Source organism: Mesorhizobium sp. B2-4-1 (assembly GCF_006442185.1).
Classification (GTDB): domain Bacteria; phylum Pseudomonadota; class Alphaproteobacteria; order Rhizobiales; family Rhizobiaceae; genus Mesorhizobium.
Genome location: NZ_VFVN01000011.1, coordinates 56477 through 109683, shown reverse-complemented (window position 1 = coordinate 109683; position 53207 = coordinate 56477). Strand labels below are relative to the sequence as shown.

Here is a 53207-nt window from a genome sequence, read left to right as displayed (position 1 = left end):
GGGCGGACCTGCTTTTCTGGATCACCCGCAAGGCGATTATGCCCTTCCTGATGCTGCCCGCGGGCGTGACCTTCGTCGTCGCCGTCGGTTACGCGACGAATCGGACGCTGGCGGCACTCCTCCAGATCGAGCCGCCGCTGCTGCCGGGACCGCCGGGAGCGGTGACGATCGTCATCTTCACGGTGACGATGCTGATCGCCTACGACATATCCTATTACCTGTACCATGTGGCCCAGCACCGCTTCCCGTTCCTGTGGGAACTGCACAAGGTGCATCACTCGGCGGAGGTGATGGTCGGGATCACCAAGGACAGGGTTCATCCGCTCGACGAGCTCATGAACCGCGCCTGGGACGGCGTCATACCCGGGATCTGCTTCGGCATCTGGACCCTTTTGTCGCTTAACCTCGTCGAAGTGACGATCTTCGGCGTCAACGTATACGTCATGCGCAATATCCTGATGATGGATTTCGTCAGGCACACCCATTTCAAGATATCGTTCGGGCCGCTCAACAACATCGTGCTGTGCCCGCATTGGCACCAACTGCACCACAGCGTCGATCCAAGGCACTACGACAAGAATTTCGGCTTGCTGTTCTCGTTCTGGGACCGGCTATTCGGAACGTTGTGCGTGCCCAAGCCCGATGAGGATTTCAGGTTCGGATTGATGGAACGCGGCGCGCGCGACTATCAATCCCTGTCGGGGCTTTACGTGCTGCCGCTCAAGAAGATGTGGGGGCACATCGCCCGGCGGTTTCGCCGCCGCGCTTCGTCCGAGCCGACACGGAGCCCGCAGCCATGAACGCTCACGCCGCGATCGAGGGCCCGAAGGCCGGCGCTTTGGAGATCGTCACCTCCGAGGAGCGCCTCGCGTCGGTCGGGCCGGCCTGGACGGAGCTGTGGCGCCGGGCGGAGGGGCTGATCTTTCAAAGCCACGCCTGGGTCACGGCGTGGTGGCAGACGGCCCCGGACCGGGAGCTGCGTGGTCTCAGGATCGGCCTCGTCTGGAACGGTGACCGGATCGACGCCGTCATCCCGCTGGCGACGGTGCGGCGCAAGGGCGTCAACGTCCTGGAATGGGCTGCCAAGGACCACAGCGACTATGGCGACGTGCTGGTCGCGCCGGACTGCGATCCGGCGGCGGTCGCGGCGCTATGGCAGGAAATTTCGGCCGCGGGCGGCTTCGATCTCGTCTATCTGAACCGCCTGCTGCCGGACGCCGCGATGCGCACGCTGCTTGCTCCCGCTTCGGCGCCCAAGATGGCGCTGCGCCCGAACCGCCGCAGCGAAACCAGCTTCCGGGTCGCCGGGCCATGGCGTACGGGCGCGGACTGGTTCGGGGAACAAACGAAGAAGATGCGCCAGAATTATCGCCGTGGCCGCAAATTCCTCGAGGAAGGCGGCGAAGTGCGGTTCCGCCTCATGTCGCCGGACGAGCCGATGCAGCCCGTCCTCGACAGGCTCGCCGAGTTCAAGCGCAAATGGCTCGCCGCGCGCGGACACGAATCCAACCTGTTCGATGAGGGGTCGCCGGCCCTGGCCGCGCTGGTCGCGGTGCTGGCCAGGGAAGGACTCCTGCATGTCTTCGTGCTGGAATGCGCCGGGATGGTGGTGGCGGTCTCGATCAATTTCGTCCAGCACAACACGATGATGGCCTTCGTCACGACCTACGATCCGGATGTCGAACGGGCGTCTCCCGGCATGGTGCTGATGATGGACTACATCCAGTGGTCGATCGACAGAGGGCTGACGATGGTCGACTTCCTGTGCGGCGGCGAGGACTTCAAGCGGCGCTTCGCGACCCAGTCGGTGACGCTGGATTCGGTGCTGGGAACAAGGACCTTGCGCGGAACACTCGCCGCGCTGGCGGACCGGACCCTGCACGCCGGCAGGGAACTTCACCAGCGGTTGCGGCCCGATCCTCGGCAAAAGCCCGCACCGGTGGAATAGGCCCGATTCACCGGCGACGTGCGAACCTATCGGTCGATCATCATCATGGTGCGGTCGCCGTAGCGCGGGCCGGAGACCTTCCCCGGGGCCAGCGCGTCGTCGAGCGCCGCCATCTCGGCGGCCTCCAGTTTCAGCGACGCAGCGGCGACATTTTCTTCCAGATATTTGATCCGCTTGGTGCCGGGGATCGGCACGATGTCGACACCGAAGACGTTGCCCTTCTCCAGGAGCCAGGCCAGCGCGATCTGCCCTGGCTTGACGCCTTTGGCGGCGGCGATGTCGCGGACCTTTGCGGCGGCCTCGACATTGGCGTCATAGTTCGCACCCTGGTAGCGCGGGTCGCCGCGGCGGTAATCACCTTCCGGATAGTCCTCGGCGCGCTTGGCGCCGCCGGTCAGGAAGCCGCGGCCGAGCGGTGAGAACGGCACCAGGCCGATGCCGGTTTGCCGCAGCAGGGGAATGATTTCCGGCTCGAGATTGCGCTCCCACAGCGAGTACTCGCTCTGCAGCGCCGAGACCGGAAACACGGCGTGCGCCCGCTGGATGTTCGCGGCTCCCGCCTCCGACAGGCCGAAGAAGCGGACCTTGCCCTGTTTGACCAGTTCGCCGACCGTGCCGGCGACATCCTCGGCCGGCACGGCTGGGTCGACACGGTGCTGGTAGAGAAGGTCGATATGGTCGGTGGCGAGCCGCTTCAACGACCCTTCAACCGCCGCCCTGATGGTTTGCGGCCTGCTGTCGCGTTCGGTGCCGACCTGCCGGCCATTTTCGATGCGAAAGCCGAATTTGGTGGCGATGGTCACCTGGTCGCGCTTGCCCTTCAAGGCGCGGCCGAGCAGCGCCTCATTGGCGTAAGGGCCATACACCTCGGCGGTGTCGAGGAAGGTGCAGCCGAGTTCGATCGCGCGGTGCAGCGTGGCGATGGATTCGGCTTCGTCGGCCGGGCCGTAGGACTGGCTCATGCCCATGCAGCCGAGGCCGATGGCAGAAACCCGCAGCCCCTGGCTGCCGAGCTTGCGTGTGTCGAGCGTCATGGCGTGTTCTCCGGAGGGGAATTCAACACCATATAGCGCGCGCGCTCAATTTCCACAGGTAGGCCGCGTCCAGCGGGCTCGCCCGGCCACCGGAGCCCTGATGCAGGTCGCCCGAAATGACTTAGCGCGTCGCCTCAAATCTGTTCAGACGAGGCGCTTCAGGGCAGGGGCCGGTCCGCCGGGGCGGCCGTTGACATGAGCGTCCGGCAAGCGGTCGATCATGGTCAGGCCCTCGAATTCGATGGCGGCGCCAAGCAGTTGGGCGGCCGCCAGGACCAGGTGCTCGACGTCCTCGAGAGCAACGTTTTCGTCGAGGTTCCTGAGCCTGATCCGTTCGGCCACCGCGGTGATGTTGACGATGCCGTACGTCCTGAAAGCCGTGGTGACCGCGGATTGAACGTCATCGCGCAACCGCGTCGAGTAGTCATACCGCATGGAAACCTCCTGGACTGGTTTTGCCTTTGTAGCATGCGCCTCGCATCGGTGTGTGGCAAGCGGAAATCTGAAAATACTCGATGTATATCAGTTAGTTAGCATGGTTACGCAAAGGCGCACCCGACGCTTTATAGTCATCATGAGCAGGATGGGGAGGTCGCGTATTTGCCGACCTTGACGTGTTAGGATTGCTATCCTAATTATTAGTGGAATGAGACAGATACTCATTCGCGTATTCGGTTGTGCGAGGAAGTGCCGTGACTGAACTGGAACGTCCTGAACGCTTGCAGGTCATGCTGACCGCCGACGAACTGGCGGCACTGGAGAACTGGCGCTTCGACAAGCGCATGCCGAGCCGCTCGGCCGCGGTCAGGGAGCTCTTGCGGCGTGGCCTCGCCTCGGACGGATTCCTGGCGGCGGAGCAGGGCGTCAAGTCCCAGGACTTCGGACTGCTGTCCACCCCGGGCGGCAACGGCAATGTGGGCGACGGCCATTCTGACTGAGGCGCGGTGACATTCAGGTGATGCCGGCCCGCAAGGACGGGTTCCGCGCTTCCGGTGCCCATGGACTTGAATGTCCGCTCTGTCCTGGTGCTCGAAAACCATTTTGTATGGTCGCTGGCGTCTCCGATGCCGGCCGCCCTGATCTGCGGAACGACCTTCCCCTCGATCACTCCAGCCGGCGAGGCGATTTCGATGAAGTTGAAGCAGCAGGCCGCTTCAAGGTGATTGCCTTGTCCGGCGCACGCGTTATCTAGTGGCTATAGGCTGACACCTGGCGGGGCAATGGCTGACATAGCAAGCGGTGAAAAACAGGACGCAACGGCCGATGCGCAGCTGGCGGCGATCGTCGATTCCTCCTTCGACGCCATCATCAGCAAGGACCTGAACAGCATCATCAAAAGCTGGAACCAGGCGGCCGAACGCATGTTCGGCTACAGCGCGGAGGAAGCGTTGGGGCAGTCGATCCTGATGCTCATCCCCGACCACCTCAAGAACGAGGAAACCGAGATCATCGCCAAGGTCCGCCGCGGCGAACGCCTCGCGAGCTACGAGACGACGCGAAAGCGCAAGGACGGCACCTTCATTGCCGTTTCGCTGACGGTGTCGCCGATCAGGAACGCCAGCGGCGAGATCGTCGGCGCCTCGAAGATCGCCCGCGACATCAGCGCCAGCAGGGAGAACGAGCGCCGGATCAAGATGCTGATGCGCGAGGTCAACCATCGCGTCAAGAACCAGTTTGCGGTGATCCTGTCGATGGTCAGGGAAACCAGCAAGCGCTCGCAGGACCCGCGCGAGTTCGAGGAGATGATCCGCGCCCGCATCATGGCGCTGTCACGCTCGCACGATCTGCTGGTCACCTCGAACTGGGCGGGAGCCAGCCTGTTCGACCTGGTCCAGGAACATCTCAAACCGTTCGGCCGCGAGGAGCAGATACTGCTTTCGGGACCGCTGCTGACCTTGCAGTCGAATGCGGTGCAGAATCTCGGCATGGCTTTCCACGAGCTCGGCACCAATTCGTCCAAGTATGGAGCGCTCGCCAGCGATTCCGGCCGGGTCGAGGTGACCTGGAGCATGAGCGACGACGCTCTGGCCGAACGCGAATTCCAACTTGTCTGGGAGGAGCGGTCGCCCCCCTATAGCGGCGGCGACGAGCGCGACGACACCACGCGCAAGGGGTTCGGCACCGTTGTCCTGCAAAGGGTGGCGCCGCAGTCGCTCGGCGGGTCCGCCGTGATCGAGCGCTCGCCCGGCTATTTCAGATGGACGCTGAACGCGCCGCTGGCGTCGATCATCGTGCCGCAGCACCCTATGGAAGACGCCGGCCAGACGATCGGCTTAGGCATCTGAAAGCCGCCGCCGTGGCCAAGGCGCGCCGCATTTGCGGATTCAGGGGGCTAGAGGATGTTGGCCGTCACCTCGACGATGATCGCAGCTCCTTCGAGCGAGCCGTCGGGCACATGCACGACACGCGAAACGCGCAGGTCCTGGGCGTTTCCGTCGACGGACAGCGAAACGCTCTCGCCGATCCGGGGCACGGCCTGGAAAACGGCCTCGATCGATTGAGGCCGGTTGTCGATGGATACGCGGCAGTTGACGGTCATGGGCATCTCCTGTGGCGGCCACCCCACGCGTCAACGCGGCCCCCTCGGAATGGTTTCAGGCAGGGATGCGGCAATCCCCGAACGTCGATGCCGGCGCCTGGCCGACCGGTCAATTCGGGAAATTGTTGACCGGCTCCTCGCAGCGGTAGACCGGACAGTGCCCGTCGCGGGCCGGGATATAGGCCGACATCGGCACTTCGGGCCAATCGCATTCATTGCCGAACTGCCTGACATAGCGGTCATAGGTATTGGGGCCGGTGGTCAGCACGACGGCGCGGTGGCTCTGGATCATGGCGCGGATCTGCGCGCAGCGCATGGCGCGGCTGTCGGGCCGGGCTTCGGCCAGGCCGGTGGCGGCAAGCATGGCAGCCACGGTCGGCAACAGTATTCGAACGGACATGGCGGTCTCTCCAAGGCATGATCCGCAACGCCGGGCGATTAAGCTTGGTTGCGGCATGCCGGGGAGATTCGCACTTTGTCTGGCGGTTGCGCAACAGCCGGCGTGTTCGCTTGCGAGGGACGGCGCGGGCGCGCAACCAAATCGCGCCTCGCGCATTGCTGGGCATGCTCGGCAGGAAGCCTTACCAGACCCCGCGATGGCCGCCCGGGAACAGGGATCGCGAAGCCATGTGCTGTTCGTTCTGCGGCGGCCGCGACCACGGCTACGAGGACTGTCCGCAAAGACCGCCGTCCGACAATCCGGCCGAGCCGAACTTCGATGATCCGCCGGGCGACGATCTGATCAAGAGCGGCCCGGGCGAGGGCAGGCAAGGCGCATAAGAATTTCGCGATCCGGTCGCCCCGCGCATCAATGGGCGTGCGCTTCGTTGCGCTTGCGGGTCGCGGCTGCCTTCCTGGCTGATGCCGACCGGCTCCCCGCCGAACGCGAGGCGGAAGCCTTGCCGCCTTTTTCGCCGCCCTTGTGCGCGGCGGGATGGCCGGTGTGCTTGCCGCGGCCGGAGCCGCCCTCCTTCTTGCCGCCGCCATCATCCTTGTTGACGGTGGCCCAGGCGCGGCGCTCGGCTTCCTTCTCGGACACGCCGCGATGCTCGTAGCCCTCGGCGATGTGGTCTGCCTTGCGCTCCTGCTTGTCGGTGTATTTCGATTTTTCTCCGCGTGGCATGGATCTGCTCCCGGGTTCATTCGATGCCCCTGCAACTGCGCAGCCAAGGATGTGGTTCCAATTCCCCTGGTCGCGGCCGGCTGCGAAGGTTCCCGCTGAACCGCTCCAGGCGTGAGTTCGACGCGATTCCCCAGGGAAAGCGCCACGTCCCTTTCCCGGGAAAGCCCTACGTACTCTTCTGGGCATTCGCCGGACGGGCTGCGGTCTCGGGGCCGGCGAAGAAAGCGCTCAATTCGGCGGCCGTTTGCGCGGGTGCTTCTTCGGGAAAGAAATGCCCGTCTTGGACCGCATGGCCGCGCAGATCGCCGGCCCAGCCGCGCCACAAAGCCAGCGGTCCGCCTTCGCCGGCATACCATTCGGCGAGCGCGCCTTGCCCGCTCCACAGCGCCAGCACCGCGCAGGCTATGCGCCGGCCGCCGGCGCGATCGGCATGGTCGTGCTCGCGGTCGAGCATCGCGGCCGCCCGGTACTCCTCGCAGATCGCATGGGCATGGGCGGGATCGCGCAGGGCCTCCACATAGGCCTGGCGCACGCCGGCGGAAAATGTCTCTGGCGACGAGCCCCAGCCGCCCAGGGCATCATCGACGATCGCGTCGGCCGCACTGGCCAGGAGCTTTTCCGGCAGCGGCTCCGGCTGCGCCAGCAACGACCACGGCCAATAGCCGAGCGCCAGCCTGGCGTCGGCCCGGTCCCAGGCGTCGGCGGTGGGCACGATGTCGAGCACGGCAAGCCTTTCGACGCGGTCGGGATGGTCGAGCGCGAGGCGGTAGGCGACACGCCCGCCGCGATCATGGCCGGCGACCATGAAGCTGGAAAAGCCGAGCTCGGCCATCAGCGCCACCATGTCGCGGGCCATGGCGCGCTTGGCGTAAGGGGCGTGATCGGCGCTCGACGCCGGGCATGAGCTGGCGCCATAGCCGCGCAGGTCGGCGCATATGACGGTGAACCGGTCCGCCAGGCGTGGCGCCACGTCGCGCCACATCAGATGCGTCTGCGGAAAGCCGTGCAGCAGAAGGACGGCGGGCCCGTCGCCGGCGCGCCGGGCGAAGATGCGGGCGTCGCCGCAGTCGACCTTGAGGGTCTGAAAACCTTCGAACATGATTGCCTCCGGCAGGCGAAACGGCGGCAGGATGCGAGGGTTGCAATGTGCGCCTGCGAAAGCCGCCAACTTTTTCCGCCGACATGCGTTGTCCCTGCGAGCAAAACGTTTGGACCGAAGACATCGCGAACAGTTCCGCGCGTTGCGCGAGGAGGTTCGGGATGTCTCCGGTCCGAACACAGAGGAGACGACCATGCCGACCAGCACCCAGAGCGACAGTTCGAAAGCAACCAGCAAGCAGCGCAGCATCCAGCGCAAGGTCGACGCCAAGGACCGCGCCAAGGCCAAGCCCAAAGGCGACGGCGCCATGCAGGCCGGCGCGCGAAAATATCCCGCGCCGCCTTTTCCCGCCCAGCATCATCCCAAACCCGGCGAGGAATGGGCCATCGAGCCGGCGCCGCTCTATGACGCGCCGTTCTGGCGCGGTTCGGGAAAGCTGGAAGGCAAGGCGGCGTTGATCACCGGCGGCGATTCTGGGATCGGCCGTGCGGTGGCCGTGCTGTTCGCGCGCGAGGGTGCCGATATCGCCATCGTCTATCTCAGCGAGGACCGTGACGCGGAGGCGACCAAGCAAGCGGTCGAAGCGGAGGGCCGCCGCTGCCTCGCCTTGCGCGGCGATGTCGGCAATCGCGCCTTCTGCGCCAAGGCCGTGGCAAGGGTCGTCAAGGAACTGGGGCGGCTCGACGTGCTGGTCAACAATGCCGCCTTCCAGATCCATTCCACCGATTTCGCCGACCTGACCGAGGAGCATTTCGACACCACGCTGAAGACCAACCTCTACGGCTACTTCCATATGGCGCAGGAGGCGGTGGCGCATATGAAGCCGGGTTCGGCCATCATCAACACCGGTTCGGTCACCGGCATCGAGGGATCGAAGGACCTGGTCGACTACTCCATGACCAAGGGCGGCATCCATGCCTTCACCCGGGCGCTGTCGGGCAACCTCGTCGGCAAGGGCATCCGTGTCAACGCGGTGGCGCCGGGGCCGGTGTGGACGCCGCTCAATCCGTCGGAGAAGGAGGCGCAGGACGTATCGCAGTTCGGCGCCAAGACGCCGATGAAGCGGCCCGCCCAGCCGGAGGAAATCGCGCCGGCCTATGTGTTCCTGGCCTCGCCGCAATGCTCCAGCTACATCACCGGCGAAATCCTGCCGATCGTCGGCGGTTATTGAGGCAAGCCATCGAAGGCACGCCATCGACTATTGGGCGGCCGGTGAGGGCGGCCCAACCCGGAAAGGAGGCCGAGATGAGACTTCTCGCCATCATGTCCGTCAGCCTGATGCTCGCCGCGCCCGCCGCGGCGCTGGCACAGGCCGAGCAGCAGAACCCCGACAAGCAGGCGCCCAGCGAAAAATGCCGGGCCAAGCCCGACGGCAACCAGCAGCCGACCGACAACACGCTGACCGAGACGCTGAACGATTGCGGCGGCGTGCTGAAGCCGCCGCCGACAGGCGACCAGGGCATGGCCGCGCCGGCGCCCAACGAAGGCAAGACGCCGGTGATCAAACCGGGTGAAGTGCCGCCGCAGCCGCCGAAACAGTAGCCGGCGGCTTGCCGCGATGCAGCTATCGGGTTCCGGACCGCCCCTTGAGGCGGCAGGCTTTCAGGATTTGCCGTTGCCGGGCAGAAATTCCGCCTCGCGCCCGGCATCGATCATGGCCCGCATCGCCTTCTCGGCCGGGGTCCAGCCATCGAGGGCATCGCGGCAGCTGCGCCATGCGGCGCGGTAGCGCCGGCCGTGCTTGCCGGGCCAGTCGCGCAGGCATTCCAGGCCTTCCCAGGCGCTGCGCACCACGCGCTCGCGGGCCGGTCCGACCTTCAGCCTGACCGGACGGGGAAAGAACTTGTCGTTCACGGCGATCTCCATTGAAACTGAGGCGCCCGATAACGCCGGCCGCCGTTCCGGGGTTCCGTCGCGGCCGCTAAACTTTTCGACTAATTTTCAGCCGCCGGGAGCTGCGTCCGACAGCGGCCTCGGCGGCGGGCCGGGAGCCTGCGCGGCGGGCCGGTCGTGCTCGAACTGCCGCGTATCGGGCAAGGCATGCAGCCAGGATTCGCGCCGGCCGATCCACAATTCGTACTCCGGCATGAGATCGGTCGGCGCCACGTCCAGGCTGCCGATCATCACCTCGGCTTCGTCGTCGCTGAGCGAGGCGACACGGCTGCCGCAGGTCGGGCAGAAGCCGCGGCCGGCATAGGTGCCGAGAATGCCCGATGTCTCGAACGCCTGGCGCGGCCAGATGGCGAAGGCGGCAAAGGCGGAGCCGCTGGTCTTGCGGCAATCCTTGCAATGGCAGAGACCCACCCGCAGGGGCGGACCGCTGACGGTGAACTGCACGCCGCCGCAAAGGCAACTGCCGGTTCTGCGCGCGGTGTCGGGCATGGCCGTGGCCTCCAACCATTCGGTGCCGCAATGCGCCCGGGTCCTGCCCCGGGCAACGCTTCCAAAGCCGGTCGCGCCGAGCTATCCGCGCGCGGCCATGTGGTTGTCGAGCTTCTTCCTCGAGGGCCCGTAGCGCTTGATGATGGTCTGGGCCTCGCTCTGCGGGATGCCGTATTTGCGGGCGAAAGCGGCAACCTCATAGGTTTCCTCGCTCGAAACCAGCTTGCGATCCTGCTTGATCTTCGATTTGTCGTCCGCCATGCCGAGCCTCACTTTCCACCCCCGGCGCGCCGCCGTCGCGGCGCGACCCTGCGGTCATACATAACAGCATTTGACGCCGCTGGTTCCATAGCGGCTTTTGCAGGCTTTGGCGAACACCGACCGGAATATCGGCTCCGCCGCCTCAGGCCGGCTCCAGGCGCATGGCGGCGAGATACATCAGGGACGATGCGGCCCCCTCTATCCAGGAGCCGGCAAACCGGAATCCGGTTTTGCGACAGCGGGCCCGATCGAGCGGCGCCGATCGCGACATCCGGAAAAAACTTCGGCAGACATGTCGGATGCGCGGCGCGTGGCGCGTCCTAGGAGCAATTCCAGGAAAGTTCGGTTTCCATCCGGAATTGGGTAAGACAAGCAAACGAAACGGGAGAACAACCATGCCGTCGCCAACCGTCCAATCGCCGTGGCAGACCGCCGCCTTGCTCATCGCCCGCCTGATCTTCGCGGCCGTCTTCCTGATGGCGGTGACGTTCAAGTTCATGGGCATGGGCGCCACCGCCGGCTATATCGCCGCCGCCGGCTTTCCGTTTCCGCTGTTCCTGGCCTGGTGCGCGGCGATACTGGAGGTGCTGCTGGTGATCGCTTTCCTCACCGGCGCCTTCTTCACGCCGGCCGCGCTGGTCGCGGCGGTCTACGTGCTGTTCCTCGGCTTCGCCTTCCACGGACCGAGCCACTGGGCCGGCAACCAGGCGGAATTCGGCTTCTTCGTCGACCATTTTTCCTTCCTGGCCGGGCTGCTGTTCGCCGCCGTGCACGGGCCGGGCCGCGTGCTTTCGTTCAATCCGGGATGGCCGGGCAGGGCGTAGCTACATCTGGTCGTTGTAGGGTTCCTTCATCTGGCCGACCATGCGCGCCAGTTTCGAAAAGGACGGCATGTCAGCTTCGGGCTGGCACTGGTTGGCGAGCTCCAGCAGCCGGATCGGGAAATTGACGGCGTCGCGGCTCGACGCCGACATGCCCTCGGACCGCTCCTCGCTGGTTTCGCCGGCTTCGGCCTTGCGCAGGGCGATGTCGATCTCCTCTGATGTCAGCACGCCCTTCCTGACCAGGACGTGGTTGATCGATGCGACGGCCATCAGCAGGCCCTCGAGTTGCAGGTTGGCGACGTTCATGGCGGTTGCTCCCATCGGTGAGGCGCGTCACGCTGAACAGGGCCCGTGCGACGCACTTGCAGGTATCGGCCTACGCATGTCGCCCAAAACCGAGGTCACTTTGAGGCGGCGTGCATAGGCGTTCAGAACGCGCGGACATCCATTCGCGATCCGCGCCCGGCAAGGAAAATAGTTCAAGACCGATGTCGGGCTGCCGCGCAGGCTTGTTCGTCATCGCCAGGAAGCCCGGAAACAGGCAAGGAAGCGGATGCAATGACAATCACCATTACGGCATTCAAACGGTCGCCCGACGGCGGCAAGGGACTGGCGCGCGACACGCGCGTTCGCTGGGCGCTCGAGGAAGTGGGCCAGCCGTATGAGGTTCGTCTTGTTTCCCATGCCGAGATGAAGGCGCCCGACCATCTGGCCATTCAGCCCTTCGGCCAGATCCCCACCTACGAGGACGGTTCGCTCTGCCTGTTCGAGACCGGCTCGATCGTCTTCCACCTTGCCGAGCGGTATCCGGGGCTGCTGCCGGAGGATCGCGATGCCCGCGCCCGCGCCATCACCTGGATGTTTGCCGCGCTCAACACCGTCGAGCTGCCGATCCTCGAACTGACGACGGCAAAAATATTCGAGGCCGACAAGCCCTGGAGCGAGGAGCGCCTGCCATTGGTGAAGGACCGCGTTCGCGCCCGGCTGGACAGGCTCTCGGCCCATCTGGGCGGCGCCGACTGGCTCGACGGCGCGTTCAGCGCGGGCGATCTGTTGATGGTATCTGTGCTGCTGCGGCTCAGAATGTCGGGCATTCTGGACGAATATCAAAACCTGGCTGCCTATGTGGCCCGCGGCGAAGCCCGGCCCGCCTATGGCAGGGCGTTCGCCGCGCAATTCGCGGTCAATGCTCCAGCACCCAACTGACAAAGCCGATAGGCCGGGGGAGGATCACGCTGGGACGGGCAAGATAGGATTTTTTTCTTAAAGACTGTTGACGGGGTGAAGGCAACTATGCTATGTTTTTATCTATGGTGCTGAGTTGCGCCGATGACCCGCCTCCGAGGCGGGTTTTTGATTCTGGCGCCGCCGAAACAAGAGCGCCGGTCGTGCTGGGTATTGGCGCGATATTCGAGCGGATCTTCATTCAACGCGCTTGGCGACCTTCACAGCGAGATTGTGACGAAGCCCCGGTTCATTAGTTGGGCTGATCCTGTTCGCCCATGCCGTGAAGGCGTGCATTCGCTGCGCGGGGATGCCTAAAGCCGATAAGGAATTTTTTCCTAAAACCTGTTGACGGGGTGAAGGCAACTATGCTATGTTTTTATCTATGGTGCTGAGTTGCGCCGATGACCCGCCGCCGAGGCGGGTTTTGTGTTTCTGGTTTTGCTTTCCTCTTCGAACGATGGCGCTCTACGGCGCCCCCCTCTGGCCTGCCGGCCATCTCCCCCACGGGTGGGGAGATCGGCTGTTGTCCCGGCTTTCGCCAATCGCCAACGTTGTAGAAAAAAGCGAGGCGCCGAAGCTGCGATCTTCCCCCTCGTGGGGGAGATGTCCGGCAGGACAGAGGGGGACGCGAAGGAATGCGACGTTTCGAACCTGACGATTATCCGCGAGAAATCCCATGCCACGCTATGCCACCATCATCACCGGGGATGACGGCCTTGAGGTCGTCAGCGCCATTGGCGAATTCGAGGGTGCGGCGCCGCAGACGCGGCTCGGCCGGATCGAGCAGGTCGCAATCGGCGTGCTGATCGGCATGGTTCGAGACGCGGCCGGCGGCTTCGCTTTCCCGCAGCCAGCGATTCATAGCGGCGCCGTCGGCCTCGTGATGGCGGGCCTGAAGGGCCTGCCGGGCGCCGCAAAGCTTGCCGGGCGGCCGAAGGGCGGCACGAATGCCAGGAAGAAATCCGCCCGCTCGAAGAAGAAGCGGGTCCGGTCGGTCAAGTCCGCGCCGTCGAAGGCCAAGGCCCGCGCCGGCGACGCCGAGACGGTGACGGGCCATGGCTGACGAAACCGCCGCAGTGCCGGCGCGCGGCAAGGGGCGCAAGCCGGCCGCCAGCCGGAGCGCAAGCCCGGAAACCGCGCCGGAGACCCGCCGCAAACGCCCGAAGAAAACGCTGGGCGACGACTTTCTCGCCGCCGTGCGCGCCGATTTCCGCGCCCATGGCGCCGGCGTCATCGCCGAAGTGCGGGCCGACAAGCCTGACCAGTATCTGAAGATCGTGCTTTCGGTGCTGCCCAAGGATTTCGATGTCGCCGTCAACCATCTGGATGCCCTGAGCGATGAAGAGATCCGCAGCCGCATCCGCGCGCTCGAAGCCGCGGTCAAACCGTTCCTCGAAGACATCGCCGGTGGCGGCGAGGACGGAATATCTGGCGCTGCTGGCGGAGCTTGACCGCAGGCGTCGTACCAACCAGCTTGCCGCCTACCGGCCCTATGCCAGGCAGGCGGCGTTTCACGCGGCAGGCGCCGCCAACCGCGAGCGGCTGTTCATGGCCGGCAACCAGCTCGGCAAGACCCGCGCTGGCGGCGCCGAATGGGCCATGCACCTGACGGGCCGCTATCCCGCGTGGTGGCAAGGCAAGATTTTCGATGCGCCGGTGCGGCTGTGGGCCGCCGGCGTTACCGGCGAGGGCACGCGCGACAATCCGCAGCGCGTGCTGGTCGGCCCGCCGCAGCAGCAGGCGCAATGGGGCACCGGCATGATCCCGGCCGATGCCATCGTCGACACCATGATGGGTCGTGGCGCGCCGGGCGCGCTCGACAGCGTCGTGGTGCGCCATGGCGGCGGCGGCGATGTTCAGGCCGGCGAGAGCGTGCTGTCGTTCAAGAGTTTCGAGAAAGGCCGCGAGAAATGGCAGGGCGAAACGCTGCACGGCGTCTGGTTCGACGAGGAACCGCCGCTCGACATCTATTCCGAGGGCCTCACCCGCACCAACGCCACCGGCGGCATCACCATCGTCACCTTCACGCCGCTGCTCGGCATGAGCGATGTGGTGCTGCTGTTTTTGAGCGCGGCGGAGGTGGAAGGGATGGGGAAGGGGTGATGGAGAAGAAACTGATTGGGGACGAGCGGCATCGCACTTGGCGCTTGCTCGCCTTCGTCGGCGCTGCCCCTCATCCGGCTGCCGCCACCTTCTCCCCGTAATGACGGGGAGAAGGGAGCTGGCCGCAATCTCGGCGCCGATTCTTGAACGTTCGCGATTGGCGAAACCGTCGACAACAGCACCCCTCTCCCCGTCACTATACGGGGAGAGGATGCCGGCAGGCAGGTGAGGGGCGGCGCGACGTTTGGTCCGAAAAACGTAGCCTTCACAAGACGTTACATCGATTATCTCGAAAGTGATTCAGGATCCCCCATGTCCCGTCACGTCACCTTCATGACCATAGACGACGCCGAGCATTATTCGCCCGAGGAGCGCGCGGCGATCGTTGCCGCCTATCCCGCGCATGAGCGCGAGGCCCGCGCCCGGGGCATTCCGGTGCTGGGGTCCGGCCGCATCTTTCCGGTGGCGGAGGAGCTGATTGCCTGCGCGCCGTTCCGGCTGCCGCGCTACTGGCCGCGCATCGGAGCGCTCGATTTCGGCTGGGATCACCCTTCCGCCGCCGTCGAGCTCGCCTGGGATACGGAGGCCGACGTCGTCTATGTCGCCAAGGCAGTGCGCGCCTCGCAGCAGACTCCCGCCATGCAGGCGCTGACCCTGAAGCCTTGGGGCGAATGGCTGCCCTGGGCGTGGCCGCGCGACGGCCGCCGCGAGACGCTGGAAGGGGCGGGCACGGCGCTCGCCAAGCAATATGCCGCGCACGGGCTCAACATGCTGACCCGCCACGCGCAATTCCCCGACGGCTCTGTCTCGGTCGAGGCCGGGCTGATGGAGATGCTCGACCGCATGCAATCCGGCCGCTTCAAGGTGTTTTCGACGCTTGTCCCCTGGTTCGAGGAGTTCCGGCTCTACCATCGCAAGGACGGCCAGGTGGTGAAACTGCGCGACGATTTGATGGCGGCGACGCGTTATGGCGTGATGATGCTCAGGGAAGCGGTGGTCGATCCGGCGGAGTTCAGGACTGCGAGGCGGGCGAAGGGGCAGAGCGATCCGCTGGGGGCGTTCAGGTGAGGGCGGAGGGCTCTTCGGAGCGTCGCGGCAGCGCAATTCCCGCTGGAGGAAACGGGCGCTCCGGCGCCGGCCCATGACCCTCGCTGCGATGTCCCTGCGCTACTCCAGGATTTTCCAATATGAGTCCTTGCGGATCACCTTGCCGTCGCGAAACGTGTAGAAGTCGCAACCCCGGACCTCCTTTTTCTCCCCCTCGCGTGTGGTGCCGGTGAGCGTCCATTTCGAGATGCCGGTATTGGCGGTCGAATCCACAAAATGTTCGGCGTTGCCGTAGTGGACATCGGGCAAGCCTTCAAAGCGTGTCGCCAGTGCTTTCCGTACGTTTGCCTTGCCCTCGAAACGAGAACCCCAGGGCTTGCCTCCCCTCGGCATCTCCAGAATGCAGTCGTCGGAAAAGAACGCCATGATCCGATCGAGATCGTGCGCGTTGAAGGCCTCGCATAGCTGCGTCAGCGTCGATCGAATGTCCATTCGCCCGTCTCCCTTCAATTGGATGACCGATGTCTTTGCTCCCGCATTCGATGGTCGAAGTAGGTCACCGGCGAGGAGACCGGTCAAGGGCGTGGGCCTTTCACAGGCTCCGCTGCACTCACAAAGATGAACCGCATTCCCGCGGCTCTGGCATCCGCATGACCTTCCGCATCGTCCCCGCCACCCTGCGCGACCTCTCCTACATCGCCGCCAATTTGCGGCCCGAGGACCGCGCCGAGATCGATTGCCAGCTCGACTACTGGTCGCCGGCGCTGCTGGCGCTGATGGCGCTGCAAGGGTTTGCCTATGTGGCCGAGCTCGACGGCAATCCGGAGGCGGGCTTCGGTGCGGCCGAGCAGCGGAGCGGGCTTTGGATCGCCTGGAGCTGGGGCACGCGCCGCATGAAGCGTTGCGTGCCCGGCATCACCGGATTTTTTCACACTGTGCTCGGGCCGCAGATTTCCGCCCGCGGCGCCTGGCGGGTCGAGGCGCGGGCGCTGGCCGGCAATGAACTGGCGCTGCGCTGGCTTGGGCGGCTCGGCGCCACGCAGCGCTGCCTGCTGCCTGGATATGGCAGGAACGGCGAAGATTTTTTCCTTTACGACTGGACAAGAGAAGGCTGGAACCATGTGTCTGTTTCAAAAACCACCGGAACTGAAGCCGCTGCCGGCAGTGCCGACGGCGCAGGACAAGGACGTGCAGGCGCGCGAAGCAGCACTTCGGGCTGAGCTCGAACAACGCCAGGGCACGGCCAGCACCATCAAGACCGATCTGGCGCCCGGCAGCCTCGCCGGCCAGCGCCGCGTGCTTTTGGGGGTGTAACCATGACCGCGATGAAGCGCAGTTTTCGCCGGCGCGTGCTGGACTGGTGGTATTGGAGACGGCATGCAAGGTTGGTGAAAAGGCGTGGCGGGTGAACGCTGCCAATCTCCCCCACGAGGGGGGAGATTGGCAGCTTCCACCGCTCACCCCTTCTTCGCGAACGCCCAGACCATCATCGGGTATTCCTCGTCGTTGCTGAGGTCCCGCCACAGGCCGTAGGCGCGGACCGGGCCGCCTATGTGGGCGCGGGCGCAGGCCTTGTTGCCCCAGCCGAACGCCTGGACGTTGTCCTCGGCGAAGCCGCCATCGACCATCAACTGCTTCAGGCCGGCCGGCGTCCACCTGTTGTAGTCGTGCGGCCTGGCGTGGACGCGAAACAGGAAGGGCGTCGCCACCATCGCCCAGCCGCCCTCGCGGGTCATGGCGTGGATGTTCCGCGCCGCCGCCTGCGGCCGCTGCACATGTTCCAGCACCTGATCGGCGATGACGATGGAATATTGCTCGTCGGTGCGATCCTTGCAGATGTCGAAATCGGGGAAGTCGACCGAGCGATAATTGGGGCACATCGCCTTCCAGTAGCGATTCCAGCCGGGCGAGATCTCGATCACGTCGCGCGATTTGCGGTTGGCGGCCGTCAGGAACGTGGTGAAGGCCTCGATCTGGCGGATGCGCAGCCAGTTGCGGGAATCGTAGCCGATGAGCCGTTTAACGGTACGTTTGCTCTGGTTCTTCAGGGCGGCAAGGCTTGTCGTCGTCACATCGACCTCCTGCAAAACCCCGCCGCGAGACGTTCCTAGATCAAGAACCGTGCAAAAGAATGACATCGTCGGCTGAAGCTGCCGATCTCCCCCCTTGAGGGGGAGATGTCGCCGGAGGCGACAGAGGGGGTCGCCTCGCATGAAGCGCTAACCTCCTTCTGTTGCAGAAGGCCGAACCCGGTCGATCCGACCCCCTCTGGCCGCTTTGCGGCCATCTCCCCCTCAAAGGGGGAGATCCCCCAGTTTTAACGAGGCCCCCATGACCAGCGATTCCCGTGCCCGCGATATTCTTTCCCGCCAGTCCGAGCTCGAGAGCGAGCGCGCCGCCTACGAGCCCGTGTGGGAGGCGGTGGCGGAGTTCTGCGATCCCGATGCGCCCGATATCCTGTCCGGGCGCGGCGCCCGCCGCGGCGACAGCCAGGCCGAGCGGCAGGAGCGGCGCGGCGCCCGCGTCTATGCCAACACCATCAACTCGGCCGCCAACCGGCTGGCCGCCGGGCTGGAAAGCCTGATCATCCCGCAGTCGGAGAAATGGCACGGGCTGACCACCGCCGAGATGGACGACGAGGAGACCGACGAGGAAAAGGAATGGGCGGAAAACCTGCGCGACTTCCTGTTTTCGCTGCGCTACTCCGCCAATTCCAATTTCGTGCCGGCGACGCAAGCCTGCCTGCGCAATGTCGTGCGCTACGGTCCGGCCTATCTCTATGCCGAGGAAGGGTTCGGTTCGACGCTGATCCGCTACGCCTCGATCCCGGTGGTGGAAGGCTATCTCTCGCGCAACCGCTGGGGCCAGGTCGACATCTTCCACCGCCGCTACGAACGCACCGCGCGCCAGGCGGCGCAGCTGCTCGGCTATGAAAAACTGCCGGCGCGCATCAGGACGCTGGTCGACGACCCCGCCAAATGCGAGGAGAAGATCGCGCTCATCCAGTGCATCCAGCCGCGTGACGAGCGCCGCATGTACCGATCGGGCGGAAGCTACCGCTATCTCGACGCCGCCTTCGCCTCCTACCATGTCATCGAGGACGAGGAGGAGATCGTGCGCGAGAGCGGTTTTCGCACCTTCCCGGTGTCGGCCTTCAACTGGCGCCGCTACGAGGGCGACGCCTATGGCATCTCGCCGACCATCGAAGCCTTGACGACCGTGCGCGAGGAAAACGCGGTCCGCCGCTCGGGCCTGCGCGCGCTGCAACAGATCACCGATCCGCCGACGGCGTCGAAGGCCAGGCTCGACTATGTGCCGGTGCTCGATCCGGGCGAGAATTATCCTGGCCTCATCGACGACAATGGAAGGCCGCTGATCGCGCCGATCACCACCGGGCAGAACCCGAGCTACGCCTTCGACTATGCGGCGAGCCGGGCGGAGGAGATCCGCGACATGATGTTCGTCAACCTGTTCCAGACCCTGGTGCAGAACCCGCAGATGACCGCCACCGAGGCGCTGATCCGCCAGGAGGAGAAGGGCGCGCTGCTGGGGCCGTCGGGCTCGATCATCCAGGCGGGCTTTGCCACCAATCTCGACCGCGAGCTCGGCATATTGGAGGACAAGGGCCTCTATGACGAGGACAGCCGGTTCCTGCCGCCGGCGAGCCTGGCGGGCAAGGCGGTGCGGCCGACCTTCACCGGTCCGCTCGATGTCTTGCGCCGCTCGGCGGAAGCGCGCGACACCATCCAGCTGGTGACCACGGCCATGCAGATGGCGCAGTTCGACCCTGATGTGATGGACAATATCGACAGCGACGAGGCGCTCAAGATCGTGCAGAGCGCCGGCCGCAGCCCGCAGCGCATCTTCCGCCGCAAGGATGAGGTGGCGGGCCTGCGCGACGCGAGGGCCAAGGCCAGCCAGGCGCAGGCCGGCATGGCGGCGATCGCCACCGCCGGCAAGGTGGCCAAGGATACCGTGCCGGCGGCCGTGCAGGCGCGCGACAGCGGCCTGCTCGAAGGCCTGCAAGGCATGCTGCAGGGCGGCACCGCCGATGGGCCGGCACCTGATGCCGGCGCCCAGGGCGCGATGCCGGCCGGACAGCGCGCATGAGCCGCAAACGCTTCGCCCACGCGTCGCAAAACGGCGGCCCCGCCAAAGCGCGCGAGGCGCTGGCCAAGGCGTATATGCGCGTGTTCTCCGGCGAGGACGGCGAAATGGTGCTGGCCGATCTCGCGGCGACGGTCGGCTATTTCAGGCGCCCGTCATACGGCGAGTGGATGGCGCGGACCAGAACCCCCAATGGCTTCGAGCTGCACAGCGCGCTCAGCAACGCGCGCGCCGAAGTGGTGCAGCACATTATGGGGTTCCTGACGCTGGACGAGGCGCAGCTCGTGGCGCTGGAAAAGGCGGCACGGGAGGAGGAGAGGTGAGGCGCTGAAGCGCCGATCTCCCCCCTCGTGGGGGAGATGCCCGGCAGGGCAGAGGGGGGCGCTGTCCCGCCGGCCTTGCCGTGTTCATCGCACGGCGATCAAATCACGAGCGGTCGCTCAAGCCGGGCCCTAGACGACAAACATATGGCCATGTTCAAAGTTCGGCGGCGACCGAGGTCGGCGCTCTACGGCGCCCCCCTCTGTCCTGCCGGACATCTCCCCCACAAGGGGGGAGATCGGCGGTCTGGCCGCCGGTGATTCAATAATTGCCGTTGTAGTACCGGTCGTCGCAAGGCGCGGTGTAGATGCGGCCGTAGCGGTCCTGGTAGCGGCAGAGCTGGTCGCCGCGGCGCTGCGGGGTGGTGGCTGAGCCGACGACGGCGCCGAGCAGCGCGCCGCTGGCCGCACCGATCACCGTGCTCTTGGTGTTGCCGCCGATGGCCTGGCCGACGAGGGCGCCGCCGGCGCCGCCGATCAGCGCACCGGTTCCGGCCCGCTGCTGGCCTTCCGTCTGCGCGCAGCCTGCCAGCGCGGCAGTCATCAAAACGGCGGCTATGGCTTTGTGAATGTTCATGTGACGTCTCCCTTGAAGATCTGAGATCCCTATCGATCGTCCCGTGCGGCCGCATTGCGGCGGAACGGCGGCACAGGCTCTCACGATATAAGACATGGTTTCTCGGGTGTTGATGGACCGAGGGCGCGAAAACACCTCTTTCGAACAAGGCGCTAGCACCGCTTCCTGGCAAAATGATTCAGCCGGCCTATGCCGCCTCGATGATCTTCCTGGCGGCGGCGGTCAGAAATCCGAACGGCTATAGCCGTGTCGTTTTGCATAGTCGTCGATCTCGCCGAGGATATCTTCGGGGATGGTGACATTGACCCGTACCACCTTCGTTGTCTCGATCTTCAGGGGGATCAGAACGGCCACACCGGTAAGATTATCCCTGTCCGCCATCACCTGCTCGAGCGACGGGGGCTCGGGAATGGCCTCGCCATCCTCGACCAGACCATCGACATGAAAAGCGAGCGCTTCCTGCGCCATGGCACGGGCATCGTCCAGTGTCGTGCCGGCAGTCACCACGCCGGGAAAATCGGGGAAGGAGACGCCGAAATCGCTGCCTGCTTCCTTGTGGATCAGTCCGATATACTGGCGCATCTGTCTACCTCAACTTGAGACCGGATTGCTTTTCGATGCTCTTCAGCGTGCCGATCGGGATGTCCCGCTTGGGATGCGTAACCGTAACCCGACCCGGCTTGGTCGTGTGCTTGAACTGAGCATGGCTGCCTTTTCGACGTCGCGCTCTTCGTGTTGTGCATGGAACACGCAGCTCAAGTGCCTGTCCATAGAGATCGCGCTGCCGATCGGGCGCTGTCCCGCCAGCCCTCTGGCCCGCCGGCCTGCCACCAGTTCACTTCCAACCTAACCCTCAAAAGGAACATCACATGACAGATCTGGCAGATGCCGGGTCCGTGGCTGCCTCGTCGCAGCCGGCGGGCAACCCGGAACGGCCACCGGCAGGCGCGGATAACGGGTCCGCCGGGCTTGCCGGCAAAAGTTGGTTTGACGGTCTTTCCGAAGGCAACCGCAAGCTTGCTGAAGCCAAGGGCTGGACCAAGCCTGAAAGCCTCGATCGGGTTTTCACATCCTATGCGGAGCTGGAGCGGCGGCAGGGCGAAAGCCTGCTCGTTCCAGCCAGGGACGCGCCGAAGGAAGACTGGGACAAATTCCATGCCCGGCTGCCCGAGGCGATGCGTCCGCTGACATCGCCCGAAAAGGTCGAATACCGGCGGCCCGACGGCCTGCCGGAAACCTTCGCCTATTCGGACGAACTCGCCCAGGCGTCCAAGGCCTGGGCGGTCGAAGCCGGCGCCACGCCGAAGATCGCCCAGGCCTACCATGACAGGTTCGTCGGCTACATGGCCGAGCAGGCGGCGGCCCAGCAGGCAGCGCTCGCCCGCTCGGTCGAAGCCACCCATGACGACCTCGTCAAGGATTGGGGCCCGGCCGACAGCGATGGCTTTCGCCAGAAGCTGGAGGTGGCCAACCGGGCGATGAAGAAGCTCGGCCTGGTCGATGCCTACAAGCAGAAGGGCATCCTTCTGCCCGACGGCGCCCTGACCGATCCGCAGATCGCCAGGGCCTTCCAGGCGATCGGCGAGGCGATGTTCCGCGAAGACACGATCGACGCCGACGCGGCGCCGCGGGGGCAAAACCCCTTCCGGCGCAACGCCGCCGGCGAGCGCAACGTTTCGGCCATTTCAGCCCTTGTCAAAAGCGACCCTCAACGCGCCCGGCGGCTGGCCAGGGAAGCGGGCGAAAACCCGGATCTCTGGATGCCGAACAACCCGCTCTGATCCCGACGCATCAGCCGCCGATCAATCTCTCAAAGGAAAGACAAAATGGCAGACGCCTATACCCGTATCGCGGACGCGATCGTTCCGTCCGTTTATGCCCAATACGCTTTCGAGGAGCACGTCCAGTCGCTCGAAATCTACCAGGCCGGCATCCTGTTTTCCGATCCGGCCATCTCCTCGAAACTGTCGATGGGCGGCCGTTCCGTCGACATGCCCGGCTGGAAGGACCTCGGCAACGATCCGTCCGAGCCGGTCAATGACGACCCGGCCGATTCCATCGAGATGAAGAAGATCGGCTCGCGCCGCGAGGTCGCCGCCCGCAATGTCCGCGCCCAGGCGTGGGGCGTTCCCGACCTGACCTCCATCCTGGCGGGCGACGATCCGCAGAAGCTGATCGTCAAGCAGCAGACCGAGTACTGGCAGCGCGCCAACAAGCTGACCTTGATCGGCATGCTCAAAGGTGTCGTCGCCGACAATCTGGCCAATGACGGCGGCGACCTGGTGCGCGCCACCGGCGCCTCCATCGTCGACACCGACATCATCGAGGCGGCCTACCTGATGGGCGACCGCGCCGACAAGTTCCGCACCCTCTGGATTCATTCCAAGCAGATGAAAGCGCTGAAGCTCGCCGACCTCATCGACTATGTGCCGTCCTCGCAGCAGGGCGGGCCGCTCATCCCCTATTACATGGGGCTGCGCTGCGTGGTCGACGACGACATCCCGCAGGCGGCGGGCGTCTACACCGCGTTCATGTTCAAGGACAAGGCGATCCTGTGGAACGAGCTGCCCGTCAACACCGAAGGCGGGCCGCTCGAGTTCGACCGCAAGCCGCGCCAGGGCCATGGCGGCGGGGTGACGGAAATGGTCGGCCGCCGGCATTTCGTGCCGCATGTGCCGGGCACCCGCTTCCTCGACGCCTCCACCGCCGGCGAATTCGCCACCGACGCGGAGCTGGCGCTGGCGGCGAACTGGGACCGCACCGCGTCGAGCGTCAAGACCATGACGTTCATCGCGCTGAAGACGACCGAGGCATAGGGTTTCGTCTCCCGGGAGGTGGGCCAGGCCCACCTCCTTCCTGCGAGCGCTGGCGCTTGAACATTGACGCCAACCGTCGATGCCGGCGCTGCCCCTCATTGCCCTGCCGGGCATTTCTCCCCGTGAACGGGGAGAAAGACGCACTTCCCCCAATCACAACCCACGGAGGCCTTACCCATGGCCATAACCCCGACCGACATCGCCAATATGGCGCTGGCCGTCCTTGACGAGGCGCCGATCGACAGCCTTGACGAGGACATCAAGGCCGCGCGCTTGCTCAACATGCATTTCGACCTGACCCGCGAGGCCGAGTTGACGAAATACGCCTGGGTGTTCGCCATCCTTTCGGCATCCCTGGCCGGCAGCGATACCGGTTCCGGCGATTGCACGCTGAACTGGGTCTATGAACTCCCCGTCGATTGCCTTCGCCCGCTGCCGCTGACCCACAATGGCGAGCCGGACGGCATCGCGATCTCGTGGCGGCAGGAGGCGGGGCTGGTCTACAGCGACCGGGCGGGACCGCTCACCATCCGCTATGTCGCGAACCTCACCGACCCCAACGACTGGGACGCGCCGTTCACCGAAGTGCTGGTGGCGGCACTCGCCATCAAGATCGCGCATCCGCTGACGCACAAGGCCGGCATGATCGACATTGCCCGTTCGGCCTACGACCGCGCGCTGGACGCCGCCTTCACCGCGCAGGCCATCCAGCGCGGCGGACGGCTTTCGACATCGAGTTGGGCGCGGCAGCGCGGCGACAGCCGGTTTTATGCGGGGGCCATGCGCTGATGGCGACGCTCTATCCGGTCCAGGACGTCTTCACCCGCGGCGAGATCTCGCCGCGCCTGCATGCGCGCGCCTCGCTCGATCTCTACCGCGCGGCGCTGTCGAAATGCGAGAACTTCGTCACCCTGCCGCATGGCGGCATCCGCAAGCGCGGCGGCACCCGTTTCGTCGGCGAAGTCAAGACGTCCGCCAAGGCGACGCGGGCGATCCCGTTCATCTTCTCGGCCGACCAGGCCTACATGCTGGAGTTCGGCAATCTTTACATCCGCGTCTACGCCTATGGCGCGCGTGTCGGCACGGTCGAGGTGGCCTCGCCCTATCTTGAAGCCGACCTGTTCGATCTCGACTATGTGCAGTCCGCGGACCAGATGTGGATTTCCCACAGGGACTATCCGCTCAAGGTGCTGACGCGCACCGCCCATACGGCATGGGCGCTCGACGACTACGCGATCGACGACGGGCCCTATGACGACATCAACGATACGCCGACCACGCTGACGCCCGCGGACTATGGGGCGCTGACGCCGAAGATGACGTCGAACACCGCGCCTTCCGGCACGGTCTCAGGCATGGCCGGGGCAGGGGACGCCTTCCAGCTTTTCGACAAGGCGACAGAGACGGACAGCGGCATCGCCGGTGCCACCAACGGCTCGGTCACCTACCAGCTTGCCGGTGGCGCGCAGGCCATCGTCGAAAACTACTATCTGACCGCACGCACCGGCGGAACGGTCGACCGCACGCCGACTATCTGGGTGCTTGAAGGATCGAATGACGGCGCGACATGGGTGACGCTCGACAGCCGCACCGGCGAGACCGGCTGGTCGGGCGGCGAAACCCGCTACTACGAATTTCTGAACAAGCTGGCGTTCGAATATCACCGCTTTACTTGGAAGGCGATCAACGGCGCCTCGGACAGCGCGTTTTCCGAACTGAACCTCAACCGGGCGGCGGCCAGCCAGACGCCGTTCGACCTCACGGCGTCATCGACCGCCGGCATCAATGGCGGCGCCGGCTTCCAGGCTTCTGACGTCGGCCGGGCCATTCGCCTGCTAGCGTCCGATGGCCGCTGGCGCTGGGCCAAGATCACCAGCCGCACCAGCGCCACGGCGGTGAAAGTCCAACTGCATGGATTTGCCCTGCCGGACCTCAGCCCGATATCCCGCTGGCGCCTGGGCACGCTCGTGCCGGGGAAATATGTCGAAAGCGGATCGCTCTACGAGGAGCGCCTGGCCTTCAGCCGCAAGTTTTCGGTCTACGCCTCGGCGACGGGGGATTTCAACAATTTCGCATTGGGCGAGAAGGATGACGACGCGCTGGAATTCCTCCAGGCCGGCGGCGGCCAGGCGAACGACATCACGTGGATCGCGGAATCGGACGGCGCGCTGCTGATCGGGACGCTCGGCGGCATCCGCGCACTCTCCGGCTCCGGCATCGACGAGGCATTGACGCCCTCCTCGTTCAAGAACCGGCGCTCGCGCACGTCGGGCTGTGCCCGCATCCGCCCCGTCGATGCCGGCCAGTCGTTCCTCTATGTCACGCGCTCGCGCCGCTCGATCGCCGAGCTGACGCAGGCTTCGACCGGCCGCTTCACCTCCGACGATATCGGCCAGATCTCCGAACATATCGCCAAGCGTGGCGTGGTCGAGCTGGCGTTCCAGACCGACCCCGACCCGATGCTCTGGTTTCCGCTCGATAATGGCGAGCTCGGCGGCTACACCCACCAGCCCTCGCAGGAGGTGCGCGGCATGCACCGCCACCGCTTCGGCGGTACCGTCGCCGGTTCCGGCTGGGCGGCTGTCGAAAGCGCTGTGGTGACGCCCGGCCAGGATGGCGTCGACGACATCTGGCTGATCGTCAGGCGCACCATCGGCGGCGTGACCAGGCGCTATATCGAGATCATGACGGCGCCGTTCGAATATGGGGCGCTGGAGGACGCCTTCCAGGTCGATTGCGGCCTGACCTATTCGGGCGCCGCCGTCAACACCGTGTCCGGGCTTGCCCATCTCAACGGCGAAAAGGTCGACGTGCTGGCCGGCGGCAAGGTCTATCGCGGGCTGCCGGTCGCCTCCGGCCAGGTGACGCTGCCCGGCGGCGCCGTCGCGGCCAGATGGCAGGCCGGGCTTGCGTTCCAATCGCAGGCCGACACGCTGGAGCTCGACGTCGCCGGCCGGGACGGCTCGATCCTCGGGCGACGCAAGAAGGTGGCGGGTGTCATCCTGTCCCTGCTCGAGACCGACACGACAGGGCTTCAGGTGCAGTCGCTGATCCGCGGCCGCTGGGAAAGCGTGCGCATGCCCTCCCTCGTCGCGCCCGACGGCAAGGCGAGCCTGTTCACCGGCAATGTCGAGGTGCCCATCGACGACAGCTGGGAAGGGCAGGGCCGGGTGCGGATCCGCCACGTCAACCCGACGCCCTGCACGATAAGGGCATTTACGCCAGTGTTCGACGCCGAGCCTTAGGGCGAGCTGGCGTTCCTCGCCCCCGCGAGGCGGGGGAGAGGTGGCGCGAAGCGGTCGGAGAGGGGGCCTTCGTAAGGCGCAGGCGCTTCTGCCGGAGAGTCCGGCACAGGTCGGCGCCATCCCCTCTCCGTCTCGGCTTCGCCGAGCCACCTCGCCCCACTTGGTGGGGCGAGGAACCCAGGCTGAATCAACGCCGCGATCCTTCGCGCCTCCCTCTGTCCTGCCAATCTCCTCCACAAGGGGGATTGGCAGTTGCGCCCTCCCGCCCATCCACCCACAAGGAACCCATCCCGTGACCACATCCCCCCATGCCGAACAGCTCGGCAGGGCGCGGACGGCTGCCGAATATGCCGCCGTCATCGCCTTGGTCGATACCGACCTCAAAGATGCGATCGCCCGCCGGCGCGGCTGCGAACAGGCCGAGGACCGCGCCGTTTTCGGCGACGGCGATCTCTCCGCCGCGCGCATCGCGCTGGACGACTGCAACGACGTCGTCGCGCTGCTGGAGAAGATCATCGCGGCAGCGGACAAATGCCGTGCCGCGGCCGCCGCGGCAGAGGCGCGCGCCGCCGTCGAGGCGCTGGGCGGGCAAGCGAAAGCCAAGGCGGAGGTGCTGACCGAGCGCTGGCGCGCGGTGCGCCGCCTGGTCGAGCTGTTGCGCCAGGAACTGTTCGAGGCCGATGCGCTCGCCCGCGCGCTCGCCACCGCCAACGGCCTCTTCGACGCCGCCGGCATGCCCGACCTGAAGGTGAACCTGGCCGTTGCCCGCCGCGCCGCCATGGCCGGGCCGCGCGCGGCGGCGCCGGCGCGCCTCAGCCGCCCGGCAATCCAGGCCGACAGGCTGCTTCTGTCGTTCACCAACCCCGGCGGCGCGCTCGACCCGCGACCGGCGCTCGGTGCGCGCCCGGCCAGGAAAACCCCCATTGCCGCATCCCAGCGAGGCTGACCATGTGCACATTAGCCCTTCTCGGCACGGCCATCTCGGTGGGTGGCGCATTGATCGAAGGCCGGCAGCAAAACCAGGCGGCCGGTTACCAGGCCAAGGCCTACGGGCAGCAGGCGCAGGCCGATGCGCAAAGTGCCGCCTTCGAACAGAGCCAGGAGCGCCACAGGCAGGATCTGCTGCTTTCGCAGGCGCGGGCCCGGGCGGGCGCCTCCGGCGTCGGCCTATCGGGCTCGCCGGCCGAGGTGCTGGCGGCCAATGCCAGGCAGGGCCAGCTCGACCTGAAGGCGATCCAGTACGGCTCGGCGCTGCGCCGCAACACTCTCGACAGCCAGGCGGCGCTCGCGCGCTACTCCGGCAGGCAGGCCGCGGCGGCGTCGATCTTCAAGGCCGGCGGCAGCCTCGTGTCCGGTCTCTCCCGTCTCTACGACCCGACCAAGGCCGTGACCTTCGGCAAGGGCGCCTTCCCGCCGGCGTCGGGCGGCGCCTTCACGGGAGGGCTCTACTGATGGCGACGATTCCACTCCAGCTTGCCCAGCGCCGGCTCGAGGCCGGCGATGGCGTTTCCTATCCCGAGGGGTCGCCGGCCGGCAGGGCGATGCAGGATCTTGGCGACGAGCTCTCGGCCGTCGCCGAGCGCTACCGGCAGATGAAGGAGCGGCAGGAAGCGTTCGACGCGGAGCTGGCGCGCCGCCGGTTCGCCGAGCGGGTCGCGCAGGCGGAAGACGAGGTGGCGGCGAATGCGCCGGCCGACGGCAGCGGCCTGCACGATGCGATGTATGGCGAGGTCGACCCGCGCAGCGGGCAGGTGGTCAAGCCCGGCCTGTTCGACACGCTGTTCGACGAGACTCTGCCTGAGATACCCGAGAGCCGGCGGGCCGCTTTCGCTAGGCAGAAGGAGCCGATGCGCGCGGCCGGCTCGCCGCGCATGGCGCAGCGGCAGCAGGAGCAGCGCGATGAGTATGAGCTGACGGAGTGGGCGAAGGTCGACACCATGTCCACCAGCTCCATCGCAAAAGGCGACCCGAACGACATCGGAGCTTTCGAGGCGATCCGGCAGAACGGGTCCGATCTGATCGCCAAGATCGGAAACCCGGTTATCAGGCAAGCGGCGGAAGTGGCCTGGCGCAGCAACACGGCCAAGGCACTGGTTCAGGCGATGATCGCCCAGGATCCGAAGCGGGCCGCCGAGATGTTGGGCGGGGCGCCGGCAGACTCTTCCAGCAGCGATGCCTCCGACGTTAGCTGGATCCGTCTTGCCGGCAGTTCAGATACGGCGGCAGCGAAAGGCAATCGTGTTGGCAAGCTCGCGCCGGATGAAATTGTGGCACAAGCATTTGGGGAAGACATTCCACAAGACGACCGGCCGGCGCTGCTCCAACAGGCGCAGGCGGCTCACGCTTCTCAGCAAGTTGAGATGCGCACCCGTATTGGCCTCGCCGAACAGAACGCACCTAGGGCGATCAGGGACACTGGCAGCTATTCGGGCCCGACCTTCACGCCAGAACAGTTCGTGGGGCTCTATGGGGCGACGGAAGGGTTCAGGCGTTTTCAGGCTCTCCATCAAGCGCTTGATGTCAGTCGCCAGTTCCACGGCATGCGCACAATGTCCAATGACGCCGTACAGGCCATGGTCAAAGAGTCTGCGCCCAAGGCCGATAGTGCGACGCCAGAAGAGGATCGGGCGCGTTATGATGCAATAGCCGCCGCGGCGGACCTGACATTTCAAGCGAGGCGAGGCGATCCGGGCGGTTATGTACGCAAGACATTCGCGGCCCTCGACGCAGCTTGGAATAATCTTTCGAAGCCGGAGGACTATCAGACCGCGATCGTTGGCTCGATTGCCGCCCAACAGCAGTTGGGCCTCAACCCCGTCCAGCCGTTGCCGAATTCTGTGGCAAAAGGCGTTGTAGGGAAATTTAAAGACGAAGCTCACCCGCCCAAATCTCAGCAGACAGAGCTGCGCAATGTGCTTGCCGCTCTGCCGAATCAAGAGGCGCTTGAAGCGGTGCTTGGCCATCTTTTGCAGGCCAGTGCGTCGCAAGCAGACAACGATGCCGCGAACAGCTCGCTTCGGGCAGCAGGCGTCGACCCGATGGGCGTGCTCGACTTGCAGAACACCGTCCAGTCGGGATGGTCGGTACCAACTGGGTACGCAACCAACCGGTACCTGACGGCTCGAGAGCGGTTAGGGAACCTAATAGCTGGCGATAGTGAACCGGGAAGTCTGTGGCGGTTCGCCGCGCAAAAGCTTGTAGGCTCTGAGGGCCTCGGCAATGACGGTATTTCGGTAGCCGACTTCACACCTGTCGTGGGAGCTTCGTTGGCGCTCGACGAAGCCCTGAATGCCGCCCTGGATGGAAACTACAGCGATGCAGTGCTCGACGCCTTAGGTACCTTTCCCGGCGAAAAGTTGGTGGGTGAGGTTTTCCAGGGCGCCAAAAGTATTGCCAAGCCCTGGGTCGAGAGCTCTTCCGTATTTTCGAAGCGATCGGCTGAACTTGCCAAAGGCGGCGAGATACTTGTTCGTGGCGTCGACGCCGAAACCCTTCGATCCCAACAAGCCATTGCTCGGTCGGTCTCTCGGCAGTCTCGACGCCGTAGAACGCGATCCGGTGAGATATCCGAAAGTGCTTTTGAAGCTGCAATGCTGGCTTCTCTGCTTTCTAGGGACGCCTCCATGATTAAATATGCCGGTGCAAAGGTTGGGTGGACGAAATCAAAAAACTACCGAAAAACGTTCTTTAAAGCGAATCCCGCACTCAACGAGGGAGATTATGTTGTTCATCATAGTGTCGAGCAAAACGTTCTTGATAGATACCCAGGGCTTTTTGCAAGTGAAGAGATACATTCACTCGAAAATCTCCGTGGTGTCCGAAAGGAATTCGACGTAAATTTGCATTTAAAAGTGATTCGAGCCGAGTGGGATGAATTCTATAAGACGCACATCACGGCAACCCGGCAGCAAGTGCTTGACTACGCAACTGAGTTAGACAAGAAATATGGGCATCTGTTCGACCCACCGATAGGTGAATAATGCGATATTATGAAGTTAGGCCTGACGTGGCTGGTGGGCTCGGTGAGAACACTGTTATGGACACCAGCGTCCATCCGCCTGCCGTGAGCAAGCTCCACTATCAGGTTGAGGGATGGTTCGGCGACGCGCTTGTCACCACTTTTCCTTGTTTCCTGGTGACGGAAGAAGCCAAGCGCGGATTGCTCGATATTGGCATCTCCGGCGCTACATTCGCTCCTGCCGAAGTGACCAAATCCGAAAATTTTCTGGAGCTGCAGCCCGATGTCGAACTCCCTCCGTTTGTTTGGCTCAAGGTGGACGGTAGAGCAGGTCACGACGATTTCGGCGTCAATCAGAAACTGAACCTCGTGATATCGGAGCGCGCCTTCGATGTGCTTGATGAACTGGGACTTCCTTCCGCATCCATCCAACGGTTCGACGTCGGCAATAAGTAGTGGGGTCGCCCGCGTCGTTGCCGACGAACGTTAAAGCGCCTCGGATAAGTGTCGAGTTAATCATGACGATCAATGCCAAATCCAATTTTGAGCAGCGTCACACATCTGCCTTCGGTTTAATGTCAGCCGGGCTCGACGAAAAGATCTTATCGTCGCCAATGGTGGGCTAGATCACGTATCAAATATTAAGCCTCGTACCAGGGAAGAGCACATAAGGCTCCACATGGAAGCCGGCGATTTTCAGCGCTGGGCTAGGAGACGATGGCTGCGGACTAAGATAAGTAGTGGAGAGAAACTGTGAGCAAAATTACCCCGGATCTCGGTAAAGTAAGCCGTCTTCCTCTACCAGCAGACGACCCAGGTGCAGATGATGACCTTGACAGCGCCCTTCTGGAAGCTCGTGAATATATCAAATCATACGACTGGGTAAGGAGAATCGAAGGCGAGTATTTCGGATATGGTGCCGAAGGGATAATATACATTTTTCTCTTCGAGATTTCACCCGGGAAACCAGATGTGCCACGATGGATATGGGTGCTCGTCGGTGATGTACCCCCAGCGTACATGCCCGGTGACGATTTGGAGACCCCGTACGAGGCGCTGGACGGATATATCGGTGCAATGGATGAGTGGGTTGAAGCTGCGCGGCAAGGGAAGTCCGTGGCGAAGCTCATTCCCGTTAATGTCCCGGCGAATCCCGCCAACGCCGAGATGTTGAGTGGACGGCTTAAATTCCTCGACGAAAAGATTCTGCCGCTGCTTCAAGAATGATGTCTCGGCAAGCAGAAGAGCCTAAGATATGGATAAATGGAAGTTCGAAGGTCCAGAAAATTTGGCCGTCATATCGACCCGAAAAATATTTGGTGGTGGCGGCTGGGTTGCCTAGGCCTCACATGATGCCGATGATGAGTCGTGGCAATTCTACGGAGATGAAGCTGAAGTTGATCAAGGCGACCTAATTTTGGTAGCCACAATATATGGTGCTGCGTCTGTCCCCTTCTCCCGGTCGACTAGCGTAGGCTGGGGCTAAGTTGGCACGATTCGGGTGTTGTCAGTATCTCGCCAATTCGGAGATCGGTCAGGCCTTGACGCTCGCCAGCACCGGACATATTTTCTATAAGCAAGTTGCGTAGGGATCGCGTTTGCAGCCCGATGACGTGGAACTCATTCTGGACGCCGACATCTCGGAGGACCCATGCCTCCTCTTTGATGTCGTCACGCCGGATGGCGTGCTTCAGCTATTGGGAGAAGTGGAAATGGGCGGCAACCATCTGGTCGTCCGTGACCTCCATATTGGGGGCGATGCCCAGGTCCAATGGGGTTGGTCCAACTTGCGCAGGCTCGGCCGAGTGATCGCGGAGAAGCTTAATGTCGACTACATCGAAGTTCATGGAGCGGTTCGGACAACGGGTGCGAACCCGGGACGTCGTCCGGGTGTCGTCAGGCTCTCCCGTCCGGCTGAGCCTCAGCTTTCTACACGGCGCGAATACTCCTGAAGCTGCTCGGGTTCTCGTCAGGAGGCATCTGCCGCTGAGGACGGCCCATGCGGTCCTCACTGAGATGGTCGATCACGGCAAGGCGTTCGTGACCGTTCCTTGCGTCGACGACCTGCGAGCACTGAAGGACGAACTCTCGTCCGCAGGAGTGATCGCGAAGGTTCATGCGCCGCGGCCGATAAGCGTTCGCGAAGTTCGGGATAGCACGAAGCTGTCCCAGGAGGCGTTCTCCGTGAGGTATGGCCTCGATCTGGCAACGCTTCGAAACTGGGAGCAAGGCCGCTCGGAACCGGATGCAGCTGCGAATACTCTCCTTTGGACCATCGCCCGGAATCCGGAGGCAGTCGAAAAATCGCTCGACATGGAGGACGAAGTGGCGGCGCCGTCTCCCTAGTAGTCCAAACCATGGTTGCCGACCGTCTCGACCGCTCCGGCAATCCATATCTGGTTGGCTTTGCTGCTGCTGCCAACCCATCTCCACCGCGTTCTCCTTGCGCCGATATGGGATGGCGGACTCGTCCACGTCGACAGTTCCGAAAAGCGGTGTCCGGTTCACCATTGCCCGCCGGAGCTTGCGGAGCACCAGCCGGCGGTTTTGTAGGAGACACCCGGCTCAGGTTGGAGCTGCAGCGCTGAAATGGAGTTGGAGTGCGGCGCCCTCAGATAGGAACCATTTGCGCAGCGGTGGGTGCCTGCCCTGCATGACGGTCCCAGCGATCATGAAGGCTGTTTCCAGCACCCAGGCCTGTCCCTTTGCCTGCGCATCCGAAGCCACGGCCGAGCCTCGAGGCGCCATGCTTTTCCGGAATCGCAGCATGGGCATGTGAAGCCGCCCGGCCAGCGCTTGTTGAACAGGTAGTCGGCGCTCCACGAACTCCTCGACCGACGATGGCGGCACCGATGGCCAAAGAATACAATTTTAAGCAAATGTTTCCGGATTGGTCTATTCTGTTACCTGGGGGCAGTTCAGGTGCAATACAGCGGAAACACCCACGGAACACCTTGGCTTTAGGGCTGCCAGTGCACTTCGATGGCGCAGCTGGCAGCTCTGCGATGTATAATATTAGCTAGGCGTAAACTTTGGCATGTTCGTTGCACCTTACCCCTTGAGGGGGCCACAGGGGTTGGAACCGATGTATCGAAATGACACAGAACTGTTCGCGCGGGCGAGCGAGCGGGGCATTACGATCTACCAACGCTCGAAAACGGTGTGGATCGCGGCCGGAAGCTACCGGGACCGCGACTATGCGGTGAAGGGGCGGACACCCGCCCTTGCGCTCGCCTTGTGGAAGGAGGCCACCAGATACAGCGGGTCGGGACTTTAGAGCCTGTCCTTGCCGTCTGGATGAAGCCTCAAAGGCGATCTAGACGCCCGCTACGCGACAGAACATCTGCAAAGCCGTCAGGGCGCGGGCCTCGGTCGGCTCTTCGCCTGCTGCCTGTGAATCCGCCGGCGCCGCTACCGCTCCAACGGATTTGTACCGGGAAGCGAACGGCCTTTCTTCTGCCGTGCGGTTGTCGTTTGCAGCGACGACAATCGCGGATTTTTCCATCGGAAATCACACCTTGTGGAAGCGCTGCGACATTGACGCTCCCATAGCGCAAGCCACCGCAGTGCGCGGGTGTTAACACGGCAGCCAGTCCGGGAGCAAGCCGGCATTGCTGCTTGTTCAGGAAGTGCGTGCCCAAGGACAGAAAACCGACCGCTGAATTGTCTCTCGCCTGGCCGAGCGATCGTGACCAAACTTCTCAAGGAAGAACCTGAATGACCGTGGCGCCGTGGCCGCACGGGCCAGCGCTTATCCCCTCCGAACCCATCGCCACGCCGCCAACCAACCCGAATTCCAAGCCTTGCTTTCGCGAGGCTTTTTTTATGGAGCAAGCCTCATGGCCCGACCCGCAACTGCCGCCGTTCGTCTTCTGACTGGCGAGCGCGAACCCGTGCGCCTGGCGACGACGGCAAACCTGGAGACGGTCATCGTCGACGGCGTTGCCTGGATCCTCGGCCTGAAGACGATCGACGGGGTTTTGACCGCCGTCGGCGACCGGGTTTTGGTCAAGAACCAGTCGGACGCCCGGCTGAACGGCATCTATACGGCGAGCGAGGGCTACTGGTACCGCGCGGCGGACGCCCGCACCGCGCGCACGATGCAGAAGGGAACGACCGTTCACGTGCAGGAGGGGGTTGCTTCGGGTGGCCTGGTCTACGCTTTCCAGACCCTCAATCCTGTGATCGGCACGAGCGACATCGTGATCTCCTACTATCTGTCGGATGATCCGCTCGGGGATATCGGCAGAGCGCTGGCGGCAGTCATCCACATCGCGGAACTCGCGCGCGACCTGGCCCAGCAATATGCCGCCGACGCCGCGCAGGTTTCGGGCGTCAACGTGCCGATCTACGCATCCGTGGCGACAGCATCGGGCTCGACGATCGCTGCCGGCGTCAAGAGCATCAGGACCCAATTCTACGCCCCGGTCTTCACGACCCCGGCAACCCTGGTGGGCGGCGCCAACTATGCCCGCATGTCGCGCGCGGCGATCACCGCCGGCGGCTACCCGGCGCTGGCCTATTTCCGCTCCGCCGACCGCTTCATGCCGGACGGGACGACCGATGCGGTCAATGGCGGGTTTTGGGTGTTGAATGAAAGCGTCGCCACCGCCACGATGTTTGGCGCCCGTGAAGGCCTTGCCGACAACGCGCTTGCGTTAAACGCGCTCGGCTCCTATTGCCGGATTACCAAGGCCGTGCTCGTCCTGCCTGCCGTAGCAACATACTACGCCGTTGGCTCTTCTATCGACTGGCGCGACATCAGCGAGATCAATGGCAAGGGGGCGCTGATACGCGGTGCTTTCGACGGCCTTTCGGCGGTCCGCATCGGTGGGACCGGAACCAATGTTTTGCGCGGCGCAAAGATCTGGTTGGAAGTCCAGAATACACCAGACAAATCTGTTGTCGCCAACACGCGAGGCATTCACTTCGGCGGCATGGCTGAGAGCAAGCTCTGGCTTGCTGCCCGTGGTTATGACGAAGGGCTCTATTTCGACGGCCTGGCGGCAAATACAAATTGGGTAAGCAACGAATTCAACATCATCACTCTCTACAACAACGGCTCCCATGTGCATTGCGATCTGGCTGGCGCGAGCTATTTCGTAAACAACCAGTTCCGCGGTGGAACCTGGTACGTCGGCACCAACCAGAAAGCGGCGGGTCGCGGGACCTTCAAGCTGACGCTCGCCGGGACCGCTGCCGTTGAAGAGGTGTTGATCGACAGCCCTCAAATCGGCATTGATGGCGGCTCGGCCGGCGTCGGCCATGCAGCTTTCATCTGCGCCGCGCTCGGCAGCACCAGCAACCTGACCACCGTGTTTTTCAAGAATGCGCGCATCGAAACTTACAGCGCCTTCACCAACACACTTGCCCTCGTCAACGTGCCATCCGCGACTGGCTTCGCCTCCTTCAACATTGATCTTTTGAGCGCGTCAGGCATCGATGACGCGAACATCCTTTCGCCTGATCTGAAGCGCCTGTTTGTCTCGCTGCGAGATATGTCGAATAGGCCGACTGGCGGGGCCAACTTGGTGAGGCGCTTTCAGGGCGAGCGGTTCTTTCCGGTGCAGGCCGAGGGCCGCATCACGGTACCTGGCGTCGTTTTGTACGACAGCGCGACCGGCGGTTATGCAGCTCCATCGCCCTTCCTGACCAATGGTGTCACGGCGCGCACGTCGCGGGCCAACGGCGACGGCCAACTTGTGGTATCAAGCTCGGGCCAGGCTGTCGGCCACATCTACAAAAAAGCCAACACCACACAGCACGCGTTCCTCAACTTCCTTAACGGTTCGCGCGCCATTACGGTCATCTGTTTCGACGCCTCTGGCACCGTGATGTCAGGCAATGCCCCGTACTATGCAAAAGGCAGCAACGGCCAGTCAATCGCTCGGACCGGTGCATCGGTTTATGAATTTTCGACCAACTGGCTGTGGATACACCCATCTGTCGCCTCATTCTTCGTTGGGGCGTCCGGATGGATTGGCGCAACGATCATTGAAAGTATCGATTTTGAACAAGGCTTCGCTGCGCCCATCCTGCGATTGCGTGATCAAGAGACCGACATCAGCCGGCTTTGCTATAGCTTCCTTATGGAAAGCTATCTTCCCGTTGGAGCGACCATCGAGCGGGCACAATTTGGTGGATATCGAAATACATTCCTATTGAAGACCACCATCTCCACCGCCGCCATTTCCGGTGCCACCACGATTGGCATAGCAAGCGTCGCGGGAATCACGGCTGGCGACCGTATTGGAATCGAACTTGACACTGTGATTACCGGAGCAGAGCTCCAATGGCACCACACAACTGTGAACGGCGCACCTTCGGGTAACACGGTGACACTGACCAATGCCTTGCCGGCAGCAGCCGCTGCCGGCCGCGCGGTCAGGCTCAATCGCTGGGTGGCGCGCTAGGTCGGTTTCTTGCGCAGGATCAGCAATGCTTCGTCGCCATCGGGAAGTACTGCACCTTCAGGTAGTCATCGGCCGCCATGGGGCTGATATCGATGTTCCGGCGCATGCCGAGATAAAGCCTGCGGGCGATATTTCTGAGCAAGGTCTCGCCTCCGATGGTTTATCCGGGCTGTCGTCTCGTCACCGCCTGATGCCCCAGGCATAGGTTCTTTGCTTGGACGCGTTCAGACGGCGCACCTCGTACCGGCCCTGCCGCTCGATCTCGGCGACCGCTTCGACCACGCCATCGAAGGACCCTGGCGTGACGTCGTCGAATACGACCATGTCGCCCTCGCGCTGAACGCCCGAAACGCAGCGATGCTCGGCCAGCACGTTCTTCCTGGTGTGCTGCGCGTCGATGAAGGCGAAGTGGATCCGGTTCACGCCGACCCTGGGCAATTGAAGGAGTGAATCGCCTTGCAGGAAAATGATCCGGTCGGCCAGCGGCTGCCACGGCCGAAGCAGTTCGGCGCGCGACTTCCTGCCGTCATGGTCGTCGATGCAATTCCAGTAGAAGCGATGATGGTGCGGCAGGACGTCGAGCGTGACGACATGCCCGCAGGCGCCGGCATCGGCGAGTGCCTTGGCCATGCAGATCGCGGAGAAACCACGCGCGGTGCCGGTCTCGACGACGGTGGTGAACGGCCTTGGGCTGTCGGCCAACTGGCGGCGAAGAAGACTGTAGAGCACCCGCCCGTGCGGGTAGGCGAGCGCGCTGGTCTTGATGGTGATCTGGGTGTGGAGGGCCAGTTCGTCGAGCCAGTCGCGATCGACGGCAAAGCCGGTTTCGGCCTCGAGCCTGTCGATCTCAGGGAATGAGACGCGCCGGGTGGCTTCGAACAGCCTCAGATATTCCTCTTTCGGGGCACGCGGCGCCGAGCCCAGCGGGTGGACGTTCCAGCGGCGATCGATGGCGGCCGACAGGCTGTTGAAGGCCAGGCGCCGCGCGGCGCCAACAAAGTCTCTCATCCCAGACCTGTTCGTCCTAAAATTGTATTTTTTCTAACCATGCGTCGGCCGGCGCGCAAGGCGACCTTCGATTTTGATGCACTGCAAGTAGGCACCGAGGCGCGCAACGGCGACTGTCCGCACCCCTGTGCTGCCGGCGATCACCCACTCACCTCATCCACCAAGAAATCGAAAGGGATATCATGGACCGCAATTTTACGCGGGCGCTTGCGCTCGTCCTCAAATCCGAAGGCGGCTGGTCGGACAATCCGGCCGATCCGGGCGGCGCCACCATGAAGGGCGTCACGCTCGCCAATTTCCGCCGCTACGTGAAGGCGGATGCCGCCAAGGCGGATCTCAGGAAGATCAGCGATGCCCAACTCGCCACGGTGTACCGCCGCTTCTACTGGGATGCGGTGGCTGGCGCCGAGTTGCCCGACGGCGTGGATTACGCGGTGTTCGACTATGCCGTGAACAGTGGGCCAAGCAGGGCGGCGAAATATCTTCAAGCAGTGGTCGGCACCGCCCAGGACGGCCGCATCGGGCCCGAGACGCTCGCTGCCGTCGGTTCCAGACCGGCCGCCGTCGTCATCGACAATCTCTGCGATGCCCGCCTGGCTTTCCTGAAGCGGCTTCCGACCTGGCCGACTTTCGGCAAAGGCTGGTCGAGGCGGGTCGGATCCGTCCGCGCACAGGCGCTGCTGCTGACGGCTGTCGGGGCAGGCGAGGCATCGGCCACGCGGCCAGATCCTGCACCGGCCGCTGCTGCGGCGGCGCCGGGCGGCGCTGCTGCCGTAGATGCCGTCGAACCGGTCGCGGCGGCGCCTGCCGGCGCCAACATCCCAGCTGCCACCAAGGCGGGCGGGATCATTGTCGCGTGCCTGCTCGTCGCCTACGCCGCCTGGCACCACATCGCCGCCGCCTTGCAAGGAATGTTCTGATCATGGCCACCACAACCCAGCCGACCATCCGCCCGACCAACAAACTGACGGCCGCGACCATCGCCGCCGCCGCCGTTTCGATTTCCGGCGTCTTCGTGCGCAATGTCTGGCCATCCTGGTACGATGCCGAGACATGGGCCACGCTGCTGCCGCTAGCCGTCTTTGCCGTCGGCTATCTCGTCAAGGACGCGCCAAACCAATGAGCGCGCTCCTCTCCTTCCTGCTCAGCAATTCGACCGTTCTCGGCATCGGCGCAGCCATCGTCGCTGCGTTTGGCTGGGGTGTTCGCCAGCGGCTTGCCGGCGAGCGCGCCGAACGTAGCCGGCAGGCCGCGGCCGAGGCGGCGGCGCGCGACGTCGCCGACCAGGTTGACAACGACATCGGCGCGCTACCCGCCGCCACTGCCCGAAAGGAGCTCAGGTCATGGGCAAGGGATTGATTGTCGCAGCGGCCGCAGCACTTGTCGCGGTAGCCGGCTGCACCACCGTCACCGGCGGATTTTGCGCGGTCTCGAGCCCGCTGCGCTTGTCCGCATCCGCCGTCGCAGCACTGTCGGATGCGGAAGTCCGGACGCTGCTGGCGCACAACCGCAAGGGCGAGAAACTGTGCGGGTGGAAGCCATGACGATCGTGTTGCCGCTCGATTCGGGCCCTGCTGCTCGGGGACCGCTCATCTTCGGTGCCGGATCGGTCGTTCTGTTTCCTGATCGCGAGACAATGAAATGATGCATGATCTTTTCGACCTGCTCGGTATCAAGGTGCCGGTGGTGGTCGCCGGCCTTTCCGGCGGCATATTGCGCGCGCTGTCGCGCCACCGCTACAAACCGCGCGAGATGGTGGCCTCGCCGATCTGCGGCGCGCTAGCCGCCGCCTATCTGACGCTGCCCGTGGTCCAGTATTCCCGCGCCATGGGCCTGCCGATGGCCAATGACGACACCACGACCCTGGCGGCCGCATTCCTCATCGGCGTCTGCGCGATGTGGATATCGGATATCGTATTCGAGGTCGTGGTGCGCAGGTTCAGGCCTGGGGAGTGACGCCGCGCGTCCGTGGTGATCGGCAGCAGGACGCGCCCGTCGACTGGACGAAGCCGACGACAATGCCCATCTATGGGAAATCCTGGAGCGGCTGTCATAGCGCCGGGCCTCCAGTTTTATCGTGCGCAATTCCGGACGGAAACGGCTACAACCTTTCCCCGGAGTTGCTTTGGGGAGATTTGATATGGCGACTTCAAGCGAACGCGCGGTGCTTGCCGGCGGCTGTTTCTGGGGCATGCAGGATCTGATCCGACGCATCCCGGGCGTCCTGTCCACGCGCGTCGGCTACAGCGGCGGCGACGTGCCTGATGCCACCTACCGAAACCACGGCACCCATGCCGAAGCCATCGAGATCAATTTCGATCCCGCCAAGGTGAGCTACCGTACGCTGCTGGAGTTCTTCTTCCAGATTCATGATCCGACGACACGCAACCGCCAGGGCAACGATGTGGGGATGAGCTACCGTTCGGCGATCTACTACACCAGCGATGAGCAGAAGCGCGTCGCCGAAGACACCATCGCCGACGTCGACGCCTCGGGCCTGTGGCCCGGCAAGGTGGTCACCGAGGTGGCTCCGGCCGGCGCGTTCTGGGAAGCCGAACCCGAGCATCAGGACTATCTGCAGAAATACCCGAACGGCTACACCTGTCATTTCGTCAGGCCGGGCTGGAAGCTGCCGGTTCGCGAAAAGGCTGTATCGTAGACGGCGCCCGAACCGAGACGAAGGCCGATGGCGGTTTACGTCTCAGGCGCCTGCCTGTTCGGCGAGGGTGAAACATAAAGAGACGGAAACGCCACGGAACAGACGCCCCGTGGCGTTCTCCAGCAGTTTCGGCGAATGGCTACTTGCCGCAATGCTTGTCATTGACGGTCGGCGAAGCGGTGCCCGGAGCGGTGTGGCTGGCATCCGGCTGAGCACCTTGTGGGCTGGCCGGACAGTTCCGGTCCGCGTTCGAATTCATGCCGTCGGGCATGGCGGTCGTGCTGCCGGTCGTGCCAGGATCCACAGTGTTCGGCGGTGCCGGCGTGTTCGGGTCGACCGTGACCGACTGGCCGCTGCCGGGCCCATTATTATTGGCGCCGTTTCCGCCAGCACTTTGCGACATCGCCGAAGTCGCGAGACCAATTGTAAGAGCCGAAGCTGCGAGGATTTTCATGAACATGGTTTGTCTCCATTTCTGTGAAGTCTTCGCTCGTTTCCACGAAGTTCGTCGCGTTTGCGACTATAGGGACAACCACTCGTCGTGGCTAAGGTTCCGGACAAATTTCCCTCAAGACCGGGCCCGACGGAACCGCCCATAAATCAGGCCTGGCGCAATGCATTTCCGGCGATGGTCCTGAAAAAACAGCTTTCATAGCCGCCCGATTGGTGCTTTAACGCGTCCATCCACAGGGGTGCTCCGTACGGTCGGGGCTGAGACGGGGGCGGCAAGCCCACAGACCCTAGAAGCTGATCTGGGTAATACCAGCGGAGCGAGGCGGGCGATGTTTTCAGGCGCACAGATTTCCCTATATCCCATGTCCGGCGATTTTGTCGGCGTCATCCTTGGCGCGCTCGGGGCACTGGACCCCTATCGTGATCGACTGCGGATCGAGACCGACGATATCTCGACCTTGCTTGTCGGGCCGCCCGAGGTGCTGTTTCCTGCCATGCGCGACCTGTTCGTGGCGGCAGCGCGCAGCGGCAAGCATTGCGTGCTTTCGGCCGCCATCTCGCGCGGCTGCCCGGGCGAGCCGGACGATCCGATCTGCCGCTCCGACGCGTTTGGCGGACCTGCCGGGCCGCTCGGCCCGCGCAAGGAAGCGGCTATCGCCGCCGTGCGCGGCGTGGCCGTCACCGGCCAGCCGGCGGCGGCGCAGTTCTCGCTTTACGTCATGGGCACCGACGACCACATGGACGAGATCTATGGCTGCATCGACTTCCTGAAGCAGTCGGGCGTATATGAGCGCTCCAAGCATTTCTGCACAAAGTTGCGCGGCGACGCAGGCGCCATTTTTACCGCACTCAACGAGGCCTTTTGCCGCTTCGGGCCGGGTGCCGGTCACGTAACGCTCGACGTCACCGTCTCGGCCAACAGCCCCACCGCCGTCTGACGGCGCGCCCCGCGCCATCCGCTCCGGGTACCTGCGTGTCCTCCCCGTCCGCCCCTTCGCGTCCGATCGTGGACCTCATCGCCAGAACCGCTCCGGCGATGCTTTCGGTGGGGCTGCTGCTAGCCGCGTGGGAACTCTATGCGCGCTTTGGTGGCATCAAGCCGACAATCCTCCCGGCGCCATCGCGCGTCTTCGCTCAGGCAATGCTCAACCGGCACGCGCTGGCCGATAACGCCGTGCCAACCCTCCGTGCCACGCTCGCAGGCTTTGCCTGTTCGCTCGGCGGTGCCTTTGCGCTGTCGATATTGATCGACTTCTCCCAGCCATTGCGGCGCGCCCTTTTTCCGGTCTTCGTGGTCAGCCAGACCTTGCCGCTGGTGGCGATTGCACCGCTGGTGGTGCTGTGGTTCGGCTTTGGGCTGATGCCCAAGATCATGCTGGTGGCGCTGGTCACCTTCTTTCCGATGTTGGTGGCTTTGGCCGAAGGATATGAGGCGACGGAGGCTGAGATCGGCCAAATGCTGCGCGCCATGGGGGCAGGGCGCTGGCGTGTCTTCGTCCTGGCGCGGCTGCCCTCGGCGCTGCCCTACTTCTTCGCCGGTGTCAGGATCTCGATCACCTATGCTGTCGTGGGCGCCATCTTCGCCGAATATGCGGGCGCGGCGAAGGGCCTCGGCATCTACATGCTCAACGCCAAGAACAACTTCCGCCCGGACCTGGTGCTGGCCGCCGTCGCCGTCAGCGCCGTGCTGACGCTCGTCCTGTTCGGGCTGACGATGCTGGTCCAGCGCCTTGCCATGCCATGGGAACGGACCGCCGGCGGGCGGGCCGCAGGAAAGGGGCCGTGGCGATGAACCGGCTCGAACTGCGACATGTGCGCAAGGCCTTCGAAGGACTCGACGTGCTTGCCGACATTTCGCTCAGCGTCGGCGCCGGCGAATTCGTCTCCATTCTGGGCCCCTCCGGCGCCGGCAAGTCGACGCTGTTCCAGCTTCTGACCGGCGCGCTTCACGGCGAGGGCGAGATATTCTTCGACGGCAAGCCGCTCGATGACCACGGCCGGCATTTCGCTTTCATGCCGCAGCGCGACGCGTTGATGCCTTGGCGGCGCATTCTTGACAACGCCACGCTCGGGCTTGAGGTGCAAGGTGTCAGGCGCAAGGCTGCCCGCGCTCGCGTTGCTCCGCTGTTCGAGGAATTCGGGCTTGCCGGTTTCGAACGGCATTTTCCGGCGCAGCTTTCCGGCGGCATGCGCCAGCGCGCGGCCTTGCTGCGCACCGTGGTGCAGGAACGCGATATGCTGCTGCTCGACGAGCCGTTCGGCGCACTCGATGCGCTGACCCGCGCCGCCATGCAACGCTGGTTGGAACAGATGTGGCGGCGCCACTGCTGGACGGCGCTGCTGATCACCCACGACGTGCGCGAAGCTGTGTTCCTGTCCGACCGCATCTATGTGCTTTCGGCGCGGCCGGCGCGCGTCGTCGCTGAGATCACCGTGCCGCTGCCGCGTCCACGCGAACTGGCCGGCGGCGCTGCACGGCAGGCCGGCACCCTCGAAGCCGAGATCCTCGACATCCTCCTCAACCCGAGCCACCAGAAGGACACGGACCATGACTGACCTGACGCGCCGGCAAGCCTTGCTGCTCACTGCCGCTGCCGGCCTTCCCCTTGTAGCCCGGCCAGGCCGATCTCTTGCCCAGGCGGCCGCCCGGAAAGTAACGGTGGCGCTGGACTGGACGGTCAACACCAACCATATCGGCCTGTTCGTCGCTCGCGACAAAGGGTTTTACAGCGAGGCCGGCCTCGAGGTCGACATCCTGCCCTACAGCGATACCGGTGCAGGCACGCTGGTTGCCAACCGCGTTGCCGATTTCGGCATCAACGGCTCCATCGGCCTCTTCACCCAGAAAACCGCCGGCGCCGATCTCAAGGCGGTCTATGCCGTGGTGCAGTCCGAAACCGGACGGCTGGTGTTCAATGCAGCGCGTGACGAGATCAAAACCCCCAGGGATCTTGACGGCCTGACCTATGGCGGTTTCGGCAGTGCCTGGGAAAACGCGCTGATCTCGACCATCATCCGTCACGATGGCGGCAAGGGGGCTTTCGAAACGGTGACGCTCGGCACGTCCGCCTATGAGGCGCTGGCCAACGGTTCGGTCGACTTCACGTTGGAGGTCTCGACCTGGGAAGGCGTCGAGGCAGAACTGAAAGGCGTCAAACAGCGAAGCTTCGTCTATGCCGACTACGGCGTGCCCGACGAACACACCACGCTGATCTCCTCTAGCGATGCGTATCTGCGTGCAAATCCGGAATTGGCGTCGGGCTTCATACGGGCAACGCGGCGCGGCTACCAGTTCACCGTCGACCATCCCGAAGAAGCGGCCACACTGCTGATCGCCGCCAACAAGGACGCCCTGACCAATCCGGCATTGATCCACGCCTCGCTGAAGACGCTGATCGACGGGCACTATCTGCGCCGGCAAAACGGCGCCATAGGCAGCATGGACCCGGCCAAGATGGAAGCGATCGGTTCCTATCTCTTCGCCGCCGGCATCCTCCGGAACGGGGACGGCGAGCCCGTTGCCCGGCAACCGGATTTTGGCAACTATTTCAGTAACTTCTATTTGGGGTAGGGATCAAACCGCATCGGGCGCCAGCGCTGCTCAAGCTGATTGCCTTTCGTCAGCCTCGTCAGAGCTGCGCCCAAGGCAAAACCTTTACCGCAATAAAGCACAGAGCGGCGACTGCCATTACGCCCAAACCACTCCAACGCAAAATCCGCGCCCTCCCGAAAAGCCCGTCTAATCTACCCCAAGGCTCAGTGCCTTCTTGCGATCGGCCTGAGCACGCTTGCGGTTGCCCTTGGCTTCCCACGCCCGGCTCCGCGCCTCGTAGGCGGTTGCGAAATCCGGCTTAAGCCTTATCGCCTGGCTGAAATCCGCGATGGCCCCTTCATAGTCCGCTCTGCTGGTTCGGATCACGCCTCGACCGAAATAGCCAAAGGGGTTCTTGTGATCGAGGCTGATGGCCTTTTCGAAATCGTGCAGCGCGGCGACGTCCTCGTGCCCTCCCATCCATAGGAGGCCTCGATCGGCATAGACCCTTGCGTCCGCGGGGTTGAGATTGATGGCCTTTTCGAAGTCGGCAAACGCCCCGTCGTAGTTTTCCTGGAAACTGAGGTTCTGGCCGCGACTGTAGTAGGTCTCGGCTATATTCGGATTGATCGCGATCGCCTGCGTGTAATCGGCAACAGCATGAGCATAATCGTTCTTGGCCTCCCAAGCCATGGCCCGGGCCAGATAGGCGTCATGAAATGCCGGGACCAGTGCGATCGCCTTGCCATACAGGGCTATGGCGCCGTCATAGTCATTTTTCTCATGCAGCTTCCGACCCTTGGCGAAAAGCGCCTTGGCGGCCGAATCAGTATCGCTCGGTGCGGCCGAACCGGCGGCTGAACTGGCGGTGGCCGCCGCCGAGCTGACGGCGCCGAGCGTGGCGGCCGCCATATCGCCCTGTCCCTTCGCAGCCACAGCCGCCTTGCGGGCGACCGCGTAATCGCGATTGTCGGGATCGAGCTTGATCGCCTGGCCCAAGTCGGCGATTGCCTCGTCATAGTCCTTGATGTCAGCACGCGCCATGCCGCGCCCATAATAGCTGGCGTCGTCTTTCGGATCGATCTCGATGGCTATCGAGTAGGCGGCAATCGCGCGCCCCGCGTCGCCCTTGGCGTGCCAGGCCATGCCGATGCAGAAGTAGGCGTCGCGCGCCTTTGGATCGAGTGTTGAAGCCCGGCTGCAATCGGCAAGAGCGCTTTCGGCATCGCCTGACGTGATCTTGGCGAGGCCCCGGCGAGAATGAGCCGCAGCAAAATTGGGGGCGAGCTGGATGACCGTGTCGTAATCGGCGATCGCTTGCTCGTAAACGCGTTTGGCGGCCTGGGCCTTGCCGCGGCCGTAATAGGCGAACCGGTTGTTCGGATCGAGCGCAATCGCTTTGTTGTAGGCGCCGATCGCCTGATCGTACTTGCCCATGTCCAGGAAGGCATCGCCGCCAAGGATCGCTTCGAGGGCGCGCGGATCGGTCGCCTCCAGAACCCTTGCGGCCAGCGTGTCTTGGGTGGCAGTGATATCCGGAACGACGGCTCGCTGCTTTTGCTGTTGGGTGTCCGGCAACGGTGCCGGCTTGCTTTGGTCGGCGGCAAGCTGAGCGCCGCAGCTTCCTGCCCGCGTCGGATCAAGCTCGATGGCGCGCAGGCAATCCGCCGCCGCTCCGGCGCTGTCTCCCTTGAGTGTCCTTGCGCGGCTGCGCCCGAGATAGGCGTCCGCATTGTCGGGATCGAGGCTGATCGCCTTGTCGAAATCGAGAAGCGCGCCCTCGAGGCCATACTTCGACAGCCGCATCCCCGCACGCTCGATCAAGGTCTTTGCGGCTGCGCGATTGCTGGTCGTATCCTTGGCGGCGGATAAGTTCTCGCCGGGCGCCTGTTCAGCATCGTCATCGGTGACAGTGGGATCGAACTCACTCTCGGCGGCGCGGGCGATACCGCGTTTGACATTGGCCAATATGTTGTTGGGATCGATACGGACCGCCTCGTCATACTCGGCCAGGGCCTGTTTCGGGTCGCCCATCCTGTCCCAGGCGATGCCCAGGCCCGCATGCGCCTTGCCATTCTGAGGGTCCGCCTCGATTGCCTGTTGGAAATCGATGATGGCCGCGTCGGTCTTGCCCTTGTGCAGGAAGGCGAGGCCACGGTTGCTGTAGGCATCGCTGGAGGACGGCTCCAGGCTGATGGCGATGTTGAAGTCCGCGATCGCACGGTCGTCGTCTCCATTGCTGAACCAGTCGGCGCCGCGGTTGAGATACGCGGAAGCGTCGTTCGGATCGAGCGCGATCGCCTCGCTGTAGTCGGCGATCGATCGGTCGTATTGCTTCTGGTCGCCGAGAGCGACGCCCCTTTGGAAATAGGCTGTGGCGCGGCTGCGCGCTGGCTCTGCGGCGTCCTCCGCAATCGCGGAGCAGGCAACAATGCGCTTGTCCGACTCGATGTCCTCGCCGAAGCAGGTTGCATAATCCTTCTCGGCTGCGAGCGCAGGCGTGTTCCGGGCGAGAGCGGCGCCAAGCCCGGCTGAGGGCCACCGGTCGGGCGCAAGGCTTGTCAGCGCGATCGCGGCGGCGAGGAGCCCCGCATCCTTCCACCTCATCATATCGCTGGTCCCCCCAAAACTTTAATCCGCCTTGGCAGCTAGGTTCCCTACTGTTCCTTATTTGTTCCAGAAATGCAAGCATGAATTGCAAATCCGCTCTCACAGATCTCACGATGCAAGATCGAGATAAGTCGAAGTGGATCCGATCTTGACGCTCAACCGCCTGTTTTTGCTGTTGGCTTTATCCTTCTACAATCTCGCCGTTTACGCCGTAGTCACGTTCCTTCAGCTTTATCGTATCCTGCGCGTCGGCCGGTCGGAAAGCCCCGCCATTGCGGCAGGACTGCTGCACGAATTGCGCCGTCGCCTTCTCGACGTCATGCATTAGGTGGAACGCGAACGCGTTCAAAGCGTTGTCTGTGAGCAACATTCTCAACCCAGAAGTGCCGAACCGGCGCGCAAGTGCCTGCGGGAGTGGAAGCCATGAGTCTTGGAACCATCCTTATCATCATCCTTATCCTCGCCCTGCTCGGCGGCTTCAGTGGCCTCGGCGGCGGTCCGTTCTACGGAACCGGTTATTATGGTGGCGGCGGGCTGGGGCTTGTGTTGCTGATCGTCATTATTCTGGTCGTGCTCGGACGCATCTAAAGCGCGTCGTGCACGTCGTTCTCACAAGGCGAGAGCCGCTTTTGGGCGACATGCATTGTTTGGGCGACATGCATTGGTCGCTGATCGCGATCCCGTGACCAATGTCGATGCCGGTGCGCACCGGATCGTGATGCGGGCAAACAGGCTTGTGATCGGGCCTCTGGCGAAACTCCCGTAAGGTGATTTCGGTCCACACCCCCCGTGGAAAGCAAGAGGAGAGGTCCCACCCCTTGTCCTCCTCCAAGGCCCGCCCCGGTTCCCGGAGCGGGCTTTCGTTCTTCTGCCGGTAGGGTCACCGCAGCAGGATCGCGACACGGTGCGACGCGTCCAGCACTGGGGAAATTCCTTCTTCGTTGCCGCCTGCGGCCGGCGGATCGTCGAAAGCAGTGCATCGGGGCACATGACCCGTCCCATTGACAAGTCCGCTATACGAGGAGAGATTAAACAGGACTAGACAGGTTCACTATACAGGTACGAATATGAAGCGGAGCGCGATCAAACTGTCTCCCGGCACGGGCAAGCCCGAGCAGATCGCCACCGTTCTGGAATACGAGATCCGCTCCGGCGTGCTGGGTTTCGGCGACCGTCTGCAAAGCGAAAACGAACTCGTGCAGCGTTTCTCCGTCAGCCGCAACACGGTGCGCAAAGGCTTGGAGGAACTTTCCAGCCGCGGATTGATCACCACAAAGGTCGGTATCGGCTCCTTCGTCACCTTTGACGGCAAGCCGGTCGATGATGCGATCGGCTGGTCGCGCGCGCTGGCCAATGCCGGCGCCAACGCCGAAACGCGGACGCTGCGGCTGGAGGTGATCGAAGACCACGACCTTGCCGTGCTGTTAGGCGTCGAAAGTCCGCTCTTCATCGCCGTCGACCGGGTCCGCACCAATGCCAGCGACGGCCATGCCATCTCCATCGAACGCAGCCGCCTGCCGCTGTCGCCAGAGCTGGAGGACGTGCCTCTGCGGGGCTTGCGCGAAGGCTCGCTGCACCAGACGCTACGCGAAGCGGGGCTTGTACCCGACCATGGCGAGGAGTGGGTCGACATCGAGATGTTGAACGCCCATGACGCCGCTATCCTCGGGTGCCCGCAAGGCACACCCTTCCTGCGCGGCCGTCGCCTGACGCGTGCGGCCGATGAGCGGCCGGTCGAATATGTCACCAGCCTGCTCAATCCCGCCCATTTCGCGCTGCATATGAGGTTCTGAGCGATGCCGGAGAACGAGCTTGAGATGGACCGCGCCATGGGTGCGCTCGTCGGCGGGGCGCTGGGCGACGCGCTCGGCATGCCGACGCAGCTTCTGTCGCCTCAGCGCATCGCCGAACTCTACGGCCATGTCGAGGATTTCGTCTCGCCCTTTGCCGATCATCCGGTGTCGAAAGGGCTGCCGGCCGGGACTATCACCGACGATACCGAGCAGGCGCTGCTGCTCGGCCGCATCCTGGTTGCCTCAGGCGACCGCTTCGACCATGCGCGCTGGGTCAACGCGCTGCTCGACTGGGAGCGCGAGGTCAAGGCGCGCGGCAGCTACGACCTTTTGGGACCGTCGACCAAGCGCGCCATCGACGCCATCAACAAGGGCGTGCCAGCCGAGGAGGCTGGGCGCGGCGGCGACACCAATGGCGCGGCCATGCGCATCGCGCCGCTCGGCATCATGATGCAGCCGGAGCCGCTGGATGCGCTCGTCGACAAGGTGGCCGAAACCTGCCGGGCGACACACAACACCTCGATCGCCATTGCCTCCGCCGCGGCGGTCGCGGCCGCCGTCAGCCGCGGCATCGCCGGCGGCGACTGGCGCGCCGCGTCCGACAGCGCCGTCGCGGCGGCGAGGCGGGGGGCGACACACGGCCACTGGGTGACCGGCGGCGACATCGCCGCGCGCGTCGCCTGGGCGCAGGATCTGATCCGCGGCAAGGCGCCACGAGACGCGGTCCGGCTGATCACCGATCTGGTCGGCACCGGCGTTGCCAGCCAGGAGTCCGTTCCGGCCGCTTTTGCTGTGCTGGAGGTCGCCGGCGGCGATGCTTGGCAAGCGGCGGTCATCAGCGCCAATCTCGGCGGCGACACCGACACGATCGGCGCCATCGCCGCAGGCATGGCCGGCGCCTGCACCGGCCTTTCACGATTGCCGCAGGACCGCATCGCCCGCCTCAAAGGCTTTGACATGGCGGGCGTTCGTGCGCTCGCCGCCGATCTCGTCGCGGCGCGGACCTCGCACAGTCGCCTGGAGCAGGCCGGCCCCGGCAAGGACGCGGCGGCATGAGCGCGCGTCTCGTCCATATCGGCAGCGCGGTGGTCGACTATGTCTACCGTATCGATGCCTTGCCGGCGCCGGGCACGGAGAAGACGGCTTCGAGCTATGCGCAGGTCGCCGGTGGCGGTTTCAACATGATGGTCGCGGCAATCCGCACCGGGATGAAGGTGGTATTCGCAGGCCAACTCGGCAGCGGACCCAATGGCGACTTCCTGCGCGCCGCCTTCGCCGTCGAAGATATCAACATTCTGACGCAGCGTTCGCCTCTGATGGATAGCGGCAACTGCGTCGCCATGATCTCCAGCGATGCCGAACGCACCTTCGTGTCGTGGCCGGGGGCGGAGAGCGTGCTCAGCCTCGACATGATGGCTCCGGTGCTGGTCTCGACCGAGGATTGGGTGTTCACGTCAGGCTATACGCTGAGCTATCCCGGCAGCCGCGACGCGCTCACCGACTGGATCGAGACGCTGCCGGCGGACATTCCACTTGTCTTCGACCCGACGCCGGTCGTTTCGGACATTTCGCGCGCCACCCTGTCGCGGGTGCTCGCCCGCACGACCTGGCTGAGCTGCAATACGACGGAAGCCGCCGACATTGCCGGCCCGGGCGATGCCGACGCCCTTGCGGCGCGATTGCTTGCCGATCATTGTCCCAAGGCCGACGGCGTCGTCATCCGCTGCGGCGCCAGGGGCTGCCATATCCGACTGGCGGACGGTTCCGCCGGGACCATTCCCGGTTTCAAGGTGGCGGCGGTCGATACCAACGGCGCCGGCGACACTCATATTGGCGCCTTCGTAAGTGCGCTCGCGCGCGGCATGCTGCCTTTCGAGGCGGCGCGCTACGCCAATGCGGCGGCGGCCATTTCGGTCACTCGCCATGGCGGTTCATCCGCGCCCACAGACGCGGAGATCCGGACTTTCCTGAGCCATGCCGACGGTGGCTCGACCGGCGCGCGAGGCCAGAACCGGAAGGCCCATCAGACAGCCTGATTAAGCCCGGGAAGCGGGCAAACAAAAGAGAGGAACGAACATGCGCATGCCTGACTTTACTGCCCTGCTGACGGCGACGGCCGTCTTCACCTCCGCACTTACTTTTGCCGCCAAGGCCGATGAAGTGCACGTGCTCAACTGGAAGGGCTACGGCGCCGACGAGCCATGGGCGATCGCCGCCTTCGAGAAGGCGACCGGCCATAAGGTGGTCAACGACTTCTTCAATTCCGAACAGGAAATGCTGACCAAGATCCGCACCAATCCCGGCCTCTATGACGTCGTCATGATCAACGCCGCCTTCAACGACCAGGCGATGGCTGAAAAGCTGATCCAGCCGATCGACACCTCCAAGCTGCCCAACTATGCCGATATCAGCAAGGACAAGGCGAACTCGCCGATGCTCGACCATGACGGCAAGGTCTATGGCGTGCCGTGGGTGTGGGGCCTGACCGCCCTTGCCATCAACGAAAAGTCCTTCGACAAGCCGCCGACGTCGATCGCCGAAATGTGGAATCCCGCCCACAAGGGCCGCGTCGTCATCCGCGACGACGCCGTCGAGGCGGTGCAGTTCGGCGCCATCGCGACGGGCCAGAACATCAACGACATCAAGGATATGGACGCGGTCAAGACGAAGCTCACCTCGCTGATGCCGCAGATCAAGACCTTCTGGAGCTCGGAGAACGACTGGAACCAGATGGTGGCTTCCAACCAGATCGACATCGGCACCTATTGGAGCGGTTCGGCCGACCGCGCCAAGACGCATTTCAAGCTGCCGGTCTCGCTCGTGATCCCGCAGGAAGGCGCCGTCGCCTGGCTGGACGCCTTCTCCATCCCGGTCGGCTCCAAGAATGTCGCGGGCGCCGAAGCCTTCATCAATTACATGATCGATCCGAAATTCTATGTCGAATGGGTCACCAAGGTCGGTGCACCGGTGTCGGCCAACACCAAGGCGGTGGAAGCGTTGCCCGAGGATTCGTTCAACCGCAAGGTGATGGGTGATCCCACAGTCGCCAAGCGCATCCAGTTCCAGGCTCCGATCACCGATGCGCAGCGCGAAGCTTATCTTACGCTCTGGCAGCAGCTCAAGGTCGACGTGAAGTAAAACCCGCGCCAGGGCCAGCCGGCGTTCGCGCCGGTTGGTCCTTCCAATCCGGGGAGGAGGATAGCATGGCAGCAGAGGGTGCGGTCGCAGTGCGCGGCGGGCTGAGGTCGGCACTGCCGCTGCTGGCGCCCGCCTATCTCTGGCTGACGGTGGCGATCTTCCTGCCGTTGTCGGCCATGGTGTTCTTCTCGTTCATGACCGACCTGCCGCTGACGGGAAAGCCGTGGGCGTTCACGCTTGGCAACTACGCCGCCTTCTTCTCGCAGAACCTTTACCTGACGCTGCTGCTGGCCTCGCTGCGCCTCGGCCTCGAGGTGACCTTGTGGTGCATCGTCATCGGCTATCCCGCGGCTTATGTACTGGCCAAGGTGCTGAAGGGGCGCAGCCGCGAGGCGATCTTCCTGCTCGTCATCCTGCCGTTCTGGTCGAACGGGCTGGTGCGCATCTTCTCCTGGGCGATGGTTTTGCGCGAAGGCGGCATTCTCGACACCGCGCTCAACGCTGTGCTGCCGTTCAAGATCAACATCGACCTCATGTATTCCTATCCGGCGATCATCATCGGACTGGTGCACTCCTATGTGCCCTACATGGTGCTGACCTGCTATCTCACTTTGCAGGCGATCGACGATTCATTGCTCGAGGCCGGACGCTCGCTCGGCGCCTCGCGGCTGCAGGTGCTGAAGCGGGTCATTGTCCCGCTATCGATGCCGGGCCTGGTGGCGGGCGCGGCCCTCATATTCGTGCCCGTCGTCGGCTCCTTCATGGAGCCGCGGATCCTCGGCGGCCGCAGCGGCACCTTTTACGGCACGGTGATCGAGGACCAGTTCGTCGCCGTGTTCAACTGGCCGCTGGGGGCCGCACTCTCCTTCATTCTGCTGGCCGTCGTGCTGATCATTCTGGCGCTGGCCGCACCGGTGCTGCGGAGGGTGGCGTGATGGCGACGACGCGTATCCTGGAGTGGCTCGGCCGCCTCTATATCGCGGTGCTGCTC

At 64.0% G+C, this 53207-nt stretch carries 63 protein-coding genes, 2 pseudogenes and 1 riboswitch (2 of these 66 running past the window's edge); of the genes and pseudogenes, 46 read left to right on the top strand and 19 right to left on the bottom strand.

The window, feature by feature from the left end; all coding sequences use genetic code 11:
* Both FJ949_RS24735 and FJ949_RS24730 read left to right on the top strand, forming a co-directional pair.
* Window positions 1–800, top strand: the 3' portion of a protein-coding gene (locus FJ949_RS24735; protein ID WP_140500004.1) for a sterol desaturase family protein. The gene continues 193 nt to the left of window position 1, outside the view; the window shows 800 of its 993 coding nt (coding positions 194–993); its start codon lies off the left edge, out of view; its stop codon occupies window positions 798–800.
* On the top strand, window positions 797–1948 hold the full coding sequence (locus FJ949_RS24730; protein ID WP_140500002.1) for a GNAT family N-acetyltransferase: 1152 nt from the start codon (window positions 797–799) through the stop codon (window positions 1946–1948). The genes FJ949_RS24735 and FJ949_RS24730 overlap by 4 nt, the downstream gene beginning before the upstream one ends.
* A 26-nt stretch (window positions 1949–1974) precedes the next feature.
* On the opposite strand, the gene FJ949_RS24725 is transcribed toward FJ949_RS24730, so the two are convergent.
* Window positions 1975–2982: an aldo/keto reductase gene (locus FJ949_RS24725; RefSeq protein WP_140500000.1), complete on the bottom strand. Its 1008-nt coding sequence runs from the start codon at window positions 2980–2982 to the stop codon at window positions 1975–1977.
* A gap of 144 nt (window positions 2983–3126) precedes the next feature.
* Entirely contained in the window at window positions 3127–3417 is a 291-nt protein-coding gene (locus FJ949_RS24720) for a hypothetical protein (RefSeq protein WP_224519116.1), read from the bottom strand.
* A gap of 257 nt (window positions 3418–3674) precedes the next feature.
* Between FJ949_RS24720 and FJ949_RS24715 the strand changes: the two genes are divergently transcribed.
* Window positions 3675–3920 (top strand): hypothetical protein, encoded by a 246-nt coding sequence (locus tag FJ949_RS24715; protein ID WP_140499998.1) that lies wholly within the window; start codon window positions 3675–3677, stop codon window positions 3918–3920.
* A 282-nt stretch (window positions 3921–4202) separates the two neighbouring features.
* Complete coding sequence (locus FJ949_RS24710; RefSeq protein WP_140499996.1) at window positions 4203–5267, top strand: PAS domain S-box protein; 1065 nt, start codon at window positions 4203–4205, stop codon at window positions 5265–5267.
* A gap of 47 nt (window positions 5268–5314) precedes the next feature.
* Here the strand turns inward: FJ949_RS24710 and FJ949_RS24705 are convergent, their stop codons facing one another.
* The gene (locus FJ949_RS24705) at window positions 5315–5521 is read right to left on the bottom strand and encodes a hypothetical protein (RefSeq protein ID WP_140499995.1); all 207 of its coding nucleotides are present in this window, start codon (window positions 5519–5521) and stop codon (window positions 5315–5317) included.
* A gap of 109 nt (window positions 5522–5630) precedes the next feature.
* Entirely contained in the window at window positions 5631–5921 is a 291-nt protein-coding gene (locus FJ949_RS24700) for a hypothetical protein (protein WP_140499993.1), read from the bottom strand.
* A 227-nt stretch (window positions 5922–6148) separates the two neighbouring features.
* On the opposite strand from FJ949_RS24700, the gene FJ949_RS30455 reads away from it, so the two are divergent.
* Window positions 6149–6301 carry a hypothetical protein gene (locus tag FJ949_RS30455; protein WP_181167215.1) on the top strand — a complete coding sequence of 51 codons (153 nt, stop codon included), beginning with the start codon at window positions 6149–6151 and terminating at the stop codon, window positions 6299–6301.
* 28 nt (window positions 6302–6329) lie between these two features.
* Here the strand turns inward: FJ949_RS30455 and FJ949_RS24695 are convergent, their stop codons facing one another.
* Together FJ949_RS24695 and FJ949_RS24690 are read right to left on the bottom strand one after the other, a co-directional pair.
* Entirely contained in the window at window positions 6330–6644 is a 315-nt protein-coding gene (locus tag FJ949_RS24695) for a plasmid stabilization protein (protein WP_140499991.1), read from the bottom strand.
* Window positions 6645–6810: 166 nt separating this feature from the next.
* Window positions 6811–7743: an alpha/beta hydrolase gene (locus tag FJ949_RS24690; protein WP_140499989.1), complete on the bottom strand. Its 933-nt coding sequence runs from the start codon at window positions 7741–7743 to the stop codon at window positions 6811–6813.
* A gap of 193 nt (window positions 7744–7936) precedes the next feature.
* Between FJ949_RS24690 and FJ949_RS24685 the strand changes: the two genes are divergently transcribed.
* Window positions 7937–8914, top strand: coding sequence for an SDR family oxidoreductase (locus FJ949_RS24685; protein ID WP_140499988.1), 978 nt, complete (start codon window positions 7937–7939; stop codon window positions 8912–8914).
* 74 nt (window positions 8915–8988) lie between these two features.
* Window positions 8989–9285 carry a hypothetical protein gene (locus FJ949_RS24680; protein WP_140499986.1) on the top strand — a complete coding sequence of 99 codons (297 nt, stop codon included), beginning with the start codon at window positions 8989–8991 and terminating at the stop codon, window positions 9283–9285.
* 60 nt (window positions 9286–9345) lie between these two features.
* Here the strand turns inward: FJ949_RS24680 and FJ949_RS24675 are convergent, their stop codons facing one another.
* The 3 genes from FJ949_RS24675 to FJ949_RS24665 form a co-directional block, all read right to left on the bottom strand.
* Complete coding sequence (locus tag FJ949_RS24675; RefSeq protein WP_140499984.1) at window positions 9346–9597, bottom strand: DUF982 domain-containing protein; 252 nt, start codon at window positions 9595–9597, stop codon at window positions 9346–9348.
* An 87-nt stretch (window positions 9598–9684) separates the two neighbouring features.
* Window positions 9685–10125 (bottom strand): GFA family protein, encoded by a 441-nt coding sequence (locus FJ949_RS24670; protein WP_140499982.1) that lies wholly within the window; start codon window positions 10123–10125, stop codon window positions 9685–9687.
* Between the two features lie 81 nt (window positions 10126–10206).
* Window positions 10207–10386: a DUF3606 domain-containing protein gene (locus tag FJ949_RS24665; RefSeq protein ID WP_115144153.1), complete on the bottom strand. Its 180-nt coding sequence runs from the start codon at window positions 10384–10386 to the stop codon at window positions 10207–10209.
* A gap of 395 nt (window positions 10387–10781) precedes the next feature.
* Between FJ949_RS24665 and FJ949_RS24660 the strand changes: the two genes are divergently transcribed.
* Window positions 10782–11210 (top strand): DoxX family protein, encoded by a 429-nt coding sequence (locus tag FJ949_RS24660; protein WP_140499981.1) that lies wholly within the window; start codon window positions 10782–10784, stop codon window positions 11208–11210.
* Here the strand turns inward: FJ949_RS24660 and FJ949_RS24655 are convergent, their stop codons facing one another.
* The gene (locus FJ949_RS24655) at window positions 11211–11516 is read right to left on the bottom strand and encodes a hypothetical protein (RefSeq protein WP_140499979.1); all 306 of its coding nucleotides are present in this window, start codon (window positions 11514–11516) and stop codon (window positions 11211–11213) included.
* A gap of 252 nt (window positions 11517–11768) precedes the next feature.
* Here FJ949_RS24655 and FJ949_RS24650 point away from each other — a divergent pair, with 252 nt between their 5' ends.
* The 5 genes and pseudogenes from FJ949_RS24650 to FJ949_RS24620 all read left to right on the top strand — a co-directional run.
* The gene (locus FJ949_RS24650) at window positions 11769–12416 is read left to right on the top strand and encodes a glutathione S-transferase family protein (RefSeq protein WP_140499977.1); all 648 of its coding nucleotides are present in this window, start codon (window positions 11769–11771) and stop codon (window positions 12414–12416) included.
* 697 nt (window positions 12417–13113) lie between these two features.
* Window positions 13114–13500: a hypothetical protein gene (locus tag FJ949_RS30880; protein WP_224647124.1), complete on the top strand. Its 387-nt coding sequence runs from the start codon at window positions 13114–13116 to the stop codon at window positions 13498–13500.
* Window positions 13493–13888, top strand: a complete 396-nt coding sequence (locus FJ949_RS24635; RefSeq protein WP_140499976.1) for a hypothetical protein — start codon at window positions 13493–13495, stop codon at window positions 13886–13888. Before FJ949_RS30880 ends, FJ949_RS24635 begins: the two co-directional genes overlap by 8 nt.
* Window positions 13845–14504, top strand: a pseudogene (locus FJ949_RS24630) (terminase family protein); the annotation flags it as partial. The gene FJ949_RS24635 and the pseudogene FJ949_RS24630, both read left to right, overlap by 44 nt.
* A 306-nt stretch (window positions 14505–14810) precedes the next feature.
* Window positions 14811–15608, top strand: a pseudogene (locus FJ949_RS24620) (terminase family protein); the annotation flags it as partial.
* A gap of 99 nt (window positions 15609–15707) precedes the next feature.
* On the opposite strand, the gene FJ949_RS24615 reads toward FJ949_RS24620, so the two are convergent.
* Window positions 15708–16079, bottom strand: a complete 372-nt coding sequence (locus tag FJ949_RS24615) for a nuclear transport factor 2 family protein (RefSeq protein WP_140499970.1) — start codon at window positions 16077–16079, stop codon at window positions 15708–15710.
* 158 nt (window positions 16080–16237) lie between these two features.
* Between FJ949_RS24615 and FJ949_RS24610 the strand changes: the two genes are divergently transcribed.
* Window positions 16238–16807: a hypothetical protein gene (locus FJ949_RS24610; RefSeq protein ID WP_140499968.1), complete on the top strand. Its 570-nt coding sequence runs from the start codon at window positions 16238–16240 to the stop codon at window positions 16805–16807.
* 237 nt (window positions 16808–17044) lie between these two features.
* Here the strand turns inward: FJ949_RS24610 and FJ949_RS24605 are convergent, their stop codons facing one another.
* Window positions 17045–17659 carry a methyltransferase domain-containing protein gene (locus tag FJ949_RS24605; RefSeq protein ID WP_224519113.1) on the bottom strand — a complete coding sequence of 205 codons (615 nt, stop codon included), beginning with the start codon at window positions 17657–17659 and terminating at the stop codon, window positions 17045–17047.
* Between the two features lie 259 nt (window positions 17660–17918).
* On the opposite strand from FJ949_RS24605, the gene FJ949_RS24600 reads away from it, so the two are divergent.
* Both FJ949_RS24600 and FJ949_RS24595 read left to right on the top strand, forming a co-directional pair.
* Window positions 17919–19697 (top strand): portal protein, encoded by a 1779-nt coding sequence (locus FJ949_RS24600; protein WP_140499964.1) that lies wholly within the window; start codon window positions 17919–17921, stop codon window positions 19695–19697.
* On the top strand, window positions 19694–20017 hold the full coding sequence (locus FJ949_RS24595; protein ID WP_140499962.1) for a hypothetical protein: 324 nt from the start codon (window positions 19694–19696) through the stop codon (window positions 20015–20017). The genes FJ949_RS24600 and FJ949_RS24595 overlap by 4 nt, the downstream gene beginning before the upstream one ends.
* A 259-nt stretch (window positions 20018–20276) precedes the next feature.
* Here the strand turns inward: FJ949_RS24595 and FJ949_RS24590 are convergent, their stop codons facing one another.
* The 3 genes from FJ949_RS24590 to FJ949_RS24580 form a co-directional block, all read right to left on the bottom strand.
* Entirely contained in the window at window positions 20277–20591 is a 315-nt protein-coding gene (locus FJ949_RS24590) for a YMGG-like glycine zipper-containing protein (protein WP_140499961.1), read from the bottom strand.
* 222 nt (window positions 20592–20813) lie between these two features.
* Window positions 20814–21173, bottom strand: coding sequence for a type II toxin-antitoxin system HicB family antitoxin (locus tag FJ949_RS24585; protein WP_140499959.1), 360 nt, complete (start codon window positions 21171–21173; stop codon window positions 20814–20816).
* Window positions 21174–21177: 4 nt separating this feature from the next.
* Window positions 21178–21345 (bottom strand): type II toxin-antitoxin system HicA family toxin, encoded by a 168-nt coding sequence (locus tag FJ949_RS24580; RefSeq protein WP_140500170.1) that lies wholly within the window; start codon window positions 21343–21345, stop codon window positions 21178–21180.
* A 115-nt stretch (window positions 21346–21460) separates the two neighbouring features.
* Here FJ949_RS24580 and FJ949_RS24575 point away from each other — a divergent pair, with 115 nt between their 5' ends.
* The 12 genes from FJ949_RS24575 to FJ949_RS24510 all read left to right on the top strand — a co-directional run bounded on the left by FJ949_RS24575 (window position 21461) and on the right by FJ949_RS24510 (window position 37023).
* The gene (locus FJ949_RS24575; RefSeq protein WP_140499958.1) at window positions 21461–22372 is read left to right on the top strand and encodes a hypothetical protein; all 912 of its coding nucleotides are present in this window, start codon (window positions 21461–21463) and stop codon (window positions 22370–22372) included.
* A gap of 45 nt (window positions 22373–22417) precedes the next feature.
* The gene (locus tag FJ949_RS24570; RefSeq protein WP_140499956.1) at window positions 22418–23407 is read left to right on the top strand and encodes a Coat protein; all 990 of its coding nucleotides are present in this window, start codon (window positions 22418–22420) and stop codon (window positions 23405–23407) included.
* Window positions 23408–23584: 177 nt separating this feature from the next.
* Complete coding sequence (locus tag FJ949_RS24565) at window positions 23585–24196, top strand: hypothetical protein (protein ID WP_140499954.1); 612 nt, start codon at window positions 23585–23587, stop codon at window positions 24194–24196.
* Window positions 24196–26652, top strand: a complete 2457-nt coding sequence (locus tag FJ949_RS24560) for a hypothetical protein (RefSeq protein WP_140499952.1) — start codon at window positions 24196–24198, stop codon at window positions 26650–26652. Before FJ949_RS24565 ends, FJ949_RS24560 begins: the two co-directional genes overlap by 1 nt.
* A gap of 292 nt (window positions 26653–26944) precedes the next feature.
* Entirely contained in the window at window positions 26945–27598 is a 654-nt protein-coding gene (locus FJ949_RS24550; RefSeq protein WP_140499949.1) for a hypothetical protein, read from the top strand.
* Window positions 27599–27600: 2 nt separating this feature from the next.
* On the top strand, window positions 27601–28104 hold the full coding sequence (locus FJ949_RS24545; RefSeq protein ID WP_140499947.1) for a hypothetical protein: 504 nt from the start codon (window positions 27601–27603) through the stop codon (window positions 28102–28104).
* Complete coding sequence (locus FJ949_RS30450) at window positions 28104–30632, top strand: hypothetical protein (protein WP_181172150.1); 2529 nt, start codon at window positions 28104–28106, stop codon at window positions 30630–30632. Before FJ949_RS24545 ends, FJ949_RS30450 begins: the two co-directional genes overlap by 1 nt.
* A gap of 56 nt (window positions 30633–30688) precedes the next feature.
* Window positions 30689–31066, top strand: coding sequence for a hypothetical protein (locus tag FJ949_RS24535; RefSeq protein ID WP_224519111.1), 378 nt, complete (start codon window positions 30689–30691; stop codon window positions 31064–31066).
* A gap of 297 nt (window positions 31067–31363) precedes the next feature.
* Entirely contained in the window at window positions 31364–31837 is a 474-nt protein-coding gene (locus FJ949_RS24530) for a hypothetical protein (RefSeq protein WP_140499943.1), read from the top strand.
* Window positions 31838–32434: 597 nt separating this feature from the next.
* Window positions 32435–32956: a helix-turn-helix domain-containing protein gene (locus tag FJ949_RS24525; protein WP_140499942.1), complete on the top strand. Its 522-nt coding sequence runs from the start codon at window positions 32435–32437 to the stop codon at window positions 32954–32956.
* Window positions 32957–33695: 739 nt separating this feature from the next.
* Complete coding sequence (locus tag FJ949_RS24515; protein ID WP_140499940.1) at window positions 33696–33887, top strand: hypothetical protein; 192 nt, start codon at window positions 33696–33698, stop codon at window positions 33885–33887.
* Window positions 33888–34449: 562 nt separating this feature from the next.
* Window positions 34450–37023 carry a hypothetical protein gene (locus FJ949_RS24510; RefSeq protein WP_140499939.1) on the top strand — a complete coding sequence of 858 codons (2574 nt, stop codon included), beginning with the start codon at window positions 34450–34452 and terminating at the stop codon, window positions 37021–37023.
* A gap of 19 nt (window positions 37024–37042) precedes the next feature.
* On the opposite strand, the gene FJ949_RS31035 is transcribed toward FJ949_RS24510, so the two are convergent.
* Both FJ949_RS31035 and FJ949_RS24505 read right to left on the bottom strand, forming a co-directional pair.
* Window positions 37043–37165: a hypothetical protein gene (locus FJ949_RS31035; protein WP_263494129.1), complete on the bottom strand. Its 123-nt coding sequence runs from the start codon at window positions 37163–37165 to the stop codon at window positions 37043–37045.
* Between the two features lie 38 nt (window positions 37166–37203).
* The gene (locus FJ949_RS24505; RefSeq protein WP_140499937.1) at window positions 37204–38031 is read right to left on the bottom strand and encodes a class I SAM-dependent methyltransferase; all 828 of its coding nucleotides are present in this window, start codon (window positions 38029–38031) and stop codon (window positions 37204–37206) included.
* 182 nt (window positions 38032–38213) lie between these two features.
* Between FJ949_RS24505 and FJ949_RS24500 the strand changes: the two genes are divergently transcribed.
* The 6 genes from FJ949_RS24500 (at window position 38214) to msrA (ending at window position 40690) form a co-directional block, all read left to right on the top strand.
* Window positions 38214–38951, top strand: a complete 738-nt coding sequence (locus FJ949_RS24500) for a glycosyl hydrolase 108 family protein (RefSeq protein WP_140499935.1) — start codon at window positions 38214–38216, stop codon at window positions 38949–38951.
* Window positions 38952–38953: 2 nt separating this feature from the next.
* A complete protein-coding gene (locus FJ949_RS24495; protein ID WP_140499933.1) occupies window positions 38954–39154 on the top strand; it encodes a hypothetical protein in 201 nt (66 codons plus the stop codon).
* On the top strand, window positions 39151–39390 hold the full coding sequence (locus FJ949_RS24490) for an ABC transporter permease (RefSeq protein WP_140499931.1): 240 nt from the start codon (window positions 39151–39153) through the stop codon (window positions 39388–39390). Before FJ949_RS24495 ends, FJ949_RS24490 begins: the two co-directional genes overlap by 4 nt.
* Entirely contained in the window at window positions 39375–39575 is a 201-nt protein-coding gene (locus FJ949_RS24485; protein ID WP_140499930.1) for a hypothetical protein, read from the top strand. The genes FJ949_RS24490 and FJ949_RS24485 overlap by 16 nt, the downstream gene beginning before the upstream one ends.
* A 100-nt stretch (window positions 39576–39675) precedes the next feature.
* A complete protein-coding gene (locus tag FJ949_RS24480; protein ID WP_140500166.1) occupies window positions 39676–39987 on the top strand; it encodes a hypothetical protein in 312 nt (103 codons plus the stop codon).
* A 184-nt stretch (window positions 39988–40171) separates the two neighbouring features.
* Complete coding sequence (gene msrA / locus FJ949_RS24475; protein WP_140499928.1) at window positions 40172–40690, top strand: peptide-methionine (S)-S-oxide reductase MsrA; 519 nt, start codon at window positions 40172–40174, stop codon at window positions 40688–40690.
* 139 nt (window positions 40691–40829) lie between these two features.
* Here msrA and FJ949_RS24470 read toward each other — a convergent pair whose 3' ends face one another.
* Window positions 40830–41150, bottom strand: a complete 321-nt coding sequence (locus FJ949_RS24470) for a hypothetical protein (protein ID WP_140499926.1) — start codon at window positions 41148–41150, stop codon at window positions 40830–40832.
* A 218-nt stretch (window positions 41151–41368) separates the two neighbouring features.
* Window positions 41369–41482, top strand: a riboswitch (TPP riboswitch).
* Here FJ949_RS24470 and FJ949_RS24465 point away from each other — a divergent pair.
* From FJ949_RS24465 to FJ949_RS24450, 4 genes are all read left to right on the top strand, one after another.
* The gene (locus FJ949_RS24465; protein ID WP_140499924.1) at window positions 41473–42081 is read left to right on the top strand and encodes a YkoF family thiamine/hydroxymethylpyrimidine-binding protein; all 609 of its coding nucleotides are present in this window, start codon (window positions 41473–41475) and stop codon (window positions 42079–42081) included. (Overlaps the previous riboswitch by 10 nt.)
* Window positions 42082–42179: 98 nt before the next feature.
* Window positions 42180–42935, top strand: coding sequence for an ABC transporter permease (locus tag FJ949_RS24460; protein WP_140500165.1), 756 nt, complete (start codon window positions 42180–42182; stop codon window positions 42933–42935).
* Window positions 42932–43699, top strand: a complete 768-nt coding sequence (locus tag FJ949_RS24455) for an ABC transporter ATP-binding protein (protein ID WP_140500163.1) — start codon at window positions 42932–42934, stop codon at window positions 43697–43699. The genes FJ949_RS24460 and FJ949_RS24455 overlap by 4 nt, the downstream gene beginning before the upstream one ends.
* Entirely contained in the window at window positions 43692–44714 is a 1023-nt protein-coding gene (locus tag FJ949_RS24450; protein WP_140499923.1) for an ABC transporter substrate-binding protein, read from the top strand. Before FJ949_RS24455 ends, FJ949_RS24450 begins: the two co-directional genes overlap by 8 nt.
* Window positions 44715–44882: 168 nt before the next feature.
* On the opposite strand, the gene FJ949_RS24445 is transcribed toward FJ949_RS24450, so the two are convergent.
* Complete coding sequence (locus FJ949_RS24445; protein ID WP_140499921.1) at window positions 44883–47285, bottom strand: tetratricopeptide repeat protein; 2403 nt, start codon at window positions 47283–47285, stop codon at window positions 44883–44885.
* Window positions 47286–47433: 148 nt separating this feature from the next.
* On the opposite strand from FJ949_RS24445, the gene FJ949_RS30875 reads away from it, so the two are divergent.
* The 8 genes from FJ949_RS30875 to FJ949_RS24405 form a co-directional block, all read left to right on the top strand.
* Window positions 47434–47613: a hypothetical protein gene (locus tag FJ949_RS30875; RefSeq protein ID WP_246680034.1), complete on the top strand. Its 180-nt coding sequence runs from the start codon at window positions 47434–47436 to the stop codon at window positions 47611–47613.
* 95 nt (window positions 47614–47708) lie between these two features.
* The gene (locus tag FJ949_RS24435) at window positions 47709–47873 is read left to right on the top strand and encodes a DUF3309 family protein (protein ID WP_023757858.1); all 165 of its coding nucleotides are present in this window, start codon (window positions 47709–47711) and stop codon (window positions 47871–47873) included.
* Window positions 47874–48352: 479 nt separating this feature from the next.
* Complete coding sequence (locus FJ949_RS24430) at window positions 48353–49078, top strand: GntR family transcriptional regulator (protein WP_140499919.1); 726 nt, start codon at window positions 48353–48355, stop codon at window positions 49076–49078.
* A 3-nt stretch (window positions 49079–49081) separates the two neighbouring features.
* The gene (locus FJ949_RS24425; RefSeq protein ID WP_140499917.1) at window positions 49082–50134 is read left to right on the top strand and encodes an ADP-ribosylglycohydrolase family protein; all 1053 of its coding nucleotides are present in this window, start codon (window positions 49082–49084) and stop codon (window positions 50132–50134) included.
* A complete protein-coding gene (locus FJ949_RS24420) occupies window positions 50131–51114 on the top strand; it encodes a PfkB family carbohydrate kinase (protein WP_140499916.1) in 984 nt (327 codons plus the stop codon). The genes FJ949_RS24425 and FJ949_RS24420 overlap by 4 nt, the downstream gene beginning before the upstream one ends.
* 40 nt (window positions 51115–51154) lie before the next feature.
* Window positions 51155–52216 carry an ABC transporter substrate-binding protein gene (locus tag FJ949_RS24415; protein ID WP_140499914.1) on the top strand — a complete coding sequence of 354 codons (1062 nt, stop codon included), beginning with the start codon at window positions 51155–51157 and terminating at the stop codon, window positions 52214–52216.
* Between the two features lie 65 nt (window positions 52217–52281).
* Entirely contained in the window at window positions 52282–53151 is an 870-nt protein-coding gene (locus tag FJ949_RS24410) for an ABC transporter permease (RefSeq protein ID WP_140499913.1), read from the top strand.
* Window positions 53151–53207: the beginning of an ABC transporter permease gene (locus FJ949_RS24405; RefSeq protein WP_140499911.1), read on the top strand. It continues 732 nt past the right edge of the window; the window shows 57 of its 789 coding nt (coding positions 1–57); the start codon lies at window positions 53151–53153; its stop codon lies off the right edge, out of view. The genes FJ949_RS24410 and FJ949_RS24405 overlap by 1 nt, the downstream gene beginning before the upstream one ends.

Excerpts from the sequence above, each read along its gene's own strand:
- FJ949_RS24730 (WP_140500002.1), top strand. The coding sequence starts at position 797 with ATGAACGCTCACGCCGCGATCGAGGGCCCGAAGGCCGGCGCTTTGGAG.
- FJ949_RS24725 (WP_140500000.1), bottom strand. The coding sequence starts at position 2,982 with ATGACGCTCGACACACGCAAGCTCGGCAGCCAGGGGCTGCGGGTTTCT.
- FJ949_RS24720 (WP_224519116.1), bottom strand. The coding sequence starts at position 3,417 with ATGCGGTATGACTACTCGACGCGGTTGCGCGATGACGTTCAATCCGCG.
- FJ949_RS24710 (WP_140499996.1), top strand. The coding sequence starts at position 4,203 with ATGGCTGACATAGCAAGCGGTGAAAAACAGGACGCAACGGCCGATGCG.
- FJ949_RS24705 (WP_140499995.1), bottom strand. The coding sequence starts at position 5,521 with ATGACCGTCAACTGCCGCGTATCCATCGACAACCGGCCTCAATCGATC.
- FJ949_RS24700 (WP_140499993.1), bottom strand. The coding sequence starts at position 5,921 with ATGTCCGTTCGAATACTGTTGCCGACCGTGGCTGCCATGCTTGCCGCC.
- FJ949_RS30455 (WP_181167215.1), top strand. The coding sequence starts at position 6,149 with ATGTGCTGTTCGTTCTGCGGCGGCCGCGACCACGGCTACGAGGACTGT.
- FJ949_RS24695 (WP_140499991.1), bottom strand. The coding sequence starts at position 6,644 with ATGCCACGCGGAGAAAAATCGAAATACACCGACAAGCAGGAGCGCAAG.
- FJ949_RS24690 (WP_140499989.1), bottom strand. The coding sequence starts at position 7,743 with ATGTTCGAAGGTTTTCAGACCCTCAAGGTCGACTGCGGCGACGCCCGC.
- FJ949_RS24685 (WP_140499988.1), top strand. The coding sequence starts at position 7,937 with ATGCCGACCAGCACCCAGAGCGACAGTTCGAAAGCAACCAGCAAGCAG.
- FJ949_RS24680 (WP_140499986.1), top strand. The coding sequence starts at position 8,989 with ATGAGACTTCTCGCCATCATGTCCGTCAGCCTGATGCTCGCCGCGCCC.
- FJ949_RS24670 (WP_140499982.1), bottom strand. The coding sequence starts at position 10,125 with ATGCCCGACACCGCGCGCAGAACCGGCAGTTGCCTTTGCGGCGGCGTG.
- FJ949_RS24665 (WP_115144153.1), bottom strand. The coding sequence starts at position 10,386 with ATGGCGGACGACAAATCGAAGATCAAGCAGGATCGCAAGCTGGTTTCG.
- FJ949_RS24660 (WP_140499981.1), top strand. The coding sequence starts at position 10,782 with ATGCCGTCGCCAACCGTCCAATCGCCGTGGCAGACCGCCGCCTTGCTC.
- FJ949_RS24655 (WP_140499979.1), bottom strand. The coding sequence starts at position 11,516 with ATGAACGTCGCCAACCTGCAACTCGAGGGCCTGCTGATGGCCGTCGCA.
- FJ949_RS24650 (WP_140499977.1), top strand. The coding sequence starts at position 11,769 with ATGACAATCACCATTACGGCATTCAAACGGTCGCCCGACGGCGGCAAG.
- FJ949_RS30880 (WP_224647124.1), top strand. The coding sequence starts at position 13,114 with ATGCCACGCTATGCCACCATCATCACCGGGGATGACGGCCTTGAGGTC.
- FJ949_RS24635 (WP_140499976.1), top strand. The coding sequence starts at position 13,493 with ATGGCTGACGAAACCGCCGCAGTGCCGGCGCGCGGCAAGGGGCGCAAG.
- FJ949_RS24615 (WP_140499970.1), bottom strand. The coding sequence starts at position 16,079 with ATGGACATTCGATCGACGCTGACGCAGCTATGCGAGGCCTTCAACGCG.
- FJ949_RS24610 (WP_140499968.1), top strand. The coding sequence starts at position 16,238 with ATGACCTTCCGCATCGTCCCCGCCACCCTGCGCGACCTCTCCTACATC.
- FJ949_RS24600 (WP_140499964.1), top strand. The coding sequence starts at position 17,919 with ATGACCAGCGATTCCCGTGCCCGCGATATTCTTTCCCGCCAGTCCGAG.
- FJ949_RS24595 (WP_140499962.1), top strand. The coding sequence starts at position 19,694 with ATGAGCCGCAAACGCTTCGCCCACGCGTCGCAAAACGGCGGCCCCGCC.
- FJ949_RS24590 (WP_140499961.1), bottom strand. The coding sequence starts at position 20,591 with ATGAACATTCACAAAGCCATAGCCGCCGTTTTGATGACTGCCGCGCTG.
- FJ949_RS24585 (WP_140499959.1), bottom strand. The coding sequence starts at position 21,173 with ATGCGCCAGTATATCGGACTGATCCACAAGGAAGCAGGCAGCGATTTC.
- FJ949_RS24575 (WP_140499958.1), top strand. The coding sequence starts at position 21,461 with ATGACAGATCTGGCAGATGCCGGGTCCGTGGCTGCCTCGTCGCAGCCG.
- FJ949_RS24570 (WP_140499956.1), top strand. The coding sequence starts at position 22,418 with ATGGCAGACGCCTATACCCGTATCGCGGACGCGATCGTTCCGTCCGTT.
- FJ949_RS24565 (WP_140499954.1), top strand. The coding sequence starts at position 23,585 with ATGGCCATAACCCCGACCGACATCGCCAATATGGCGCTGGCCGTCCTT.
- FJ949_RS24560 (WP_140499952.1), top strand. The coding sequence starts at position 24,196 with ATGGCGACGCTCTATCCGGTCCAGGACGTCTTCACCCGCGGCGAGATC.
- FJ949_RS24545 (WP_140499947.1), top strand. The coding sequence starts at position 27,601 with ATGTGCACATTAGCCCTTCTCGGCACGGCCATCTCGGTGGGTGGCGCA.
- FJ949_RS30450 (WP_181172150.1), top strand. The coding sequence starts at position 28,104 with ATGGCGACGATTCCACTCCAGCTTGCCCAGCGCCGGCTCGAGGCCGGC.
- FJ949_RS24535 (WP_224519111.1), top strand. The coding sequence starts at position 30,689 with ATGGACACCAGCGTCCATCCGCCTGCCGTGAGCAAGCTCCACTATCAG.
- FJ949_RS24525 (WP_140499942.1), top strand. The coding sequence starts at position 32,435 with ATGTCGACTACATCGAAGTTCATGGAGCGGTTCGGACAACGGGTGCGA.
- FJ949_RS24515 (WP_140499940.1), top strand. The coding sequence starts at position 33,696 with ATGTATCGAAATGACACAGAACTGTTCGCGCGGGCGAGCGAGCGGGGC.
- FJ949_RS24510 (WP_140499939.1), top strand. The coding sequence starts at position 34,450 with ATGGCCCGACCCGCAACTGCCGCCGTTCGTCTTCTGACTGGCGAGCGC.
- FJ949_RS24505 (WP_140499937.1), bottom strand. The coding sequence starts at position 38,031 with ATGAGAGACTTTGTTGGCGCCGCGCGGCGCCTGGCCTTCAACAGCCTG.
- FJ949_RS24500 (WP_140499935.1), top strand. The coding sequence starts at position 38,214 with ATGGACCGCAATTTTACGCGGGCGCTTGCGCTCGTCCTCAAATCCGAA.
- FJ949_RS24495 (WP_140499933.1), top strand. The coding sequence starts at position 38,954 with ATGGCCACCACAACCCAGCCGACCATCCGCCCGACCAACAAACTGACG.
- FJ949_RS24490 (WP_140499931.1), top strand. The coding sequence starts at position 39,151 with ATGAGCGCGCTCCTCTCCTTCCTGCTCAGCAATTCGACCGTTCTCGGC.
- FJ949_RS24485 (WP_140499930.1), top strand. The coding sequence starts at position 39,375 with ATGGGCAAGGGATTGATTGTCGCAGCGGCCGCAGCACTTGTCGCGGTA.
- FJ949_RS24480 (WP_140500166.1), top strand. The coding sequence starts at position 39,676 with ATGCATGATCTTTTCGACCTGCTCGGTATCAAGGTGCCGGTGGTGGTC.
- msrA (WP_140499928.1), top strand. The coding sequence starts at position 40,172 with ATGGCGACTTCAAGCGAACGCGCGGTGCTTGCCGGCGGCTGTTTCTGG.
- FJ949_RS24470 (WP_140499926.1), bottom strand. The coding sequence starts at position 41,150 with ATGTTCATGAAAATCCTCGCAGCTTCGGCTCTTACAATTGGTCTCGCG.
- FJ949_RS24465 (WP_140499924.1), top strand. The coding sequence starts at position 41,473 with ATGTTTTCAGGCGCACAGATTTCCCTATATCCCATGTCCGGCGATTTT.
- FJ949_RS24460 (WP_140500165.1), top strand. The coding sequence starts at position 42,180 with ATGCTTTCGGTGGGGCTGCTGCTAGCCGCGTGGGAACTCTATGCGCGC.
- FJ949_RS24455 (WP_140500163.1), top strand. The coding sequence starts at position 42,932 with ATGAACCGGCTCGAACTGCGACATGTGCGCAAGGCCTTCGAAGGACTC.
- FJ949_RS24450 (WP_140499923.1), top strand. The coding sequence starts at position 43,692 with ATGACTGACCTGACGCGCCGGCAAGCCTTGCTGCTCACTGCCGCTGCC.
- FJ949_RS24445 (WP_140499921.1), bottom strand. The coding sequence starts at position 47,285 with ATGATGAGGTGGAAGGATGCGGGGCTCCTCGCCGCCGCGATCGCGCTG.
- FJ949_RS24435 (WP_023757858.1), top strand. The coding sequence starts at position 47,709 with ATGAGTCTTGGAACCATCCTTATCATCATCCTTATCCTCGCCCTGCTC.
- FJ949_RS24430 (WP_140499919.1), top strand. The coding sequence starts at position 48,353 with ATGAAGCGGAGCGCGATCAAACTGTCTCCCGGCACGGGCAAGCCCGAG.
- FJ949_RS24425 (WP_140499917.1), top strand. The coding sequence starts at position 49,082 with ATGCCGGAGAACGAGCTTGAGATGGACCGCGCCATGGGTGCGCTCGTC.
- FJ949_RS24420 (WP_140499916.1), top strand. The coding sequence starts at position 50,131 with ATGAGCGCGCGTCTCGTCCATATCGGCAGCGCGGTGGTCGACTATGTC.
- FJ949_RS24415 (WP_140499914.1), top strand. The coding sequence starts at position 51,155 with ATGCGCATGCCTGACTTTACTGCCCTGCTGACGGCGACGGCCGTCTTC.
- FJ949_RS24410 (WP_140499913.1), top strand. The coding sequence starts at position 52,282 with ATGGCAGCAGAGGGTGCGGTCGCAGTGCGCGGCGGGCTGAGGTCGGCA.